59 protein-coding genes (2 of these 59 running past the window's edge) are annotated in these 54,889 nt (G+C 59.5%); 21 read left to right on the top strand and 38 right to left on the bottom strand.

The features are described from left to right. Positions 1-269, bottom strand: partial view of a spermidine synthase gene (locus ACQRBT_RS00895; RefSeq protein WP_060753267.1) — the 5' end (the start) only. 487 nt of this gene lie to the left of the window's left edge; the window shows 269 of its 756 coding nt (coding positions 1-269); the start codon lies at positions 267-269; its stop codon lies beyond the left edge, outside the window. A gap of 122 nt (positions 270-391) precedes the next feature. On the opposite strand from ACQRBT_RS00895, the gene ACQRBT_RS00900 reads away from it, so the two are divergent. Further along, positions 392-1,738 carry a class II 3-deoxy-7-phosphoheptulonate synthase gene (locus ACQRBT_RS00900; protein ID WP_060753326.1) on the top strand — a complete coding sequence of 449 codons (1,347 nt, stop codon included), beginning with the start codon at positions 392-394 and terminating at the stop codon, positions 1,736-1,738. Between the two features lie 113 nt (positions 1,739-1,851). Here ACQRBT_RS00900 and ACQRBT_RS00905 read toward each other — a convergent pair whose 3' ends face one another. Continuing rightward, on the bottom strand, positions 1,852-3,081 hold the full coding sequence (locus ACQRBT_RS00905) for a winged helix-turn-helix domain-containing protein (RefSeq protein ID WP_412047176.1): 1,230 nt from the start codon (positions 3,079-3,081) through the stop codon (positions 1,852-1,854). Positions 3,082-3,126: 45 nt separating this feature from the next. Then, entirely contained in the window at positions 3,127-3,333 is a 207-nt protein-coding gene (locus ACQRBT_RS00910) for a DUF1127 domain-containing protein (protein WP_060753265.1), read from the bottom strand. 70 nt (positions 3,334-3,403) lie between these two features. On the opposite strand from ACQRBT_RS00910, the gene ACQRBT_RS00915 reads away from it, so the two are divergent. Further along, positions 3,404-4,285 carry a LysR family transcriptional regulator gene (locus ACQRBT_RS00915; RefSeq protein WP_104995897.1) on the top strand — a complete coding sequence of 294 codons (882 nt, stop codon included), beginning with the start codon at positions 3,404-3,406 and terminating at the stop codon, positions 4,283-4,285. Here the strand turns inward: ACQRBT_RS00915 and ACQRBT_RS00920 are convergent. Continuing rightward, complete coding sequence (locus ACQRBT_RS00920; protein ID WP_161548880.1) at positions 4,275-5,024, bottom strand: sulfite exporter TauE/SafE family protein; 750 nt, start codon at positions 5,022-5,024, stop codon at positions 4,275-4,277. The two genes, ACQRBT_RS00915 and ACQRBT_RS00920, sit on opposite strands and share 11 nt — an antisense overlap. A gap of 107 nt (positions 5,025-5,131) precedes the next feature. On the opposite strand from ACQRBT_RS00920, the gene ACQRBT_RS00925 reads away from it, so the two are divergent. The 3 genes from ACQRBT_RS00925 to ACQRBT_RS00935 all read left to right on the top strand — a co-directional run bounded on the left by ACQRBT_RS00925 (position 5,132) and on the right by ACQRBT_RS00935 (position 7,266). After that, on the top strand, positions 5,132-6,082 hold the full coding sequence (locus ACQRBT_RS00925) for a LysR family transcriptional regulator (protein WP_104995896.1): 951 nt from the start codon (positions 5,132-5,134) through the stop codon (positions 6,080-6,082). A gap of 78 nt (positions 6,083-6,160) precedes the next feature. After that, positions 6,161-6,613 carry a MarR family winged helix-turn-helix transcriptional regulator gene (locus ACQRBT_RS00930; protein ID WP_060753262.1) on the top strand — a complete coding sequence of 151 codons (453 nt, stop codon included), beginning with the start codon at positions 6,161-6,163 and terminating at the stop codon, positions 6,611-6,613. Between the two features lie 233 nt (positions 6,614-6,846). After that, complete coding sequence (locus tag ACQRBT_RS00935) at positions 6,847-7,266, top strand: organic hydroperoxide resistance protein (RefSeq protein ID WP_060753261.1); 420 nt, start codon at positions 6,847-6,849, stop codon at positions 7,264-7,266. Positions 7,267-7,330: 64 nt separating this feature from the next. Here ACQRBT_RS00935 and ACQRBT_RS00940 read toward each other — a convergent pair whose 3' ends face one another. Further along, entirely contained in the window at positions 7,331-7,903 is a 573-nt protein-coding gene (locus ACQRBT_RS00940; protein WP_016975379.1) for an elongation factor P, read from the bottom strand. A gap of 49 nt (positions 7,904-7,952) precedes the next feature. Then, on the bottom strand, positions 7,953-9,086 hold the full coding sequence (gene earP, locus ACQRBT_RS00945; protein ID WP_412047177.1) for an elongation factor P maturation arginine rhamnosyltransferase EarP: 1,134 nt from the start codon (positions 9,084-9,086) through the stop codon (positions 7,953-7,955). A 132-nt stretch (positions 9,087-9,218) separates the two neighbouring features. On the opposite strand from earP, the gene ACQRBT_RS00950 reads away from it, so the two are divergent. Together ACQRBT_RS00950 and ACQRBT_RS00955 are read left to right on the top strand one after the other, a co-directional pair. After that, positions 9,219-9,587, top strand: coding sequence for a hypothetical protein (locus ACQRBT_RS00950; protein ID WP_412047178.1), 369 nt, complete (start codon positions 9,219-9,221; stop codon positions 9,585-9,587). 11 nt (positions 9,588-9,598) lie between these two features. Then, a complete protein-coding gene (locus ACQRBT_RS00955) occupies positions 9,599-10,081 on the top strand; it encodes a GreA/GreB family elongation factor (protein WP_412047179.1) in 483 nt (160 codons plus the stop codon). A 5-nt stretch (positions 10,082-10,086) separates the two neighbouring features. Here the strand turns inward: ACQRBT_RS00955 and cysB are convergent, their stop codons facing one another. The 5 genes from cysB to ACQRBT_RS00980 all read right to left on the bottom strand — a co-directional run bounded on the left by cysB (position 10,087) and on the right by ACQRBT_RS00980 (position 14,012). Continuing rightward, a complete protein-coding gene (gene cysB, locus ACQRBT_RS00960; protein ID WP_060753258.1) occupies positions 10,087-11,061 on the bottom strand; it encodes an HTH-type transcriptional regulator CysB in 975 nt (324 codons plus the stop codon). A gap of 104 nt (positions 11,062-11,165) precedes the next feature. After that, positions 11,166-11,666: a universal stress protein gene (locus ACQRBT_RS00965; protein ID WP_060753257.1), complete on the bottom strand. Its 501-nt coding sequence runs from the start codon at positions 11,664-11,666 to the stop codon at positions 11,166-11,168. A 66-nt stretch (positions 11,667-11,732) separates the two neighbouring features. Further along, positions 11,733-12,650: a 5'-nucleotidase gene (locus ACQRBT_RS00970; protein WP_060753256.1), complete on the bottom strand. Its 918-nt coding sequence runs from the start codon at positions 12,648-12,650 to the stop codon at positions 11,733-11,735. 16 nt (positions 12,651-12,666) lie between these two features. Continuing rightward, on the bottom strand, positions 12,667-13,629 hold the full coding sequence (locus ACQRBT_RS00975; RefSeq protein WP_412047180.1) for a putative 2-dehydropantoate 2-reductase: 963 nt from the start codon (positions 13,627-13,629) through the stop codon (positions 12,667-12,669). Further along, complete coding sequence (locus ACQRBT_RS00980) at positions 13,626-14,012, bottom strand: thioredoxin (RefSeq protein WP_090366031.1); 387 nt, start codon at positions 14,010-14,012, stop codon at positions 13,626-13,628. The genes ACQRBT_RS00975 and ACQRBT_RS00980 overlap by 4 nt, the downstream gene beginning before the upstream one ends. Between ACQRBT_RS00980 and ACQRBT_RS00985 the strand changes: the two genes are divergently transcribed. Next, positions 14,011-14,445, top strand: a complete 435-nt coding sequence (locus ACQRBT_RS00985; RefSeq protein ID WP_104995891.1) for a PilZ domain-containing protein — start codon at positions 14,011-14,013, stop codon at positions 14,443-14,445. The genes ACQRBT_RS00980 and ACQRBT_RS00985 overlap by 2 nt on opposite strands. A gap of 130 nt (positions 14,446-14,575) precedes the next feature. Then, entirely contained in the window at positions 14,576-15,652 is a 1,077-nt protein-coding gene (locus ACQRBT_RS00990) for a 3-deoxy-7-phosphoheptulonate synthase (RefSeq protein WP_060753323.1), read from the top strand. 65 nt (positions 15,653-15,717) lie between these two features. On the opposite strand, the gene ACQRBT_RS00995 is transcribed toward ACQRBT_RS00990, so the two are convergent. Next, positions 15,718-15,999, bottom strand: coding sequence for a GNAT family N-acetyltransferase (locus ACQRBT_RS00995; protein ID WP_003189869.1), 282 nt, complete (start codon positions 15,997-15,999; stop codon positions 15,718-15,720). 611 nt (positions 16,000-16,610) lie between these two features. Between ACQRBT_RS00995 and oprI the strand changes: the two genes are divergently transcribed. Next, on the top strand, positions 16,611-16,862 hold the full coding sequence (gene oprI, locus ACQRBT_RS01000) for an outer membrane lipoprotei OprI (protein ID WP_003172710.1): 252 nt from the start codon (positions 16,611-16,613) through the stop codon (positions 16,860-16,862). Between the two features lie 131 nt (positions 16,863-16,993). On the opposite strand, the gene ACQRBT_RS01005 is transcribed toward oprI, so the two are convergent. The 3 genes from ACQRBT_RS01005 to ACQRBT_RS01015 all read right to left on the bottom strand — a co-directional run bounded on the left by ACQRBT_RS01005 (position 16,994) and on the right by ACQRBT_RS01015 (position 19,000). Then, positions 16,994-17,962 (bottom strand): L,D-transpeptidase family protein, encoded by a 969-nt coding sequence (locus tag ACQRBT_RS01005; RefSeq protein WP_060753252.1) that lies wholly within the window; start codon positions 17,960-17,962, stop codon positions 16,994-16,996. An 80-nt stretch (positions 17,963-18,042) separates the two neighbouring features. Further along, positions 18,043-18,336, bottom strand: a complete 294-nt coding sequence (locus ACQRBT_RS01010; protein ID WP_060753251.1) for a hypothetical protein — start codon at positions 18,334-18,336, stop codon at positions 18,043-18,045. A 58-nt stretch (positions 18,337-18,394) separates the two neighbouring features. Beyond that, positions 18,395-19,000: an arylesterase gene (locus ACQRBT_RS01015; RefSeq protein ID WP_060753250.1), complete on the bottom strand. Its 606-nt coding sequence runs from the start codon at positions 18,998-19,000 to the stop codon at positions 18,395-18,397. A gap of 10 nt (positions 19,001-19,010) precedes the next feature. On the opposite strand from ACQRBT_RS01015, the gene ACQRBT_RS01020 reads away from it, so the two are divergent. Continuing rightward, positions 19,011-19,694 carry an ABC transporter ATP-binding protein gene (locus ACQRBT_RS01020; protein WP_060753249.1) on the top strand — a complete coding sequence of 228 codons (684 nt, stop codon included), beginning with the start codon at positions 19,011-19,013 and terminating at the stop codon, positions 19,692-19,694. Beyond that, complete coding sequence (locus ACQRBT_RS01025; protein ID WP_412047181.1) at positions 19,694-22,204, top strand: ABC transporter permease; 2,511 nt, start codon at positions 19,694-19,696, stop codon at positions 22,202-22,204. Before ACQRBT_RS01020 ends, ACQRBT_RS01025 begins: the two co-directional genes overlap by 1 nt. Before the next feature lie 44 nt (positions 22,205-22,248). On the opposite strand, the gene greB is transcribed toward ACQRBT_RS01025, so the two are convergent. Both greB and ACQRBT_RS01035 read right to left on the bottom strand, forming a co-directional pair. Then, positions 22,249-22,722, bottom strand: a complete 474-nt coding sequence (gene greB / locus ACQRBT_RS01030) for a transcription elongation factor GreB (RefSeq protein WP_060753247.1) — start codon at positions 22,720-22,722, stop codon at positions 22,249-22,251. A 120-nt stretch (positions 22,723-22,842) separates the two neighbouring features. After that, positions 22,843-23,847 (bottom strand): hypothetical protein, encoded by a 1,005-nt coding sequence (locus ACQRBT_RS01035; protein WP_244383994.1) that lies wholly within the window; start codon positions 23,845-23,847, stop codon positions 22,843-22,845. A 226-nt stretch (positions 23,848-24,073) separates the two neighbouring features. Between ACQRBT_RS01035 and ACQRBT_RS01040 the strand changes: the two genes are divergently transcribed. Genes ACQRBT_RS01040 through ACQRBT_RS01050 form a run of 3 tightly spaced genes read left to right on the top strand, consistent with a single transcriptional unit; the run spans position 24,074 to position 27,483 of the window. After that, positions 24,074-25,000 (top strand): ABC transporter ATP-binding protein, encoded by a 927-nt coding sequence (locus ACQRBT_RS01040; RefSeq protein ID WP_412047182.1) that lies wholly within the window; start codon positions 24,074-24,076, stop codon positions 24,998-25,000. Next, positions 24,997-25,722: an ABC transporter permease gene (locus tag ACQRBT_RS01045; RefSeq protein WP_161548827.1), complete on the top strand. Its 726-nt coding sequence runs from the start codon at positions 24,997-24,999 to the stop codon at positions 25,720-25,722. Before ACQRBT_RS01040 ends, ACQRBT_RS01045 begins: the two co-directional genes overlap by 4 nt. A 15-nt stretch (positions 25,723-25,737) precedes the next feature. After that, positions 25,738-27,483 (top strand): Gldg family protein, encoded by a 1,746-nt coding sequence (locus ACQRBT_RS01050; RefSeq protein WP_412047183.1) that lies wholly within the window; start codon positions 25,738-25,740, stop codon positions 27,481-27,483. 4 nt (positions 27,484-27,487) lie between these two features. Here the strand turns inward: ACQRBT_RS01050 and ACQRBT_RS01055 are convergent, their stop codons facing one another. From ACQRBT_RS01055 to ACQRBT_RS01065, 3 genes are all read right to left on the bottom strand, one after another. Continuing rightward, positions 27,488-27,796, bottom strand: coding sequence for a hypothetical protein (locus ACQRBT_RS01055; RefSeq protein WP_060753242.1), 309 nt, complete (start codon positions 27,794-27,796; stop codon positions 27,488-27,490). A 260-nt stretch (positions 27,797-28,056) separates the two neighbouring features. Further along, a complete protein-coding gene (locus tag ACQRBT_RS01060) occupies positions 28,057-28,491 on the bottom strand; it encodes a DoxX family protein (RefSeq protein WP_412047184.1) in 435 nt (144 codons plus the stop codon). A 103-nt stretch (positions 28,492-28,594) separates the two neighbouring features. Beyond that, positions 28,595-30,016, bottom strand: a complete 1,422-nt coding sequence (locus tag ACQRBT_RS01065) for a transglycosylase SLT domain-containing protein (RefSeq protein WP_244698016.1) — start codon at positions 30,014-30,016, stop codon at positions 28,595-28,597. Positions 30,017-30,251: 235 nt separating this feature from the next. On the opposite strand from ACQRBT_RS01065, the gene ACQRBT_RS01070 reads away from it, so the two are divergent. The 3 genes from ACQRBT_RS01070 to ACQRBT_RS01080 all read left to right on the top strand — a co-directional run bounded on the left by ACQRBT_RS01070 (position 30,252) and on the right by ACQRBT_RS01080 (position 33,129). Further along, positions 30,252-31,058, top strand: a complete 807-nt coding sequence (locus ACQRBT_RS01070; RefSeq protein WP_090366041.1) for a TatD family hydrolase — start codon at positions 30,252-30,254, stop codon at positions 31,056-31,058. A gap of 110 nt (positions 31,059-31,168) precedes the next feature. After that, positions 31,169-32,650 (top strand): methyl-accepting chemotaxis protein, encoded by a 1,482-nt coding sequence (locus tag ACQRBT_RS01075; protein ID WP_412047185.1) that lies wholly within the window; start codon positions 31,169-31,171, stop codon positions 32,648-32,650. Between the two features lie 116 nt (positions 32,651-32,766). Then, the gene (locus tag ACQRBT_RS01080) at positions 32,767-33,129 is read left to right on the top strand and encodes an Mpo1-like protein (RefSeq protein WP_090366044.1); all 363 of its coding nucleotides are present in this window, start codon (positions 32,767-32,769) and stop codon (positions 33,127-33,129) included. Between the two features lie 2 nt (positions 33,130-33,131). Here ACQRBT_RS01080 and ACQRBT_RS01085 read toward each other — a convergent pair whose 3' ends face one another. From ACQRBT_RS01085 to ACQRBT_RS01095, 3 genes are all read right to left on the bottom strand, one after another. Then, on the bottom strand, positions 33,132-33,929 hold the full coding sequence (locus ACQRBT_RS01085) for an acyl-CoA thioesterase (protein WP_060753236.1): 798 nt from the start codon (positions 33,927-33,929) through the stop codon (positions 33,132-33,134). A 90-nt stretch (positions 33,930-34,019) separates the two neighbouring features. Next, the gene (locus ACQRBT_RS01090; RefSeq protein ID WP_412047186.1) at positions 34,020-34,781 is read right to left on the bottom strand and encodes a CHAD domain-containing protein; all 762 of its coding nucleotides are present in this window, start codon (positions 34,779-34,781) and stop codon (positions 34,020-34,022) included. A gap of 40 nt (positions 34,782-34,821) precedes the next feature. After that, a complete protein-coding gene (locus ACQRBT_RS01095; RefSeq protein WP_017734442.1) occupies positions 34,822-35,100 on the bottom strand; it encodes a hypothetical protein in 279 nt (92 codons plus the stop codon). 216 nt (positions 35,101-35,316) lie between these two features. Here ACQRBT_RS01095 and ACQRBT_RS01100 point away from each other — a divergent pair, with 216 nt between their 5' ends. Beyond that, entirely contained in the window at positions 35,317-36,354 is a 1,038-nt protein-coding gene (locus ACQRBT_RS01100; RefSeq protein WP_060753234.1) for a patatin-like phospholipase family protein, read from the top strand. 126 nt (positions 36,355-36,480) lie between these two features. On the opposite strand, the gene ACQRBT_RS01105 is transcribed toward ACQRBT_RS01100, so the two are convergent. The 6 genes from ACQRBT_RS01105 to kdpF form a co-directional block, all read right to left on the bottom strand. Next, a complete protein-coding gene (locus ACQRBT_RS01105; RefSeq protein ID WP_090366049.1) occupies positions 36,481-37,170 on the bottom strand; it encodes a response regulator in 690 nt (229 codons plus the stop codon). 37 nt (positions 37,171-37,207) lie between these two features. After that, on the bottom strand, positions 37,208-39,859 hold the full coding sequence (locus tag ACQRBT_RS01110; protein WP_161548821.1) for a sensor histidine kinase: 2,652 nt from the start codon (positions 39,857-39,859) through the stop codon (positions 37,208-37,210). Positions 39,860-40,004: 145 nt separating this feature from the next. Continuing rightward, on the bottom strand, positions 40,005-40,550 hold the full coding sequence (gene kdpC / locus ACQRBT_RS01115) for a potassium-transporting ATPase subunit KdpC (protein ID WP_090366052.1): 546 nt from the start codon (positions 40,548-40,550) through the stop codon (positions 40,005-40,007). A gap of 39 nt (positions 40,551-40,589) precedes the next feature. Further along, positions 40,590-42,647: a potassium-transporting ATPase subunit KdpB gene (kdpB, locus tag ACQRBT_RS01120; protein ID WP_174554020.1), complete on the bottom strand. Its 2,058-nt coding sequence runs from the start codon at positions 42,645-42,647 to the stop codon at positions 40,590-40,592. Positions 42,648-42,661: 14 nt separating this feature from the next. Continuing rightward, positions 42,662-44,356, bottom strand: coding sequence for a potassium-transporting ATPase subunit KdpA (gene kdpA, locus ACQRBT_RS01125; protein WP_090366056.1), 1,695 nt, complete (start codon positions 44,354-44,356; stop codon positions 42,662-42,664). A gap of 9 nt (positions 44,357-44,365) precedes the next feature. Beyond that, entirely contained in the window at positions 44,366-44,455 is a 90-nt protein-coding gene (gene kdpF, locus ACQRBT_RS01130; RefSeq protein ID WP_057703805.1) for a K(+)-transporting ATPase subunit F, read from the bottom strand. A gap of 400 nt (positions 44,456-44,855) precedes the next feature. Between kdpF and eat the strand changes: the two genes are divergently transcribed. After that, complete coding sequence (eat, locus tag ACQRBT_RS01135; RefSeq protein ID WP_060753228.1) at positions 44,856-46,220, top strand: ethanolamine permease; 1,365 nt, start codon at positions 44,856-44,858, stop codon at positions 46,218-46,220. 109 nt (positions 46,221-46,329) lie between these two features. After that, entirely contained in the window at positions 46,330-46,497 is a 168-nt protein-coding gene (locus ACQRBT_RS01140) for a DUF2897 family protein (RefSeq protein ID WP_008437727.1), read from the top strand. A 6-nt stretch (positions 46,498-46,503) separates the two neighbouring features. On the opposite strand, the gene ACQRBT_RS01145 is transcribed toward ACQRBT_RS01140, so the two are convergent. The 9 genes from ACQRBT_RS01145 to ACQRBT_RS01185 form a co-directional block, all read right to left on the bottom strand. Next, positions 46,504-47,352 carry an urea carboxylase-associated family protein gene (locus ACQRBT_RS01145; RefSeq protein ID WP_412047187.1) on the bottom strand — a complete coding sequence of 283 codons (849 nt, stop codon included), beginning with the start codon at positions 47,350-47,352 and terminating at the stop codon, positions 46,504-46,506. A gap of 14 nt (positions 47,353-47,366) precedes the next feature. After that, on the bottom strand, positions 47,367-48,011 hold the full coding sequence (locus tag ACQRBT_RS01150; RefSeq protein WP_060753226.1) for a GntR family transcriptional regulator: 645 nt from the start codon (positions 48,009-48,011) through the stop codon (positions 47,367-47,369). Positions 48,012-48,153: 142 nt separating this feature from the next. Continuing rightward, on the bottom strand, positions 48,154-48,486 hold the full coding sequence (locus ACQRBT_RS01155) for a ComEA family DNA-binding protein (RefSeq protein WP_060753225.1): 333 nt from the start codon (positions 48,484-48,486) through the stop codon (positions 48,154-48,156). A 111-nt stretch (positions 48,487-48,597) separates the two neighbouring features. Beyond that, positions 48,598-50,592 (bottom strand): polysaccharide biosynthesis protein, encoded by a 1,995-nt coding sequence (locus ACQRBT_RS01160; RefSeq protein WP_104995876.1) that lies wholly within the window; start codon positions 50,590-50,592, stop codon positions 48,598-48,600. Positions 50,593-50,686: 94 nt separating this feature from the next. Continuing rightward, positions 50,687-51,715 (bottom strand): MraY family glycosyltransferase, encoded by a 1,029-nt coding sequence (locus tag ACQRBT_RS01165; protein WP_104995875.1) that lies wholly within the window; start codon positions 51,713-51,715, stop codon positions 50,687-50,689. Next, on the bottom strand, positions 51,712-52,671 hold the full coding sequence (locus ACQRBT_RS01170; RefSeq protein WP_104995874.1) for a UDP-glucose 4-epimerase family protein: 960 nt from the start codon (positions 52,669-52,671) through the stop codon (positions 51,712-51,714). The genes ACQRBT_RS01165 and ACQRBT_RS01170 overlap by 4 nt, the downstream gene beginning before the upstream one ends. A gap of 14 nt (positions 52,672-52,685) precedes the next feature. Then, complete coding sequence (gene wecB / locus ACQRBT_RS01175) at positions 52,686-53,813, bottom strand: non-hydrolyzing UDP-N-acetylglucosamine 2-epimerase (protein WP_161548814.1); 1,128 nt, start codon at positions 53,811-53,813, stop codon at positions 52,686-52,688. Continuing rightward, positions 53,806-54,816 (bottom strand): nucleoside-diphosphate sugar epimerase/dehydratase, encoded by a 1,011-nt coding sequence (locus ACQRBT_RS01180; RefSeq protein WP_104995872.1) that lies wholly within the window; start codon positions 54,814-54,816, stop codon positions 53,806-53,808. Before ACQRBT_RS01180 ends, wecB begins: the two co-directional genes overlap by 8 nt. Positions 54,817-54,831: 15 nt before the next feature. Then, on the bottom strand, positions 54,832-54,889 hold the 3' end of the coding sequence (locus tag ACQRBT_RS01185; RefSeq protein ID WP_104996222.1) for a dTDP-4-dehydrorhamnose reductase family protein. The gene runs 800 nt beyond the window's last position; the window shows 58 of its 858 coding nt (coding positions 801-858); its start codon lies beyond the right edge, outside the window; it ends in the stop codon at positions 54,832-54,834.

Genomic DNA, 54,889 nt, shown 5'->3' on the forward strand with positions numbered 1-54,889 from the left:
GGCAGGAACTTGAGGCACGCCTGGGTCAGCGTACCGGCGCCCAGGCCGAGAAACAGCGCACTCTCCGGCTGTTCATGGCACAACGCGCCAATGAGCATGGCACGGGTATAGTCGTACTCCAGCCAGCTCGGGTCGGCGGTGAATACGCAGCTTTGCTCGATGGCATCACCAAACTCGAGAAATCGGTAATCGGCCACTTCGAGCACGCGGATCATGCCGAAATCATCATGGACTTCGGCCAACAGGTGCTCGACACGCTCCTCGCTCATCACGACTCCTAATGGGTTTGCCGCTCGGCAAAGGCGCGATTGTCGGCCAAGCGGCAGCAGCAGGTCACGCACTAATTGCTGATAACATCCGCTCTACCGACAACCCAACCAACGAGTTCATGATGAGCCAACCCTGGAGTCCCGACAGCTGGCGCACAATGCCGATCCAGCAACAACCCCAGTACCCGGATGCAGCCCACTTGCTGCAAGTGGAACAAAACCTGGCGAGCTACCCGCCGCTGGTATTTGCCGGGGAAGCCCGTGAACTGCGCCGTCAGTTCGCCGAAGTGACCCAGGGCCGCGCCTTCCTGTTGCAAGGCGGCGACTGCGCCGAGAGCTTTGCCGAATTTTCCGCCGCCAAAATCCGCGACACCTTCAAGGTGCTGCTGCAGATGGCAATCGTGATGACCTTTGCCGCCGGCTGCCCGGTGGTGAAGGTTGGGCGCATGGCCGGCCAGTTCGCCAAGCCGCGTTCGGCCAACGATGAAACCATCGACGGCATCACCCTGCCCGCGTACCGCGGCGATATCGTCAACGGGATCGGCTTCGACGAAAAAAGCCGCGTGCCGGACCCCGACCGTCTGTTGCAGTCCTATCACCAGTCCACGGCCACCTTGAACCTGCTGCGCGCCTTCGCCCAGGGCGGGTTCGCCGACCTGCACCAGGTACACAAGTGGAACCTGGACTTCATCGCCAACTCCGCCCTGGCCGAGAAATACAGCCAGTTGGCCGACCGCATCGATGAAACCCTGGCCTTCATGCGCGCCTGCGGCATGGACAGCTCGCCGCAATTGCGCGAAACCAGCTTCTTCACCGCCCACGAAGCCCTGCTGCTCAACTACGAACAAGCCTTCGTACGCCGCGACAGCCTGACCAACGACTATTACGATTGTTCGGCCCACATGCTGTGGATCGGCGACCGCACCCGTCAGTTGGACGGCGCCCATGTCGAATTCCTGCGCGGGGTGAACAACCCGATCGGGGTCAAGGTCGGCCCGAGCATGAACCCGGACGACCTGATCCGCTTGATCGATATCCTCAACCCGGACAACGACCCCGGCCGCCTCAACCTGATTGCCCGCATGGGCGCCAACAAGGTCGGTGATCATCTGCCCGACCTGATTCGCGCCGTGCAGCGCGAAGGCAAGCAGGTGCTGTGGAGCTCCGACCCGATGCACGGCAACACCATCAAGGCCAGCAGCGGCTACAAGACCCGCGACTTTGCGCAGATCCTCAGTGAAGTGAAGGAGTTTTTCCAGGTTCACCAGGCCGAAGGCAGTTATGCCGGCGGGATTCATATCGAAATGACCGGGCAGAACGTCACCGAATGCATCGGCGGTGCACGACCGATCACCGAAGATGGTTTGTCGGATCGTTATCACACCCACTGCGACCCGCGGATGAATGCCGATCAGTCGCTGGAGCTGGCGTTTTTGATTGCTGAAACATTGAAGCAGGTCAAGCGCTGAGGTTTGAGCCGCCTGCACTGACGCCATCGCGAGCAAGCCCGCTGCCACATTTGCCCACGTACTTCCTTTGGAACGCGGTCGAGTGTGGGAGCGGGCTTGCTCGCGAAGAGGCCCTAAAGACCACCCTCCCCATAAAGCATCGCTCGCCGCAAGCGGTCGGCACTCGGTCTCTGGCAATTTAGCTGCACCTGCTCCAGCCCGAGCCAGTCGGCCATTTGGCGCAAATTAAGCGCCAGCGCCAACATCCCCTGCTCATCCAAGCCCGGCTCTTGCTCGTGCACCGCATGCACAGCCAACTGACCGTTAGCGCGCTCAGCGCGCAGATCCACGCGCGCCGCTATCCGCTCGTGATGCAGAAACGGCAGCACGTAGTAGCCATATACGCGCTTGTCTTGCGGGGTGTAGATCTCCAGTCGATAACGGAAATCAAACAATCGCTCGGTACGGCTGCGCTCCCAGATCAGCGAATCGAAGGGCGACAGCAATGCACTCGCCGCCACCTTGCGCGGCACTTTCGGCTCGGGCAGGCAATACGCCGCAGCCTTCCAGCCTTGTACGCGGCAGGTCAGTAACTGCCCTTCTTCAACCAACTCCGCCAGGCGCTTGCGACTGTCGGCAGGGTCCAGGCGAAAGTAGTCGCGCAAGTCCTTTTCAGTGGCCACTCCCAACGCCGTCGCGCTGTGCAACAACAAGCTGCGCTGGGCTTGCGCCTCATCCACCGAGGCGCGAAGCATTTCGCCGGGGATCACCCGCTCCGGCAAATCATAGAGCCGCTCAAAACCACGCCGCCCCGCAACCGTGACCAGGCCTGCGGCAAACAGCCATTCCAGCGCGTGTTTTTCCTCACTCCAGTCCCACCAGGGCCCAGCGCGCTCCTCGCGGGTCGACAAACTGCCCGCCCCCAACGCGCCTCGTTGCTCGACGGTGCGCAGGACGCGCTGGATAGTGGCCTGTTGCTCGCGCCCGAAACGCGCCATCTGCGCATAGATACCCTGCCCCTGCCTGGCCCGCTCCATGCGCCAGCGCAGCAGCGGGTACAGCGCCATAGGCAGCAACGATGCTTCATGCCCCCAGTATTCGAATAACGAACGACGGCGCCCCTGGCTCCAGGCGGCCTGCTCGAGTATCGATGGCGAGTAATTGCCCAGACGGGAAAACAGCGGCAGGTAATGGGAGCGCACCAGCGCGTTGACCGAATCGATCTGCAACACACCCAGACGCTCGATCAAGCGGTTGAGGTGTGTTGCCTTGATCAGGGCTGGCGCCTGGCGCCCGGAAAAACCCTGGGCAGCCAGCGCCATGCGTCGAGCTTGCTTGAGTGAGAAAGACAGGTCGACGGGCATGGGAATCTCCATGGGAACTCGCCCACCACCCTACTGCATCCTGGCTCACTTTCGCAGGGGGTCCTGCCAAAAGTGCAAGTGCCGCTCCTGCTCCACATCGGCACGATTGAGCCCGATGTCCTTGAGCGCGTCGTCACTCAGGCTCGCCAGCATCTGACGCTCGTGATACAGCGTCTGCCAGCGCGCCAGGGCATGCAACAGCCCGGAAAACGGACGCTTCGCCATCAACACAAAACCGGTTTGACCTTTCATCTTTTCGCCCTCCTGTGGGGATGACGAAAGTGTGTGCCAGGCACTATGATCAATCCAACGAATGTTTCTTATGCAATACATCTCGGAGATTGATCAATTGTCCAGTTTCCCAAGTATCGACACCGAGGTGCTGCGCACCTTCGTCGCCATCGCCGACCAAGGCGGTTTCACGCGGGCTGGAGAGCTGGTCAACCGAACGCAGTCGGCGGTGAGCATGCAGATGAAGCGCCTGGAGGACGACGTCCTACAGCGCAAGCTGTTCGAACGCGACGGTCGCCAGGTGCGACTGACTCCCGAAGGCCAGGTGCTGCTGGGCTATGCCCGGCGCATCCTGAAATTGCACAGCGAAGTGTTCAACACCCTGCGTGAACCGCATATGGTGGGGCTGGTGCGCATCGGCACACCGGACGATTACGTGATGCGCTTCCTGCCGGGCATTCTCAAGCAGTTCTCCAAGGCGTATCCGCTGATTCAAATCGAGATGCACTGCGAATCGTCAACGGTGCTGATGCAGCGACGTGACCTCGCATTGACTGTGGTCAGCCGCGAACCTGGCAACGAAATCGGCGAGTTATTGCGTACGGAGCGCATGGTATGGGCGGCTTCACCCTGCTTCTGCGTAGACGAGCACGAAGCCCTGCCGCTGGCGATGTCTGGCGCGGATTGCCTCTACACGCAATGGGCGCGCTCCGCGCTGGATGCGGCCGGACGGGATTATCGCCTGGCCTACCACAGCTCCAACGTGGCGGCGATCCAGGCGGTGGTCAATGCTGGCCTGGCGGTCATGGTCAGTATGGAAAGCCTGGTGACCGACGACCTGCGCATACTGGGCAAGGACGAGGGTCTCCCGCCATTGCCCTCGATGAATCTGCACCTGCTGCGCAACCCGCAGATGACCTCGCCCATCACCGAATGCCTGGCAGCGTACATCCTCGAAGGCTTCAAACCTTAAAGGTCAGCATCACAGCGCACACCACGAGGAACGCGCAGAACAGGCCACGCAGCACACGTTCCGGCAGTGCATGGGCGACCTTCACGCCCCAACTGATACTGAGCAGGCCGCCGATTGCCAAGGGGATGCCGATCATCCAATCCACTTGGTGGTGCCAGGCATAGGTCACCAGGGTCACGCCGGTGCTGGGCAGCGCCAAGGCCAGCGACAAACCTTGCGCGACCACCTGAGTGGTGCCGAACAGGCTGGTCAGCACCGGCGTGGCAACCACCGCGCCACCGACCCCAAACAACCCGCCCATGGAGCCTGAGACCGCACCGAGCACCCCCAGCCACGGCCAGGAATAACGCATCTGTGCAGTGGGCGGCGCATTGCGGGTGAACATGCGCAACAGGTTGTACGCCGAGAGCGTCAGCAAGAACGCGATAAACCCCACGCGCATGGCGCCGGCATCCAGGCCTACCGCCCAGATCGAACCGAGCCAGGCGAAGCTGAAGCCCATGACGCCCAAGGGCAATGCATGGCGTAATTCGATGCGATTGCGCTGATGGTAACGCCACAGAGCCAGCATCACATTGGGCACTACCATCACCAACGCCGTACCTTGGGCGATCTGCTGATCCAGGCCGAACAACACGCCCAGCACCGGAATCGCAATCAGCCCGCCACCAATGCCGAACAGGCCGCCCAACGTGCCGAGGGCCGCACCCAGTAGCCCATACATCACAAAATCCAACACCGCCATCACTCCACACTTCCGGTCTGTGCATGCTACGCAGTCGGCCCTGGCGCGGAAACGCACAGCAACGCACAATGGCTTTGCCAATTTCGCATAAGCGCTCAGTGATGAATCCCAATACGCTCACCGACCAACTGAGCCTGTTTCTGGATGTATTGGAGACGGGCAGTTTTTCCGCCGCAGCACGCCGGCATCCCCTGACGCCCTCGGCGGTCGCCCGACGTATCGACAGCCTGGAAAGCTCTGTGGGCAGCCGCCTGTTCCTGCGCAGCACCCACGCGGTGGTGCCCACGCCGGCAGGCTTGGCCTTTGCCGAGCGGGCGCGCCGGATCGTCGGTGAGTTGCAATTGGCCCGGGCTGAAGCGGCGTCCTTGAGCCATGCGCCGGAAGGCCTGATTCGTGTGGATGCGCCGGCGGCCTTCGGGCGGCGGCACCTGGCCCCGGTGATTGCGGATTTTTTGAATGTCTATCCCGGGCTGGATGTGCACCTGCACCTGATCGACAGTTTTGTCGATATGCAGGGTGCGCACTTGGGCAAGGTCGACCTGGTACTGCGCGCCGGGCATATCGTCGACACCCGCCTGATCGCCACTCCTCTGGCCAGCATCGTACGTATCGCCTGCGCCAGCCCGGCCTATCTGAAAGCGCGGGGTACGCCCACCCACCCCCGGGAGCTGAGCGAGCACGACGGCCTCGACTGGGACGGCCTGGCGCCGATGTTCGCCTGGCGCTTCGAGCTGGACGGGCGCCGCGCCACCTATCGCCCGCAGCGCATCCGCATGAGTGCCAATAATGCCGAAGCCCTGCTGTCCGGCGCGTTGGCCGGGCTGGGGATTGCCCACCTGCCCACTTGGCTGGCCAGTGAATACCTGGTCCGTGGCGAGTTGCTGCCCCTGTTCTGCGAAAACGGCCTGCCCAGCCCGGAAACCGCCGGGATCTATGCGCTGCGCCTGGAGCAACAGGCCAATGCGCGCAGCCGGTTGTTGCTCGAGTACCTCAAATCCCGCTTCAGCCCGGTGCCGCCTTGGGATCTGGCACTGCAAAACGGTCTGGTTTGACCGCCGGGATAGAATTACCTGGCGCATTAAACATTTGCCCGCTAGATTCCAGGCAATACCCGCTTTCGAGACACCGCCATGAGCAAAAACCCTGACCCTTGCCAATCCCTGATGCTGGACAATCAGCTTTGCTTCGCCCTGCACTCCACCTCGTTGCTGATGACCAAGGTCTATAAGCCACTGCTGCAAGCCCTCGGCCTGACCTATCCGCAATACCTGGCCATGATGGTGCTGTGGGAAGAGGACGGTTTGACCGTCGGCGAAATCAGCAACCGCCTGCTGACCGACCCGGGCTCGCTCACCCCGCTGCTCAAGCGCTTGGAAGCCGAGGGCCTGCTCAGTCGCACCCGCAACCGCGAGGATGAGCGGGTGGTGGTCGTGGAACTGACGGACAGCGGCCGCGCCCTGCAGGATAAAGCCATGGGGATTCCCCAGTGCATCCTCGGCGCCAGTGGTTTGGAGCTGGAGCAGTTGCGCAAGCTGCAGGCTGACCTGGTTGCCTTGCGCAGCAACCTGCAAAGCTCAATCTAATCGCGGTGAAGCTCTAAAATGTGGGAGGGGGTTTGCTCCCGATTGCGGCGTGTCAGCTATTGATAAGCTGGCTGATCCACCGCAATCGGGAGCAAGCCCCCTCCCACACTGGTTGGTGGTAGGGCATAAAAATTTATAAATTTATCTTGCGCACTAAACATTAGCGCTATACATTCGTCTCACCAACTACTTAGCGCGCAAACAGTTAGCGCTAACAACAAAGAGGAAACGCCATGCAAACGCTCTATACCGCAGTAGCTACCGCCACCGGCGGCCGTGATGGTCGTGCCGTCTCCAGCGACAACATCCTTGATGTCAAACTCTCCACTCCCAAAGAATTGGGCGGTGCTGGCGGCCAAGCCACCAACCCTGAGCAACTGTTCGCCGCCGGTTACTCGGCCTGCTTTATCGGCGCGCTGAAATTCGTCGCCAGCCAGACCAAGCGCAAGGTTCCGGATAACGCGTCGATCACCGCCCACGTCGGCATCGGTCAAATCCCCGGTGGTTTCGGCTTGGACATCGACCTGCACATCAGCCTGCCGGGCCTGGCCCAGGACGATGCGCAAAGCCTGGTCGACGCCGCGCACCAAGTGTGCCCGTATTCCAACGCCACTCGCGGCAACGTCGACGTACGCCTGCACGTAACCGTCTGATTTATAGACGCCCACAAAAAACCCGACTCAAAGTCGGGTTTTTTTCGTATCGAGGTAGCCAGAATTACTTCTTGGCGCGACCTTTGTACGAACCACCTTCACGGGTGTCGATCTCGATCATGTCGTCGATTTCGATGAAATCAGCTACTTGCAGTTCGGTGCCGTTAGCCAGCTTGGCAGGCTTCATTACCTTGCCCGAAGTGTCGCCGCGAGCGGAACCTTCGGTGTAGGCAACCTTACGCACGATAGTGGTCGGCAGCTCTACGGAAACCAGGCGCTCTTCGAAGAAGATCGCTTCGCAAACGTCGGTCATGCCTTCTTCGATGAACGGCAGAACGGCTTCGATATCTTCAGCGTTCAGCTCGTACATGGTGTAGTCGGTGGTGTCCATGAACGTGTAGGTGTCGCCGCTGATGAAGGACAGGGTCGCTTCTTTGCGGTCGAGGATCACGTCGTCCAGCTTGTCGTCGGCACTGTAGACAGTTTCAGTCTTGTAACCGGTCAGCAGGTTCTTCAGCTTGGTCTTCATGATCGCGCTGTTACGACCCGACTTGGTGAACTCAGCTTTCTGAACCAACCAAGGGTCGTTGTCGATACGGATCACGGTACCGGGTTTCAGTTCTTTACCAGTTTTCATTGCAGATATCCGAAATTTGGATGGGATTTACAAAATTCAAGGTGGCGTATCATATCCAACTTTCATAAAACTGTACCAGCGCCGTCGCAAGATCGGCCTGCAAGCCCTGTTCCAGACACCATGTTTGCGCGTGCTGGTTCACCTCCGGCCAGTGCTCCAGCAACATTTTCCACGACTGTGCCATATCGCCATCAGCGTTCCAGGCTTGCCAAAGTGTTACTACGGCAGCACTGGCTGCCGGTGACAAGGCGGCGGTGTACAACTGCAGGAAGGCGTCGAGTTTATCCAGGTGGATATCTTCATCCTGGCGATAAATGTGCCAAAGCATTGGCCGCCCCGCCCACTGCGCCCGCACGAACGAGTCTTCGCCGCGCACCGCGTTGAAGTCGCAGCACCACAGCAAGCGGTCATATTGTTCCTGGCGCACGAACGGCAACACCTGCACGGTCAGGGCCGCGCGCTGATGAATATCACCTGCTGCCAGGCCCTCCAGCCCCAGCCAACGTTGCACATCGCCGAGGATGCGGCCCTCCGGCACCAATAGATGAGTGGCACGCCCGTCCGTCGCCAACACGTCCAGCCAACTGGCCAACCCGGCATTTTCATAGGCAAACAGCGAGATCAATCGCGCATCAGTTGCCGGAAACACTCCCAGGGTCTGCAGGAATTGTCGTTGCGCCGGCACATCTTGTTGAAAAGCCTGGCACTGCTCCAGCAACCCTGCCTCGCGCAAAAGACCGCCTGTTCCCGAGCGAAAACCGGGGAAGAAGAAATACTTCTGCACGCCCTTGAACTTCACCGACGGCAGGCGATGGCAACCCACCACCCACTCTTCGGCACTGAGGTAATCCAGGTTCATCCACAGCGGAACGCGTTCGCGCTCGGCCATGGCTTCCATGTAGGCCGGCGGCAATTGGCAGGCAAAAGCGGCGATCACGACATCGGCAGATGGAGCGCCGGGCCAGTCGGCCGGCCAGTCGCGCACCTCGACGCCGTCCTGCCATTGCTGCGGCGACCGCACATCAATCTCAGGGCACATGCGCTCGAAGGCCCGCAGGTCATCAACCCACAAACATACTTCGCACCCATGCTCCACCACCAGTTGCCGGGCCAGGCGCCAGGTCACGCCGATGTCGCCGTAGTTGTCGACAACACTGCAAAAAATATCCCAGCGGGCTTTCATTCCGGGCTCCAACGATCAAAGGCTCGATTGTCCGCATAAATGCGCCAATGCAGAAGGCTTGATCGCGATTATTCTGCACAGTGGCTGTGCGACAATCGTCGCCACGCCATCAATGCCCGCCAGGAGGCCATCATGTCTGATCGTTCGCTGCCACTGTTCAAGCTCAGTGTCGCCATCGCGTTTGGTGTATGGCTGGGGTTTGTCGCCATCGTGCTGACGAGCTGGTTGACATCGAGCTATCTGTTCCCGCAGAGCCTGGCGCCGGTCGCCCAGGCCGTTCAACAATTAGGCAAACCTGCCGTCGTCACACCCGAGCCGCCGAACCGTATGTTCGAGCAATACACCGACAACCTGCGCAAACAGGAACAGCAGCAATCCCTGGACCAGGCCCGCAACAATGTGCGCAACCTGAACAACCCCAAATGCCAGTTCTGGTTGCAGCAAGATCAGAACGCTCCCAATGAAAAGAGCCGGGCCAATGTCCTGCAATTTTGCGAATGACCCCACTGCCCATGAATAAACACGCCGTCCACTCGTTGATCCTGGAAAAACTCAGCGTCGACCTCGACATTGCCCAGCGCGCCGCGCAGACCGCCTACGAAACTGCGACCCACGAAGAAAACATCGCAGAAAACAAATACGACACCCTCGGGCTGGAGGCCTCCTACCTGGCAACCGGCCAGGCCAGGCGCGTCGAGGAAATCAAGCAAGCGCTGTCGCTGTGCCAGAACCTGCCACTGCGGGCCTATGACGATCAGCGTGGCATTGAAATCGGCGCCTTATTAGGCCTGGAAGACGAGAATGGCCGCCAGCAATGGCTGTTCCTGGCACCGGATGGGGCAGGCTTGAAGGTGGATGTAGTCGGACAGCCGGTGACCGTCATCACCCCGCGATCGCCCTTGGGCAAAAGCCTGCTGGGCAAGTTCGAAGGGGACGAGGTGGAGATTCTGGTGGCGGGCGCTCGGCAACACTTTATGGTTACCGAGGCCAAATGACGGTATCAGTGAACCGGTAATTCCACGCCCTCGAACAGCTCTTCCAGTTCCTGCTTGTTGTGGCACTGGATCGCCTTGGCCATGACCTCGCGAGTCAGGTGCGGCGCGAACTTCTCGATGAAGTCGCACATGAAGCCACGCAGGAACGTGCCACGACGGAAGCCGATCTTGGTCACGCTGGACTCGAACAACTCGCTGGCGTCGAGAACCACCAGGTCCTTGTCGAGGCTGGTATCGACCGCCATCTTGGCGACGATGCCCACGCCCAGGCCCAGGCGTACATAGGTCTTGATCACATCGGCGTCGGCCGCGGTGAACACCACTTTGGGCGTAAGGCCACGGTGGCTGAAGGCTTCGTCGAGCTTGGAACGGCCGGTAAAACCAAACACGTAGGTCACGATCGGGTATTCGGCGAGGGCTTCCAGGGTCAGCTTCGGCAGCTTGGCCAGCGGGTGGCCCTGAGGCACGACCACGCAGCGGTTCCAGCGGTAGCAAGGCATCATCACCAGGTCACCGAACAGCTCCAGGGCTTCGGTGGCGATAGCGAAATCAACGGTGCCATCAGCCGCCATTTCGGCGATCTGCATCGGCGACCCCTGATGCATGTGCAGGGCGACATCGGGGTATTGCTTGATGAAATCGCGGATCACCGGCGGCAGTGCGTACCGCGCCTGGGTGTGGGTAGTCGCGATCGACAGGGTGCCTTTCTTCTCGTTGGAGAACTCCTGGGCGATCTGCTTGATGCTTTCGACCTTGCGCAGGATCTCGCCGGCGGTGGTGATGATGCGTTCACCAGCCGGAGTCACGCGGGTCAGATGTTTGCCGCTGCGCGCGAACACTTCGACGCCCAGCTCGTCTTCGAGCAGGCGGATCTGCTTGCTGATACCGGGTTGCGAGGTGTAGAGGCTTTGAGCAGTAGCGGAAACGTTGAGGTCGTGGTGCGCCACTTCCCAGATGTAGCGCAGTTGTTGAAGCTTCATATGTATCCCTCAAAGCAGATAGACGCCACGGGTATCAGCGACGGTATATAACTATATTAAAGGACGGATCGATAAATCTAGAACTTTTTATCATTCTTTACCGATCAAATATCATCGTTGCGGCGACGCTGCAACGATGGCACCAGGTAAACCGGCACTGTCGACAACTGCAGCACCCTTGCGGCGGTTCGCCCAAGGGGTGTGGCCGCTGCGGTTGCATCGCTGTGACTCCCTACGATCAACAGATCAACGGAAAGTTTACGCAACTGGTCGAGAATCACTTCGCAAGGATCCCCCTGAATCACTCGAACCGATTGAATCAATTTCAGGTCTTGCTCCCCTTCCCCCAACTCCTCACGAAAACTGTCCAGAACCCGTTGCTCGATCGTCGCCATGACCGTGTTCACTCCCTGACGCTGCCACTCACTCAACGCCCGCTCATCAAGGTAGCTCTGCAACACCGATTCGGCGAACAGCCCCATGGGTTCGACCACGTGAACCACATGCAGATCGGCATTGAACGTTCGGGCCAGTGCCAGCGCATGTTGCATCACATAAGGCGCATAGAGACCGAGGTCCGTGGCGTACAGCATCGAACGAATCATAGAACCTCCTGGGCAGCCAGGATGGCGGAGATTGAATGAGCTTAGCAGCGCCCGGGGCAGTTCGGCTCAGCTCTCGGTCTGGATTTTCAACTCATTGCTGATGCCATGGGGCACGTGCCCGGTGGCGACGACCTCCCTGGCCCTCTCACAGTGACCGGCCTGGTCATCGAAAAACACATCGGCGGCGAAAGCCTCCAGAAATGCGGACTTATCCAGGCCGCCTAGGAACAGTGACTCGTCGAGGCGAATGTCCCACTCGCGCAACGTGCGGATCACCCGCTCATGGGAAGGCGCCGAGCGTGCCGTGACCAGCGCGGTGCGGATCGGGCACGCCTCGTCGACAAACTCGCGCTGCAATAAATTGAGAGCCGCCAGGAAACCTTTGAACGGACCTCCGTGCAAAGGCTGGCGCGCCGACTCCCGCTCGTTGGCCTGAAACGCTGCCAAGCCGCCGGCCTGGTACACACGCTCGGACTCGTCGGAGAACAGCACGGCATCACCGTCGAATGCGATGCGCAATTCCTCGCTCGACGCCCGACGCGCGCCGCCCGACAGAATGGTCGCCGCCGCAAACCCGGCGTCGAGGGCACTGCGCACATCGTCGGCATGGGTGGAAAGAAACAGATGGCAACCAAAGGCAGCCAAGTAGGGATACGGACTACGTCCACCTACGAAAGCGGCGCGGGAAATATCCAAGCCGTAATGCTGGATAGAATTGAATACGCGCAGGCCGGTGTCAGCACTGTTGCGCGACACCAGCACCACCTCGACCCGCGCACGGCCCAGGCTGGCGTTGAGGCTCAGCAGCTTTTTGACCAGCGGGAAGGCATCGCCGGGCTCAAGGGTTTCTTCCTCGTGCTCGATTTGATACTTGCGGTAAGCCTCCACGCCTTCGGCGAGGTAGACCTTGTGGCTGTCACTCAGGTCGAACAGCGCCCGTGAAGAAATCGCCAGCACCAGTTTGTCGCCCAATCCTTTTGCCATAGTGTTTCCCCCCGAATCAGCGATTGTGCCGATCTATAAAACTCAAGGCTTGATACAACGCCTGGATTCGTGGCAACTCGCAACCGACGGCCTTTGCCGCCGCCAGCGGCCGGGCGTAGATCGCCGCCAGTTCCAGCGGGCGCTTGTGCACATGGTCGTGGTACATGCTGGGCAGATAGTCATCCATGGTTTCGGTCATCGCAAACATCTGGTCGGCGTAACTCGCCGCAATGTCATGCCCGCAAGCACGGGCACCCTGTACCACTTCGGCCATCAACGCCTGGATCAATTCGCGGCTGGATTGATCCGCCATCAACGCCGTGGTGCCGGTGCCCAACAACACGGAAAGGCCGTTATAGGGAACGTTCCATACCAGCTTATGCCAGCGCGCCTGGTGCACGTCGGCCATGGCCTGGGACTCGATGCCGGCCTTATGAAACAGCGCGGCGCCCTCTTCGACGATGGCCTTCCGGCCGGCTTCATCGTCGGCGGCACCGCCACTGTGATAACCCAGGTTGACCCGGCCCAATGCCTGATGCTCGACGACACCAGGGCCGGAGCGATGTACGCCGATGTAGCACAGGCCGCCAAGCAGGTGCAGCGACGGCGGCAGGTGCTCGCGCAGACTGTCTTCGACATCGAGACCATTTTGCAGCAGCACAATCCTGGCATCCGGCGCCGCAACCTGGGCGAGCGTGGGGGCCAAGTCCACATTGCCAGTGGACTTGGTCCCCACCAGCAACCAATCGCACGCAGGCATATCGGCAGCGCGGGCGTAGGCCTGTACCGCAGACAGATGCAATTTGCCATGCACCTTGCTGTTGAGGTGCAAGCCATGCTCGCTGACGGCGGCGTATTCACTGCGCAACAAGAAGTGCACATCGAAGCCGGCGCGCGCCAGCATCAGGCCGTAAAAGCCACCGATGGCGCCGGTACCAATGATGCCAATGCGGGGGGAAGGCTGTGCAACTGCGGTCATGGCAAATCCTCTGGAGTACGGGTAAGGGCTTGTTTTACTGCATCGCCAACGGCATCACGCGTAAGACGCGTCTGTATCTGCCCCAGGAACTGACCCTCGCACACCACGAATAACGCGGGCAAATGAAAGATCTGGTAGCGCTCGACGGCGCCGCCGTTGTGCCCGGCATCCACCCAGCACACGCGATCCACCGGCAAGTGCCAGCCGGGCAACTGCTGACGTGCGAAGCGGCAGCTGGAACAACCGACGCTGGTGAACACCACCAATGAAATACCTGGCAACCCCAGCAATTGCTGGTCAATATCCAGGTCGGTCAATTCCAGTTCCTTCACTATACTGCTGCCACTGCCGTCAACGGGACGGCGCTCGGAGTCCGTGTACATGGGTCGTTTTTTACCTCACCCTGATGATGTCGCTGTCGAGTTGATCCAACGTCCCTCTCCCACCATGCCCCGCCAACGCCTGCACACTATCGGCCTGGGCGGTGTCGCGTGCAATTATCCGCGTGCCTGGCGCCAGGGCACGGCGGTGGATCTGCGGATCCCGTCGCTGGGCGCGAGTGCCCGCTATCCGGGCTACGTGGCGTGGTGCCGCAAAGTCGAAAAGGGCTACCGTATCGGTATCTCGTTTACTGATGAGCACGCCTTGTTCGGTGCGCGGATGGGCGAACAAGTGTGCCAGATCGAGCGCTACTGCCGCTTGCACGAAGACGCCGAGCCGACACCTGCGCAGCACGAAGCCATGGCCCACGAGTGGGTTGCGCGCCATGCCGTCGAATTCTCCCATGAGGCTTTTGTGCAGCCTGTGCTGGATTAAAGCGGAGTTTGCCCATTGTCGCGGGCCGGTGATACGCGCTAAGGTTCCTTCCCCCTGCATTCAAATCATGCTGTGCTCCGCCGCACGGGGATGGCTGGCGGCCGGCACCGTGACCCTGACGAGTAACACGATGGCTGATTTACCGATCAACGACCTTAACGTCGAATCCAACGAGACCCTGATCACGCCCGATCAGCTCAAACGCGAAATCCCGCTGAGCGACGCTGCGTTGCAGACCGTCACCAAGGGCCGCGAAGTCATCCGTGACATTCTCGACGGTACCGACCACCGCCTGTTCGTGGTGATCGGCCCTTGCTCGATCCACGACCTCAAGGCTGCCCACGAGTACGCCGAGCGCCTCAAGGTGCTGGCGGCCGAAGTGTCCGACACCCTGTATCTGGTGATGCGGGTCTATTTCGAGAAGCCGCGCACTACAGTCGGCTGGAAAGGCTTGATCAACGACCCTTACCTGGATGACTCGTTCAAGATCCAGGACGGCTTGCACATCGGTCGCCAGTTGCTGCTGGACCTGGCTGAGATGGGCCTGCCCACCGCCACCGAAGCCCTCGACCCGATCTCGCCGCAATACTTGCAGGACCTGATCAGCTGGTCGGCCATCGGCGCGCGTACCACCGAGTCCCAGACCCACCGCGAAATGGCGTCCGGCCTGTCCTCGGCCGTGGGCTTCAAGAACGGCACCGACGGCGGCCTGACGGTCGCGATCAACGCGCTGCAGTCGGTCTCCAGCCCCCACCGTTTCCTGGGCATCAACCAGGAAGGTGGCGTGTCCATCGTGACCACCAAGGGCAACGCCTACGGTCACGTGGTATTGCGCGGCGGCAACGGCAAGCCCAACTATGATTCGGTCAGCGTCGCGCTGTGCGAACAGGCGCTGAACAAGGCCAAGATCAAGCCGAACATCATGGTCGACTGCAGCCACGCCAACTCCAACAAGGACCCGGCCCTGCAACCGCTGGTGATGGAAAACGTCGCCAACCAGATCCTTGAAGGCAATCAGTCGATCATCGGCCTGATGGTCGAAAGTCACCTGAACTGGGGTTGCCAGGCGATTCCAAAAGACCTCGCCGACCTGCAGTACGGCGTGTCGATCACCGATGCCTGCATCGACTGGTCCGCTACCGAGACCACCTTGCGCAGCATGCACGCCAAGCTCAAGGACGTATTGCCTAAACGCAAACGCACCTGACACTGCATGACGCACACAAAAACGCCGGGCTGAGCCCGGCGTTTTTCATGGTGCGGTTTTAGGGTTCACAGCTTCGCGGCATGGCGCTGGTGGCGCTCCATGTAGCGCTCTACGTAAGAGCACGAAGGGATCACCGTGTAGCCGGCCTCTTCGGCGAACTTCAGCGCCTCTTCGGTCAACGCGGCAGCGATGCCACGGCCGCGCAATGCGTTGGGCACGAAGGTGCGATAGATATCCAGGGTCTGCTTTCCGAGGTCCATGTAGGTCAGATAGGCACGATGACCGTCCACATTGGTCTCGAACTGATGACCAGCCTGGTCATGGTGGATGGACAACGCCTCGCTCATCACTACTCCTCGCGGGTCTGCAATTGCGACCCCTACCTTACCGATGTTTTTCCGGCGAAGGAACATCTACGCCACCCCGTGCCGGTTTCGACAACGAGAAACCCATAGCGCTCACAACCAGCACGTAGGGAGATAGTAGGCACCATTGCGGCAATTGCTCAAGCGCACACGTCATCCCTTGCTGCTGGTGGATATAGAAAGGGCCTCGATCAACCAATGATCGAAAGCCTGAACATTGCCGGCAGTTGAAGCTTGAGACGAACAGGCGCTCTTAAAGTCACCTCTACATGCGCAAAAGATGTGAGGCGGGTTAAAGGCAACCTGTACAAAAGTGTCACCCTGTATATATATATTCACACCTGTTCACTTGGCTTAACACATGCGGGCTGTAGCTTTCAGCCTGGATCCAATCTCCATCGCGATGGAGAGAATTGGATAGTTTTTATGCAGATGTCAAAAAGATTAGCCAAAATAGATGCAGCTCAAGATTTTTTTTTGCTTCTTGCGCTACGTCAGTTTACTTACTACAAGTAATGGGTAGTATGTACGCCGGCTATCAGCTCACTCTGAGAAAGTAGCCATTTAATAGAAAGTCCTTGAAGGGGAACACGATGAACAACGTTCTGAAATTCTCTGCTCTGGCTCTGGCCGCAGTTCTGGCTACCGGTTGCAGCAGCGTCTCCAAAGAAACCGAAGCTCGTCTGACTGCTACTGAAGACGCAGCAGCTCGCTCCCAGGCTCGTGCAGACGAAGCCTACCGTAAAGCTGATGAAGCTCTGGCTGCTGCTCAAAAAGCACAACAGACTGCTGACGAAGCTAACGAGCGCGCTCTGCGCATGCTTGAAAAAGCAAGCCGCAAGTAATAATCCTTCGGGGTTGTTATCAAGCCGATCCATTCTTGGGTCGGCTTTTTTATTGCCTGGGATTCAGCCCAAAACCTGCGGCAATAAAAAACCCGCCACGACCCAAGGCCATGGCGGGCTTGTCCAGAGGCTTACTGCTGCAAATCAACCGGCGCGCTGGAAGCGACCGGGGCGGCCCCAGGTACGCCGATTTCAGTCGGCAGGCCATCTTCGGCGGCGACCACATCGCGCACCTGATCCCAGTTGACCCGCAGGTTGTTGGCCAAGTCTTCGCGCTTGAGCAAGGCATTGATGACCGCAGTGTGCTTGTCGACCACTGATGGCGTGCCATCGTCGTTCAGCGGCGTGTGCGCTTCAAGGTAGACCTTGCCGCCGCTGCTGCCGAACTTGTAGGCATCGTTGATGATGCGTACCGAGGTGCCCACCGGCACCATGCTGGCCATTTCCAACACGTTGTTGTTGAACATGCGGAAGCAACCGTGGCTTGTACGCGTGCCGATACCAAATTTCATGTTGGAGCCGTGGATCAGATAACCCGGCGTGCCCAGGGTGAACTTGAACGGCCCCAGCGGGTTGTCCGGACCGGCGGGCACCACATTGGGCAGCGGGTCACCATTGGCGGCGTGTTCAGCCTTGATCGAGGCAGGCGGTGTCCACGTCGGGTTCGGCGTCTTGGCGATGATGCTGGTATGGGCGATCGGCGAGCCCCAGCCTTCACGGCCAATCCCAAGGGGGAAGGTGTAGACCACGTTCTGCCCTTTGGGGAAGTAGTAGAGCCGGTATTCCGCCAGGTTGATCACGATGCCTTCGCGAGGGCCAGGCGGCAGGATGAACCGCGTCGGCAGCACAATCTCGGTGCCCGCGCCAGGCAACCAGGCATCCACGCCCGGGTTGGCCGCGACCATTTCCGAATAGCCCAGGTCGTAGGTAGTGCCAAGGTCAGCAAAGGTATCTTCGTATTTGGCCTTGATCACCTGGACCTGACCAACAATGTCCTCACCTGGTGGTGGCAAGGGCAACTGCAAGGCTGCCGACGGGCCGGCCGCACAGAGAGCAGCGAGAGACAGGCAGCAGGTGACGACGGAAAGGCGCGACAACATCCGGGAAATCCTTCGCAGAACGACGGGTAGGAAAAAACTGATTGTATACGTGAAGCGAGCGTCAAGCATCCATCGCCCCGCTACAGCTCGAAGCGCAGCTCCGGCCAGATCGGCGGCGTGCCGCGCTTTTGCGATTCGAGAATGGCGCGACACAAGGGGCAAAGCCGCTGATCCTGAAAAAGCGAGCGGTCCACCGATGACCAACGGGGTTGCGCGGGCAACAAAGTGCCGCACAGCGTACGGTCGATCGAGCCGCCCAACTCCAGCTGGCGCGCCACCAAATGCACCCTGACTTCCTGGCAGGCGAACAGGTCCAGCTGCTCGTCCGGCTCGATCAGTTGGTAGTTAAACAGGGACCAGGCAGGACGCGACATCAAGGGCTCCAAATCAGGGGGGCGCCACATTAGCCGAAAGCCTGCCGCTAGAAAAGCGTCATAACAGCGGTTTTAGCGTCGGCCAGACATTTTCCAGCAATTTGCCCTGGGCACCGACTGCCGGGTGCACTTGATCCGCCTGCATCAACTCCGGATGCCCGCCCACGCCGTCAAGAAAAAACGGCACCAACGGCACGTTTTTCTCTTTGGCCAATACGCCGTACACCTCAGCGAATGCAGTGGTGTAACGCGGGCCGTAATTGGGCGGTAGTTGCATCCCCAACAGCAGCACCTTGGCACCACCGGCTTTGGATTGGTCGATCATCGATGCAAGATTTTGTTTCAATTGCGCTGGAGGCTGGCCACGCAAGCCGTCATTGCCGCCCAGCTCGATAACCACGACATCCGGCTTATGCTCTGCAAGCGCCGCCGGCAGCCGCGCCAGGCCTCCGGCGCTGGTGTCGCCGCTGATGGATGCATTGACTACTTTATCGTCGAAACCTTCCTGCTTGAGCCGTTGCTCCAGCAGCGCGACCCACCCTTTGCGGGTATCCAGGCCGAAACCGGCACTGATACTATCGCCAACGATCAGGACTGTACCCGCCGCTGCGTTCTGGGCCATGCACATCAAGGCCAGGCCAGCACTCAAAAACCACATTCGCATCGGATTCTCCATGGGCGCAAGCATTCTCACCGCGCGAAACCTTAGCAAAGTGGTTCCCAGCGCGGAAGGTGAACTGACTATCCTGCACCAACTGAGCCTGGAACTGAACAAAGGCGATAGCCTGGCTATCGTCGGCAGTTCCGGCTCCGGCAAATCCACTCTCCTGGGCCTGCTGGCCGGCCTCGACCTGCCCAGCAGTGGCGAAGTCACTCTTGCCGGGCAAGCCCTGAGCACCCTGGATGAAGACCAGCGCGCGCGCATCCGTGCCGAGCATGTGGGTTTTGTATTCCAGTCTTTCCAACTGCTCGACAGCCTCAATGCACTGGAAAACGTCATGCTGCCGCTGGAGCTGGACGGCCGCCAGGACGCCCGCGAGCGCGCCCGGCACCTGCTGGAGCGCGTTGGCCTGGGCCAGCGCCTGACCCACTCACCGCGCCAGCTTTCCGGCGGCGAACAGCAACGGGTGGCGATCGCCCGTGCCTTCGCGGCAGAACCTGACGTGCTGTTTGCCGACGAGCCCACCGGCAACCTCGACAGTCACACCGGCGAGCGCATCAGTGATTTGCTGTTCGAACTCAACAAGGAGAGCGGCACGACCCTGGTGCTGGTCACCCACGATGAACGCCTGGCTCATCGTTGCCGGCGGTTGATCCGCCTTGAAGCCGGCCTGATGGTCGCGCCCCTGGAGCCTTGATGGCACGTTTGCCGCTATTGCGTCTGTTCAGCCTTGCCATGCGTCAATTGCTGCGCGATGCCCGCGCCGGCGAATTGCGTGTGCTGTTCTTCGCCCTGCTGGTGGCTGTTGCTGCCAGCACTGCCATCGGCTACTTCGGCGCACGCCTCAACGGCGCCATGCTGTTGCGCGCCACTGAATTTCTCGGTGCCGACCTGGTGCTCGAAGGCAGTTCGCCGGCTCGCCCCGAGCAGATCCAAACCGGGACCGAACTGGGCCTGGATCACGCACGCATCGTAGAGTTCTCCAGTGTTATCGCCACGGATAACGGCATCCAACTCTCCAGCATCAAGGCGGTCAACGAGCAATACCCGCTGCGCGGCGAGCTTAAAAGTGCCGCGCAGCCGTTCGGGGTCGAAACAGCGGGAGGCGGCCCCAAGCCCGGAGAGGCCTGGGTAGAGACACGGCTGCTGACAGCGCTGGACCTGAAGGTTGGCGACAGCATCGATGTCGGCATGAAGACCCTGCACCTGACACGCATACTGACCTATGAGCCCGATCGGGCCGGCAATTTCTACAGCCTCACACCCCGGGTGATGATCAACCTGGCCGACCTGGAGGCGACCGGCGTAGTCCAGCCCGGCAGCCGCGTCAGCTACCGCGAGCTGTGGCGGGCGCCCCAAGGCAGCACGGCGCTGCAAACCTATCGTGACCTGGTCAAACCCGGCCTCGCCGCCAACCAGCGCCTGCAGGACTCACGCGACGGCAATCAGCAAATCGGCGGTGCGCTGGGCAAGGCCGAGCGCTACCTGAACATGGCCAGCCTGGTGGCAGTGCTGCTGGCCGGGGTAGCGGTGGCGTTGTCGGCCAATCGTTTTGCCAGCCGCCGCTTCGATGCCAGCGCGCTGCTGCGTTGCCTGGGGTTGTCACGGCGCGAAGCGATGTTACTGTTCAGCCTGCAACTGAGCGTATTGGGACTGCTGGCAAGCCTGACCGGCGCACTGCTCGGCTGGCTGGCGCAGTTTGGGCTGTTCTATTTCCTGCACGACCTGCTGCCGGCGGACGTGCCGCCCGGCGGGTTGTTACCTGCGGTCGCGGGGATTGGCACCGGGCTGGTTGCCCTTGCCGGCTTCGCCCTGCCGCCGCTGGCTGCCCTGGGCCGTGTTCCACCGCTGCGAGTATTGCGGCGTGACCTGTTGCCTATTCCCCCCAGCACCTGGATGGTCTACGGCGCCGCGTTGTTCGCCCTCGGGTTGATCATGTGGCGACTGAGCCTCGACCTGGTACTGACTTTCGCGCTGCTGGGCGGTGGCGTGGTGGCGGCGCTGATCCTCGGCGGCCTGCTTCTATTGCTGCTGCAAAGCCTGCGGCGATTGTTGGCCCGTGCATCCCTGCCCTGGCGCCTGGGCCTGGGACAATTGCTGCGTCATCCGTTGGCGGCGGCAGGCCAGTCCCTGGCCTTTGGCTTGATCCTGTTATCCATGGGGTTGATCGCCCTGCTGCGCGGCGAATTGCTCGATACCTGGCAGAACCAGTTGCCCAAGGATGCCCCCAACTATTTCGCACTGAACATCCTGCCGGCCGACAAAGACGCTTTTGGCGCGCGCCTGCTGCAGGTGCAAGCCCAATCCGCACCGCTGTATCCGGTCGTACCAGGCCGGTTGATCAGCATCAATGGCGTTGCGGTGCAGGAAGTGGTCAGCAAGGACTCCAGCGGCGACCGTGCCGTGCAGCGCGACCTGAGCCTGACCTGGGCCGCCGACTTGCCACCGGGCAACGTCCTGAGCGCCGGCTCCTGGTGGTCGCCGCAGCCGAGCGATAGCGTTCCTGGGGTGTCGGTAGAAGCCAAGGTTGCCGAAAGCCTGAAGCTCAAGCTCGACGATCATCTGGTGTTCACAGTCGGTGGCGAGAATCGCGAAGCCCGCGTGACCAGCCTGCGTACGATCAATTGGGATAATTTCCAACCCAACTTCTTCATGATTTTCCAGCCGGGCACATTGAAGGATCTGCCCGCGACCTACCTGACCAGCTTCTATCTCGCGCCGGGCCACGACCAACAGATCGTCGATCTGTCCAGGGCCTTCCCGGCCGTTACCATCCTGCAGGTCGAGGCACTTCTGGAACAGTTGCGCAGCATCCTCGCCCAAGTCACCCTGGCGGTGGAGTATGTGCTGCTGTTTGTGTTGGCGGCAGGAATGGCCGTGCTGTTCTCCGGTTTGCAGGCCACCCTGGATGAGCGAATTCGCCAAGGCGCGCTGTTGCGTGCCTTGGGCGCCGAACGCAAGTTGCTGGTCAAAGCGCGACGCATTGAGTTCGGCTTGCTGGGTGCAGTCAGTGGCCTGCTGGCCGCACTCGGCACAGAGCTGGTGACCTGGGTGCTGTATCGCTACGCGTTTGACCTGGCCTGGCACCCTCACCCGTGGCTGCTGCTATTGCCGGTGATAGGTGCCCTACTGATTGGTGGCGCCGGGGTCTTCGGCACGCGCCGTGCGTTGAATGCCAGCCCGCTGACAGTACTGCGCGAAGGCTGAAACGCCGACGGCCTGCACCCTGCCCGGGCGCAGGCCGTCATTGCCTACTTCTCATACTCGATGTGCGTGATCCACCAGCACACTTCCCCGTTTGGGGTCTGCACAATCGCCTCATCGTCCACTTCCTTGCGCAGCAGCGCACGTGCCATGGGCGAGTCAATGGAGATGTAATCCATGCGGTCGTAGATCTCGTCATAACCCACGATGCGAAAGCGCTTGGTGTCACCCTGTTCGTTTTCGATCTCCACCCAGGCACCGAAGAATACTTTCCCCTCTTGCTCGGGCCGGTACTCCACCACGCGCATGTCTTCCAGGCGTTTGCGCAGATAACGCACCCGCCGGTCGATTTCACGCAGCAGCTTCTTGTTGTACTGGTAGTCCGCGTTTTCGCTGCGGTCTCCCAGGGAAGCGGCCCATGTCACTTTGCGCGTGGTATCAGGGCGCTTCTCACGCCACAGGTAATCCAGCTCTTTTTTCAGCGCATCATGACCTTCTTTGGTAATCAGCTTGGTACTCAAACCCTTGCATCCCCAGGTAATGTCCAATGGTGCCGATACGCCACGGCCTCATGCCCTGGCGCCGGCCGGCTGGAGCTGATGATAAATGAACCCTGCAAAGTAGCCAGACCGGCAGGCAGATCAATTCATCTCAGGCGCCTCCAGGACCCGGTCCAGCTCAAGCAGCGTGCTGTGCAGGTGCTGCCGCATGGCTGACAGCTGCGACATCATCAGCGTCAATTTTTCGGTTTTTTGGCCGGCCCCGAGCAGCTCGTCCTGCAGTTGCCTGTGACGCTGCTCGACCTCGCGGCTTTTCTCATCCAGCTGGCTTTGCTGCTGGTGCAGGCGAACTTGCCACTGTTCAAGCATCTCCTCTCGCTCGATGGCCGCATGCTTTTTTTGCGCCAGCTCCTGGGCGACCCGGGCAAGATTAGCCAGTGTGCTGTCCACCTCAAGCAAGGTGGCGTGCTCCTGGTGAGCCGGCAGTTTCGCGGGCGCAACCTCGCTCGATTCAGGCTCAACCGGCAGTGTACTCAGCCCCGCGGGCACGGATGCGTTGGGTAACGCGCTCACCGAATGCGAAGGCTCCTCGACAGTGTATTGATCCGCCGACTGAGTAGCGGCCTTCGGATGGCTCACGTCCTTCGGCGGTGCCACCATTTGGGACGAAAAGCGAATGCTCGGCACGATGACCGTCGTGCTTTCTATCGCGGGCAATGCGGGCGCTGACATGCCCAGGGTGATCACCTTCATCACCAACGCCTTCTTGATAATCACCGAGTGATGATCTTCGGGCCTGGCAGGCGGCAACCTGCAACCTTTCAAATCCACAAAATGAAAAGGCGTCTGGGGCTCGCCAGGGCCACTTGTCTTTGCGCCAGAGGCGCTCATGAGGATCTGCTTGAAGACCTGCATCGCCACTTGCAGGTCTTCCTTGGAGTCCACGGCCCCGAGGAAATAGCGCTCGAGTTTTTTACGCAATGCCGCGATATAAACCCGTGAGTGACCGGGTTCAGCCTCTTCATCCAGGCTATATACAAGAAAGTTCGAGTCGATCTGCGCGACAGCAAACCCACAGAGCAGTGCACCGTTGACGGGCGCCTCTTCACCACTGCGTTCAAGAACAAGGGTACGTAGAAGCATCATGACAGTCAGACCTCATCACAAAAAAGAAAACTTTATATAAACATCAGATAAACATCCGACCATTAACAAGCCCTCAAAACAAAACAATTGTTTCAGTGAGTAATCAAACTGAGCGTAGGACTTGTCTTATTAATCAGATCACGCGTTCCCAAGCACAACTAATGAACGTACCCTTTTTAATGCCCTCAACGGCCATCCGCCCCTGCCAAACTTATTCGGTAAACCCATGATCGAGATAAGCAACCTGACGAAACAACTTGGCAGAAAAAACATCATTACCGACTTTTCATTCTGCACCCAGCGCCGAGAATGCATAGGTCTGTTTGGCGAGCGGGGTTCCGGCAAGACAACGTTATTGAACTTGATCTCGGGTGCGATCAAACCAACTTCCGGGAAAATCAATATTCAGGGAATGAGCACCCAGACCCATCCCATTCAAACAAGGAACGCAGTGGGCTATCAACTTCATGACGGCCTCAGTCACGATGTGATGTCCGTCAAAAGCCTGCTGAACTTTGTTGCCGCCGTCAGGGGGTTGCGTGGTGCCGAAAAACGCAAAAGAGTTGATCAAGTCGTTATGCGCCTGGAGCTGTCATCCGTATTCAACTGCCCGATGGATACGCTCTCCCTTGGCATACAGCGCAAAGTTGCAATTGCCCAAGCCATCGTGCATTCGCCCAAGTTGCTTTTACTGGACGAGCCCTTGGAAGGACTTGGCCCTGATCAGTGGCTCAAGCTCAGGACACTTATCCAGTCCTTGAGCGAAGAAATGACCCTCATCATCGCCTCCCGTCATTGCGACGCGCTGTCTGATCTTTGCACCCGGGCGCTGGTTATCGCGGGGGGGCGCCTGAAGGCCGATACCTCTCTGGTGGACCTGCAACGCAGCTCCAGACATTACCAAGCTGTAACCCTGGCCGCCAATACACCACTGGATTTACTGGCGCTCGCCGTCTTACCCGGCGTCGCAGGCATTGAAGAAGACCGGCATACACCGGGCACGGTGACGGTTCTGGCTATGCCTGGCCACGCCATTTTCCCTTCCATCAACGCGCTCATCACCCACCGCGGCTGGAACATCACGTCCATGCACCTGGAGCCAGGACGCTTGAACGACGTTGTTCACCATCTCAGCCAAGAGGTCTCCCCTTGAAACTGCTAACCGTCATTTTCAAACGCCAACTCGCCAGTTATGCCTCTTCACCCAGTACTTATCTGAGCGTAGCGGTGTTCCTGGCGCTCTGTGCCACGCTGGGGCTGCACACCCAGCAGTGGCTGGAGCGAAACAGCGGCGACTTGCAAGCCTTCTTCGAGTTTCACCCCTGGCTCTATCTTCTGCTGATTCCCACTTTATCGACGCAGTTATGGTCAGATGAACATAACGCAAGCTTTTCGAACATGATGAAAACCTTACCTGTCACCTCGACGGAGCGCGTTATCGGAAAGTTCATGGCGGCTTGGGTCGTGTGCAGCATTGCCCTGCTTTTAAACTTTCCAATAGTGATCGCCACTCACTATCTTGGCACCGCCGACAACGGCGTTATCGCCTCACAATTCATCGCCAGCTGGTTACTGGCGGGCAGTTACCTGGCGGTCGGTTGCTTTGTCTGTGTACTGACTCACCAACGCATTGTGATTTTCCTGTTGACACTGGGTCTGCTACTAACCATCAGCGGCCTGTCCTCCATACTCGATGCGCTGGAACATCAGGCCCCAATATGGGTGGTCGATAGCTTGATATCGCTCAATCCTATTTTACGTTTCAACACGATGGACAGCGGAAAACTGACCCTTCACGACGTGTGTTATTTCATCAGTATCATCCTTGTTTTTCTTTCAGCGACGACTGTCACACTCAACTATAAAAACCGCTGAGAAGGAAAGTTCCTGATGCGATCCGCTTTTCGTACAGGCATGACACTCATCGTCATGTCGCTACTTTTTCTCGCATTCAATCTGGTCTGGATAAAAAAACTACCTGACATTCGCTGGGATTTTTCACAAGAGAAAAATCATACTTTATCGCAGGCCACGCGAAACTTTCTTACAACTCTCGAAGGCCCGCTGGATTTGTATTACTTCAACTCAATCAATGATCCCAAGAAACCACACGCATTAAAACGCTACGGTCAACGGGTGGAAGATTTACTCAGGGAGTTTGAAAAAGCAGCCAGGGGCATGATCAACCTGCATGTTATCGACCCGGCTCCATTTTCCGAGGAAGCCTACAAGGCCAGTTTATTCGGACTGGATAATACGCAAGGTTTCATGGGCCTCATCGGCACACGCACCGGCCAAAGTGCACAGCGCATCGAAGCTTTCAGCCCAGACCAGGCGCCCTTGCTTGAGTATGAAATCAGCCGACTGATCCATGCCTTGATGCAGCCTGAACGTCCGACTGTCGGCGTGCTGTCGGGGCTCGCGTCCAATGTTGCTACGGGAGAACTGTTGGCGCAGATGCGCGGGCATTTCAACCTGGTTGAACTGAGCGCCAACATCGCCCAGGTACCGGCATCGATCGGGACGTTGATGGTCATCCACCCGCGCACCCTGCCCGAGCAAGCCTTGTATGCGATTGAACAGCACGTATTAAAGGGCGCCAGGCTTATGATCTTCATCGACCCGGTGAGCGAGATGGCCACGGGCTCCGTCTCGACAGACTCCAAGCTGGAGGAACTGCTTGCGGCCTGGAGTGTGCAGATGCCGACGGACAAGCTGTTGGTCGATAACCTCTACGCCTCATCGGCCACCCAGGGCCCCGGAAAGCCGATGGTTTTGCACCCGGCCAGGCTGAACCTGCCACGACAGGCCATGACCGCCAACGATATAAGCAGCTGGAAACTGAGCTCAATGATCGTGTCGAGCAGCGGCGCACTTTCCCGCACCCGCAAAAGCCGTATGACCTTCACGCCCCTGCTGCAAAGCTCCCGGCAATCGGTACTGCTCGACGCAAGGCAATTTGCTTTCGCGACGACGTTCGATTCACTCGCCGATAACGCCGCTGCGCCCAGGCAGGCCCACGTCATTGCGGCTCGCCTTGAGGGCCCCGCCTACTCGGTGTTTCCCGAGGGACTGAATGGAAAGCCGCCCGGCGTGCAGAAAGCCTCACAGATCCAGGTCGTGGTGGTCGCCGACACGGATATGCTCGCAGACGCGGTCATCCGCTCGGCCCCCAACAGCAACGTGCAATTTGTATTGAACACCTTGGATAACCTGGCGGCATCACCGGCGCTTGCGGCCATTCGACCACGCGCCACGCACAGCCGGCCCCTGCATACGCTCGAACACATGCGTGAGACCGCGGCGCAGGCTTATCGGGAAAGCGCGGGAGAGCTGGAACGACGACTTGAGCACACGGAACAAGAGTGGCAACGCTTGAACCCACAGGCTGCGAGTGTGGGTACCCAGGCAGTGGCAGCCAATACCCAGTTGCAAGCGCTCAACAAGGAGCGCCTGCGACTGCCCATGGAACTCAACGCGCTGAGGGTCAAGGCTTACGCGCCCGTGCATCGCTTCGAAGACAGCCTGAAGCTGCTGCTGATCGCGACGGTGCCGCTGCTGTTATGCCTGATCGCCTGGATGCTGGCTTTTTGGTTGCGTCGGCGTCGGGCGCGCTCTTCAGCGGCCGGTCACTGAGCTCTCAGCGGCGGGTGATCAGGCCCTGTCGGGCAATACGCGTGAGGTGGCGGATCACGTCATCGGCATTGCCGGCACTGGGCGCCTGTATCACCGCGAGGTCGAAACTGTTGCTGGCAAAACGCGCCAGGGAATCACCGTCTTCAACGAACTGGATCAGAAACGCCGAAGGCCGCCCAGTACGACGAGGCCAGCCATCCAGATAACGCAGCAGCGTCGGCTGGTGCTTGCCGCCAAGCAGGATCTTTGGATTGCGTTGAGTCAGGCCCGCAGTGATCGGGGCGAGTCGAATAAGGGGGCGTAGTGCATTCATCGTGTCGTGTCTCTGCCTCAAAAGTCTGCGGGCAGGTGAGAGGCAACACCGAACCAGCGCTTTAGCGGTATTTCGAAGTGTGCTCTGCAGGGCAGAACCGTCTTCTGTCGGGCTGCATCGAGTCCCGGTGGCGCCCCGCAATTAGCTGTTTAAATCGGCGCATGAGCAGCATCCTAGAGAAGCCGATAGGCCAGTGTCAAGAATCCCGGGCAACGAAAAAGCCCGCACGTGGCGGGCTTTTGGGGGACGTTAACCGAGGGTCAGCGGCTGATGGCGCCATCGGCCGACAGTTTGCCGGCGCCTTCCAGCAGCACGGCCAGCGTACCGCCCAGCAAGGCCAATGCGAACTCATAACCGTTGTTGGCCATGAACAGACCGTTGTGGATATGCACCGAGAAAATCGCCACCAGTGTAAGAATGGTCAAACCCAATGCCGCAGGGCGTGCCAACAAGCCGATGATCAGCGCCAGGCCGGCAAAGAACTCGGTACCGCCCGACAACACGGCCATCAGGGTGCCGGGTGCCAGGCCGATGCTTTCCATCCACTGTGCCGTGCCGGCCAGGCCATAACCGCCAAACCAGCCGAAGAGTTTCTGTGAGCCGTGGGCGGCGAAGATAATGCCGACAAAGATGCGCAGGATGGTCAGGCCATAACCGGCGCGGGTGGACAGAATGCCTTTGATCAGTGGGCTCATCGGGGTAATCCTTTTCTAAGTAGGAGGTGGTTGGCCGCTATATTAATCAAATTAGGCAATGTTAAAAGCCGAAAAAATGCCTAATAGACATCGAATAAATCGATTATTTGCGTGAGGCGATCTTTGGCCCTGCCGGCTCCAGGGACTCCCGCTCCCGATTGAACGCCAGGTAATACTTGTTCACGCTATTAACATAGCTGACGCCACCCATCCCCACCTGCTCCATGGCAATGCGTTCAACCTGGAAGAACCACTGGTTCGGATTCAGCCCACGCCGTCGCGCCTCCGCCCGCATGCCCTGTACGCGCTCCGGCCCCATGTTGTAAGCCGCCAATACAAAGGCCATGCGTTCTCTTTCGTTGAGCTTGGGGCTGGCGAAGAACTTCCGACGGATCATCGACAAGTAGCGCGCGCCCGCCTGCACATTGCTATCAAGGCTCTCGATACTATTCACCCCGACCCGCTGGGCCGCTGAAGGGGTGATCTGCATCAAGCCCGTCGGGCCACCGCTGTTGCGCGCACCGGGGTCCAGTGCGGACTCCTTGAACGCCAGCGCGGCCAGGTTCAACCAGTCAATGCCCTGCTCCCGGGCATGTTTTTGCAGGACCGGGCGCAGCTTCTCCAGACGCTGGCGGTCGGCGCGAGCCAGTGGGTTGCGCACCTGATAGAGGCGTCGGTAGATCCGTTGAAAGGCCACATCCTGATCGGACGGGGTGCGATAAACCTTGAGGAACCGATCGATGCTGGCCCGCAGCATCGAAGCATCCTGGCGCACGAACCAATATTCGTCACCCGGCTCGCTGATCACGACCTGCTTGTCAAAACGAAGCTTGGGCAGGATTTTCGACCAGCGTTCGGCGATGGGTTTCTCAACGATGGTCAAATGGAAGATCCCGGCCTGGACCATCTCCAGCACATCTTCTACCGCCAATGTCGGATCGACCCATTCCACCTTTATCGGTGGTTGCTTGTGCAGCGCAAGCTTCTGATTGACCTGGCTGATGGCATCCGCCGCGGCACTGCCGGTGGTCAGCGACAATGTTCGCCCCGATAATTGTTCAAGCCTGGTAAACCGGCGCTCACCTTTCACCCCCACCAGCCATAACGGCACATCGCTGACGATCGGATCGCTGGTGCTGAGCTTGTGCGCGGCCTTTACATCCAACAGCTCGCCGGGGGCGACCAGGTCACCTTCGCCACGGGCCAACGCGCCGAGCAACTGGTCCTTGGCCTTGGGAATGATCTTGAGGCTGATTTCTTCACCGTCACGGGCGTGGCCGTTCAAGTACTGCTCAAAGGCGCGCAGGCGGTGGTACTCGACACCGATCGCCTGGCCCTGAATTTCGCCCGAGCTGTTGCGGCTCTGATTGACCAGCACGCGCAGGGTGCGGCTGGAACGAATCTGCGCCAGGTCTCGCACCTTGCCGGGCTTGGTCACTTCCACCGGGCCGTCCAGACGCGCTGCCGCCGTCATCGGCAGCAGCAACGTCAAGCACAACATGAGCAACGCCGAGGGTCGGATCATCCGCTCTCCGGAAAGAATACTGGCCAGCGCCCTCGTGAAAGACGAGGCACTGGAGGTCAGAAACAGAGCGCTTAAAGCGCTGGCAAGGCGCGCAACAGTGGCATAGAGGCAGGCATTCGGCCCACCACAATGTCACTTGCGACGTTCAAAGACAGCTTTAACTCGTTGTAGTTCTTCGTTTTCTTATAAATCTACAGCTCTGATATGCTTTCCGGCCGCAGGCGGAGATAGCACCATGCAACTCATTGATATCGGCGTCAACCTGACCAACCCCAGTTTCGACGAGAGGCATCAAGCCGTTCTCGATCGCGCCTATGCCGCCGGCGTACAACAATTGGTGCTGACCGGTACCAGTGTCGACGGCAGCGAACAAGCCTTGGAACTGTGCGTAAAACTCGACGACAGCGGCCAGCACCTGTTCAGCACGGCGGGCATCCATCCGCACTCCGCCAGCGACTGGAACGGCGACAGCGCCCAGCGCTTGCGCGGCTTGCTCAGCGAAAGCCGGGTACGTGCCGTGGGCGAATGCGGGCTGGATTTCAACCGGGACTTCTCCCCGCGCCCTCAGCAGGAAAAAGTCCTCGAAGAGCACCTGGCCCTGGCGGTCGAGTTGAAACTGCCGGTATTTCTCCACGAACGCGACGCCAACCAGCGCCTGCTGGAGATCCTCAAGGATTACCGCGACCACCTGACCGCCGCCGTGGTGCATTGCTTCACCGGCGAGCAGCAGGCGCTCTTCAGCTACCTCGACCTTGACCTGCATATCGGCATCACCGGCTGGATCTGCGACGAACGCCGTGGGACACATCTGCATCCACTGGTCAGGGAAATCCCGCGCGGGCGCCTGATGCTGGAAAGTGACGCGCCCTACCTGCTGCCGCGCACCCTGCGACCAAAGCCGAAAAATGGTCGCAATGAACCGGCCTATTTGCCGCAGGTGCTGCATGAGGTTGCCCTGCACCGCAGCGAAACCCCGGAAGATCTGGCCGAACACAGCACAGCCTGTGCCCGTGCGTTTTTTGGGCTGCCCTGCCTGGGTTGAAACAACCGGGTCGATGCGGTGCATTGACCCATGTCAAGACCGGATTTCTGAATAGCGGCACAATAATGGCACCTTGCCAATGCTGTTTCCGCTATCAGAGAAAACCTTCCATGGGTGCCTGGCTTAGCAATATCTCGCTGAAATACAAATTCTGGGCCGTCAACGCGGTGGCCTTCATCACCACCCTGTTGCTGGTGTTGTACGCCGTGCAGCTCGAACAACAGGCACGCAACGATGCGGCCCGAACCTCGGCGCAAGCGCAAGCACGATTGCTCGCGGCCTGGCCTGCCGACAAGGCGCTGCCCACGGACGAGCATTGGTTGACGTTTGCCCGGGGCCAAGTCCCACAATTGGCAGACCGGGATCTGTCAGCCCTCAGCAGCGCCAGCGGCTGGGTCGAGCTGAATCACAGGGCCTTGTTCGGTGAAAACCCGCTGATCGGTGCTGAAGTCATTGCACGTGCCGACGGGCCACAGATCGCCGTGTTGGCCTACGGACGCAGCCTGAGCCAGGTCTTCGCCGAACGCTTCGCCAACTACGCCGTGGCCGTGCTGATCCTGATGCTGGCGATGCTCGGTGCCTCGCAACTGCTGATTCGTTTCCTGCTCAGTCAACTCAATACCCTCAAGGACGTGATGCTGCACGTTGAGAAAACCGGCGATCTGTCGGCCCGCGTGCCCCTGGCCTGCAAAGACGAAGTCGGCCAGATGGCCAGCGCGTTCAACGCCATGCAGGCCGGCTACCAGCGCGTGGTCAACACCGTGGCAAGCACCGCTCGGCAACTGGACGAGGGCGCCGCACGCCTGGCCAGCAGCATGAACGAAGTGCAACACGGCATGCTCGGCCAGCAGAGCGAAACCGACCAGGCCGCCACGGCGATCAATGAGATGACCGCCACCGTCCACCACATCGCCCAACACGCCGGCGCCACCCGCGACCTGTCCCAGACCGCCGACACCCTTGCAGGCAGCGGCCAGGAGGTGGTCATCCGCGTGCAACACTCCATTGCCGGGCTGTCCACCGGCGTACAACAAACAGCGGAAATGATCCAGAAACTTGCCGAGGACAGCCAGAAAATCAACGGCGTAGTCAGCGTGATCCACAGCATCGCCGAACAGACCAACCTGCTCGCCCTCAACGCCGCCATCGAAGCCGCTCGCGCCGGGGAAATGGGCCGGGGTTTCGCCGTCGTCGCCGACGAAGTGCGCAACCTCGCCAAACGCGTGCAAAGCTCCACCGACGAAATCACCCGCATGGTCTCGGCGCTGCAAGCCGGTACTCGCGATGCGGTGGATTTCATGCAGGAAAGCTCATTCAAGGCCGACGACTGCGTGCAGCAGGCTCAGGAAGCCGGCGCCGCACTGGCCGAAATCACGGGGGCCGTGGCACAGATGCGCGAGAGCAACACGCAGATCGCCGTGGCCGCCGAGCAGCAAAGCCATGTCGCCGAAGAAATGAACCGGGCGGTGGTGAGTATTCGCGATGTGACGGAAAACACCGTGCAACAGACCGTGGGCTCGGCCAGCACCAGCAATGAACTGGCGACGCTGGCGGGAGCACTGAGCAAGGCGATCGGGCAGCTGAAGCTCTGACGCAATAGCCAAGCAAGGCTGGCTATGGCCCCCATAGTCAGCCCCAATTCGCCCACCCGCCCCACCCCGCCTAAACTCCTCTGCATGTTGTTTCAACGGACAGAGGATTCACCATCATGGGCAAACGTCACCCCAATCTCCCCGCCTGGCAATGGCGTAACTACCCACAGAACCATCAACACCCGACCAACCTGGCGCTGCACCTGATTGCCGTGCCGCTGTTTATCATCGGGTTTCTGTTGATCGTATCCGGGGTGTTCAGCCTGAGCCTGGCCAGTGTTGCCGTGGGCATCATCGGCATCCTGGCCGGCCTGGCGTTGCAGCGCCATGGCCATAGCCTGGAAACCCAGGCCAGCGAGCCCTTCAGTGATCGTAAAGATGCGGTGCAACGGCTGGTGGTCGAACAGTTCGTGACGTTTCCGCGTTTTGTATTGAGCGGTGGCTGGTGGCGTGCATGGCGACAGCGCCACCGGCATTGAGGTCAGGCGAAGACCACGACGCTCTGGCGGCTGATGGCGATCAACTCGCCGCTCGGGCTCCAGAGTGCGGCAGCAGCATGCCCGTAGCCGTCGCGGGCGTGTTCGATATTGACGTAGTACTGGCACCAGTCGAGGGTGGTCAGGTGCTGCAACGGCTGGATAAATTCGATGGTCCAGGTCAGGGTGCTGCCCGGCGCGGGTTTGCTCAGGTGCGGCAGCAAGGCCGGTGGCCAAGCGTCCACCAGAGCGAGGATATGCGCCTCGGTCAACGCCTCTTCCTTCACATCGCCCCGCAGGCGCACCCAACCGCCCATATCGCGTGATTTATTGCCGGTGAACGGCAGTCCGCCGACGCTCCATCGCATGGCCAGGTGCCGCATGAACTCAGGGGTGACGCCTTTGATATACGGCAACTCCTGGCATTCATCCCAGTGTTTGAACGCCGGTGCGGGTTCGCTTGCGACGTCAATCTGCGACTCACGCGCAGCGCCAAAGCTGGCCTGGACCACGGTCGCGACTTCGCCGTTCTGCACCACACGGCCGAGCAACTGGCTGACGGCTTTGCCTTCGCGCAAGACTTCCACGTGGTAACTGGCGGCTACCTCCGGCTCAACCGGGCCGACGAAGGTGATCGCCAGTGAGCGTAATGGACGGTCCGCCGGTACCTGCGCGCGCAGGGCTTCATATTGCAAGGCGGCGACCAACCCACCAAACGTAGCCCGGCCCTGGCCCCATTCGGCCGGAATGGTCACATCCAGCGGGTTGCTACGGGCGGCATCGAGCAAATCACTAAAGCGCATCGGGACCTCACATCAAGAACACGGATGGGGTGATCTTAACCAGCGTGGGGTGACTGCACAGCGCCCATACCGGCCAAAAACCGGACCGGTTCAGAAACAATCGGCGCTGAGTTTATCCAGCACCCGATCCGCGTGCCCTTCTGCCTGGGCCATGGTGCGATGCCACACCGCAACGCAGGGTTGCAAATCCGCTTGGTGTTCGGCCTGTGCCAGCCACTGCCAGCAGTCGTGCCAATCGCCCAACGCGCTTTGGGCACGCTTGAGACGGGACATCGCTTTGGCGGGGAGTTTGTCCAGGTTGGGATACGCCTCGGCCGCGTAGCGCACGCGCTTGATCAGCAACCGTAGACGGTGACGGTCATGATCAGGGTCCTTCAAGGCGTCACCGAGCTTTTGCCATTGCTTGGCCAGACGCTTTTCGATGCGCGGGCGCAAGCCCTTGAGCAACTTCTGGTGCTCGGACGCACGAATAAACCTGGGGAAAGCATCGAGGATCAACAGCAGGTGGGCCACTTCGGGGCATTGCGCAACCTGCCGATAAGCCTCGGGTTGCAAGCGCAAACGCCGCGCAGCCGCCTCATGATAACCCTGCTGGTGCAGGTAGGCGGCCAGTACTTCTCGGTCGCGCAGGGGCGTGGTCAATTGACCCACCGCACTGGCGGCAAATTCAAGTTGCTCCACCCCCGGCAAGCCGCGCAGGGGCCGCAACAGGCTGCGCAGACGCCGCACGGTGGTGCGCAGATCATGCAGGGCTTCATCGTCGGTGACGGCAGCGAGGCGAGCCTGGCAGCTCAGTAACCCTACTTCCAGGCCCATGACCTGAGCGACTAACTGATCGACCAAAGCTGACATCCCTTCCTCCGCTGACGATGAAATGCTCTGTCGCTACGGCTTATCGGCCGGCACGCGACTCACGAATATAGAAGCGTGCTTTCTCGGCCTTGTTGGCGCACCCCTCAAAGGCTTCAAATTGCTGCTGGGTCTTGGCGCCAGTCAACAAAGACAGGGCCTTGGAGTAACTGACGGTCCCGGCAAAGCCTTCAGCCTTGGCCAGGTCCAGCTCATGCCAGGCGGCATCCAATTGCGTGCCACAGCTATCACGGTAAGCCGTTTTCCCGGCGCAACCGGCCAGGGCCAATACGATCACAGGCACACACATCCAGGCTTTCATCGATGACACCTCAAAATAAACAGAAACAGTCGTAGGCTGTAGACGTTGCCTACAAGGAAAAGTGCCTTGTCTGGCCGCCCAAAAGCATAACTGACGATCGCCAGAGCATACCCGAGCGCCCTGGCCAAGCAGCAAAAATATTCCGCACATCGACGAAGATTGAGCCGCCCCTCGGATGAGCGCATTGTGGTCAACTGTTTTGCGAAGGATCAGCTCATGAAGAAACGTGTGGCCTTGGTACTGGGTTCCGGCGGAGCCCGAGGGTACGCCCATATCGGCGTGATCGAAGAAATCGAACGGCGTGGCTATGACATCGCCTGTATCGCCGGCTGTTCCATGGGCGCGGTGGTGGGTGGGATCTACGCCGCCGGCAAGCTGGACGAGTATCGAAACTGGATCGAAAGCCTCGACTACCTCGACGTACTGCGCCTGGTGGATGTGAGCTTTCGTCTGGGCGCGATTCGTGGCGAGAAAGTGTTCGGGCAGATCCGCAAGATCGTTGGCGAACTCAATATCGAAGAGCTGCGCATTCCCTACACCGCCGTCGCCACCGACCTGACCAACCAACAGGAAATCTGGTTCCAGGAAGGCTGCCTGCACCAAGCCATGCGCGCCTCCGCGGCGATCCCCAGCCTGTTTACCCCCGTGATGCAGGGCAACCGCATGCTGGTCGACGGCGGCCTGCTCAACCCATTGCCGATCGTGCCGGTGGTGTCGAGCCATTGCGACTTGATCATCGCGGTCAACCTCAATGCCACCAATCAAAAACACTACCAGTTGCCGGTGATCCAGCGCCCGCCTGCGTTCAAGAGTCGCTTCAATAACCTGGCCAGATCCCTGGGCTCGCACCTGCCGTTTCGCCGTAAACAGGCTGAACAGTTACTGAAGCTGGAACAGGAGGCATTGCAGGCCGAAGCGGCAGAGATCAACCCATGGCTGGAGTCGGCAGAACCCGAGGCCCAACAGCCCGCCGCAGCGCCGGAAAAAGAAGGCGCACCGAAGTCCGCAACCGGGTCGTTCATCATCGACAACGTCGGCCCGGCGTCACTGCTGGACCTGATCAACCAGAGTTTCGAGGTGATGCAGACGTCATTGGCGCAGTACAAGATTGCCGGTTACCCGCCCGACGTGCTGATCAACGTGCCGAAACGGGTGTGCCGGTTTTTCGAGTTCTACAAAGCGCCGGAGTTGATCGCGCTGGGGCGGGAGATTGCCAGTGATACGCTGGATCGGTATGAGAGTGAGCAGCACTGAAGTTGAGCTGTAGCTGATGGCCTCATCGGGAGCAAGCCCCCTCCCACAGGGGACCGAGTTCTACTTTTGGAATGTGCTCAAATGTGGGGGCTTGCTCCCGATGGCGTCGGAACAGGCACCCGCAATCTAGGCATTCAACAACCGATACCCCACGCCCGCCTCGGTCACGATAAACCTTGGCTGAGTGGGGTCGTCCGCCAGCTTCTGCCGCAGATGGCCCACGACGATGCGCAGGTAGTGGCTATCCTCGGTATGGGTTGGCCCCCAGATGTCCTTGAGCAGTTGTTGCTGGGTGATCACCCGTCCCGGATGCCGGGCCAACTGCGCCAGTACCGCATATTCCTTGCGGGTAAGCGCCACTTCGGCACCGTCCAACAGCACGCGGCGATAGGCCAGGTCCACCGTCAGGGGGCCGAAATTCAAGGCGGCCTCCTGGGCCTCACCCACCGGCGCCTGGCGCAGCAATGCACGTACGCGGGCGAGAAACTCCTGGATCCCGAACGGCTTGGTCACATAGTCATTGGCGCCGCCGTCGAGGGCCTCGACCTTCTGACCTTCGCTGGCCCGCACCGACAGCACCAGCACCGGCACCGTCGACCACTCGCGAAACTCGCGCAGCACTTGCTGGCCGTCCATGTCGGGCAGGCCAAGGTCAAGGACCAGCAAGTCCGGTTTGCTCAACGCCGCTTGGGCCAGGCCTTCGTTGCCGGTGCCGGCTTCGATCACCTTATAGCCTTGGGAGGCCAGGCTGATGCGCAGGAATTTGCGGATCTGCGGTTCGTCATCAATGACTAGAATCGTCGCGGTCTGGCTCATGGTGTCCAATCAAAATCCGTGGAGAAAAGAGGGTAGCTCAGGCCCCGTGTTCCAAGCCAGGTTGTGTCGGTAAAGGCAGGAACAAAGTGATGCAAGTGCCCCGCCCGTCGATGCCATCGGCCACGCTGATATGCCCACCGTGCGCGCCAACCATGCCCTGGCAGATCGCCAGGCCCAGGCCCGTGCCCTGCCCGCCCCGGTCACCACGGGCAGCGGTGTAGAACATATCGAAAATCTTCGCCCGCTCATCCTCGGGGATCCCCGGGCCCTCATCGGCCACCGCGAAAAACAGCTGCTCGTCCGCCACGCCGGCAGTCAGCTGCAAGCGGCCCTGAGGCGGCGAAAAACGTGCGGCGTTTTCCAGCACATTGACCAAGGCTTGTTCGATCAATGCGGCATGGACATACAACAGCGGCAGTTCAGCCGGCACATCGGTGCTTACGCGCAACGGCGCCAGCACGGCGCGCAAACGAGCGAGAGCACTGCCGACGATATCGCCGGGTGACACCCAGTCGCGCGCCAGCTTCAACGCACCATGCCCCAGGCGCGTCATATCCAGCAGGTTCTGGATGTAACGGTCGAGGCGCTCGGCTTCATCGCGGGTGCCTTCAAGCAACTCGCGGCGATCTTCCAGAGGGATCGCCTCGCCGAGAGCCAACAGACTGTCGATGCTGCCGCGCATGGAGGTCAACGGCGTGCGCAAATCGTGGGACACCGACGCCAGCAACGCGCTGCGCAACTGTTCGGTTTCGCCATGCAGCCGAGCGGATTCAAGTTCCTGGCCCAACTGAGCCCGCGCCAACGCCTGTGCCAGCGGCTGGCTCAACGCCGTGAGCAAGCGACGGCGTTGGCCGCTCAACTCCAGACCGGGCTTGGGGCTGACACCGAGCAAACCCAAAGGCCCCTCCTCGCTCGATAACGGCCACCACCACCAGCGCCCGAATGGCAAGGTGCCCGTGCCCATGCCGGCCGGTTGATCGTGTTGCCAGGCCCAATCGGCGGCGGCGCGTTCGGCTTCGGTCAGGGTCAGCGGGCTGCCGGTCTCGACCTTCCAACCGCCCTGGCCGTCACGGTTGACCAGGCACAGGTCGAGGTCACTCCAGCCTTCCAGATGATGCGCCGCCGCACTGATCACCGCCTGGCGATCGGTGGCGGCGGTGAGTTTGCGCGACAGGTCGAGCAGTTCGCTGGTTTCTTCCTGGGTATCGCGCAGGGCCTGCAGTTGCCGGCGTTGGCGCGCAGCAAGGTTGCCGGTCAAGGCCGCCATCAACAAGAAGAACAGCAGGGTCAGCACGTCTTCTTCACGCTGGATGGCAAACGAGAAATTCGGTGGGATAAACAGGAAGTCGTAGGTCAGGAACGACAACGCGGCGCACACCAGGGCCGGTCCCAGGCTGCTGCGTACCGCCACCAGCAAGACGGCCGCGAGAAACACCAGGGAGATATTCGGCAGCGGCAACACACTGGCCACCGCCCAGGCCAACGCCGCCGCGACGATGGTCGCCAGCACCGCCAGGCCGTAGTCGAACCAGACCAGCCCGCGCACGTCCGGCAGGCGCGGCGGCGCAGGCATGTCGTCGCTGTCGAGCACGTTGATTTCCAGGCCCCGCGCATTGCGCAGCAAGCGCGCCGCCAGGCCACCTCCAAACAAGCGGCGGCGCCAACGCATCCGTGACTGCCCCACCAGCAACAGGCTGGCACGACGTTCGGCGGCATGCTGGATCAGGGTTTTCGCCACTTCCCCCGCCCGCAGCAGGACGACCTCACCTCCAAGACGCTCAGCCAGTTGCTGGGCATTCTGCAGGTGCAGGCGTGATTGCTCATCGCGCGCGCGACCGTTGTCGACATGCACCAGGCTCCAGGGTAAATGCCGGCGCTGGGCCACGCGGCTGGCGTGCCGCACCAGACGTTCGGCCTGGGCATCGCCATCCACTCCCACCAACAAGCGTCCGCGTACCGTCGGTGCCGCCTGGCCGAGCTGACGATAGCCTTGAGCCAAGTCATCATCGACGTGCGCGGCGGCGGTTTGCATCGCCAGCTCGCGCAAAGCCATCAGGTTGGTCTGGGTAAAAAACGCGTCGATCGCCGCGCGCGCCTGTTCCGGCACGTAGACTTTGCCGTCGCGCAAACGCTCCAGCAGCTCGCGCGATGGCAGGTCGATCAAGAGTAATTCGTCTGCCTCTTGCAGCACCCAGTCCGGCAGGGTTTCACGCACTTGCACGCCCGTGATGCCACGGACCTGGTCATTGAGGCTTTCCAGGTGCTGGACGTTGACCGTGGTGAACACGTTGATGCCGGCGGCGAGCAGCTCCTGGATGTCCTGCCAGCGTTTTTCGTGACGGCTGCCGGGGGCGTTGCTGTGGGCCAGTTCGTCCACCAGCACCAGCTTGGGTTTGGCGGTCAGCAGGCCGTCGAGGTCCATTTCTTCGAGCATCACGCCGCGGTATTCGCTGCGTACCAAGGGTTGCTGCGGCAGGCCACTGAGCAGGGCTTCGGTTTCGGCGCGACCGTGGGTTTCGACCACCCCGGCGATCAGCCGCACGCCCTGGCGCAGCTGGGTGTGCGCGGCCTGGAGCATGGCGTAGGTCTTGCCCACACCCGGCGCGGCACCGAGGAAAACTTTGAGCCGGCCACGGCCGTCCCGGGGCAGTTCGGCTAACAGGGCATCGGCGCGGCCGGAGTCGCTCATGCGGGCAGTGTCCTTCAGGTATTTATCTAATCTGGCTCGATGAAGATCAACGGTGGGAAGGGGCTTGCTCCCGATAGCGGTGGGTCAGTTGCACTATCTGTAGCTGAGACACCGCTATCGGGAGCAAGCCCCCTCCCACACGGGATCAGAGTTTTTCCAGGGCCATGTTCAGTGCCAGTACATTAACCACCGGCGGCCCCACCAACGGGCTTTCGATATGTTCATCCAACAACCGCTGCAAGGTCGAGACCGGCACATTCCGCGCGGCCGCCACCCGCGCCAGTTGATAGGCAATTGCCTGCGGTGGCAAGTGTGGATCAAGACCGCTGCCGGAGGTAGTCAGCGATGCCAGAGGGACCGGGCCCTGGCTGGGCACCCACTGTTTATTCGCGTCATCAAAAATGCGCGTCGCCAGCGCCGGGTTGCTTGGGCCCAGGTTGCTGGCGCTGCTGGACACCGTCGCAAAGGCACCGGCCGACGGGCGCGGATGGAACCAGCTGTCACCGGTAAAGTCCTGTGCGATCAGGCTGGAGCCGCGCACCTTGCCGCTATCATCGCGCACCAGGCTGCCATTGGCCTGGTCGGGAAACGCCACCTGGGCGACACCGGTGACGACCAAGGGGTAAGCCACGCCGGTGATCAGGGTCATGAGGACCAGCAGGCTCAGGGCCGGGCGGATCATGTTAGTCATCTTCACATCCTCAATAAATCGACAAACCAGTGGGGTGGGTTACACCAGGTGCAGTGCGGTCAACAGCATGTCGATCGCCTTGATACCCACGAACGGCACCAGAATCCCGCCCAGCCCATAGATCAGCAGGTTGCGCCGCAACAGCGCCGCCGCACTTGCCGCCTGCACGCGCACACCGCGCAGCGCCAGCGGAATCAGCACCACGATGATCAGCGCGTTGAACACGATGGCCGAGAGAATCGCGCTTTGCGGGCTCTGCAAGTGCATGACGTTGAGCACGCCCAACTGCGGGTAGATCGCGGCAAACAGCGCCGGCAGGATCGCGAAATACTTGGCCACGTCGTTGGCGATGGAAAAGGTGGTCAACGCACCTCGGGTGACCAGTAATTCCTTGCCGATCTGTACCACGTCCAGCAGCTTGGTCGGGTCGCTGTCGAGGTCGACCATGTTGGCGGCTTCGCGAGCGGCCTGGGTGCCATCATTCATCGCCATGCCGACGTCGGCCTGGGCCAGTGCCGGGGCATCGTTGGCGCCGTCACCGCACATCGCTACCAACCGGCCGTCGTTCTGTTCGTGGCGAATGCGGGCGAGTTTCTTCTCCGGCGTGGCTTCGGCCAGCACGTCGTCCACACCCGCCTCGGCGGCAATCGCGGCGGCGGTCAGCGGGTTGTCGCCGGTGACCATCACCGTGCGGATGCCCAGTTTGCGCAACTCGGCGAAACGCTCGCGGATGCCAGGCTTGACCACGTCCTTGAGATGGATCGCACCCAGCAATTTGCCATCGGCGCACACCAGCAGCGGTGTGCCGCCGCTCTGGGCAATCTTGTCGATTTCGCGGGACAGTGCCGGTTGCAGATCACGACGTTGTTGGCCAATGAATGCCAGCAGCGAATCCACGGCACCTTTGCGGTACACACGGCCCTGGTAGTCGACACCCGATAAACGGGTTTCGGCACTGAACGGCACGGCGGTCAGTTGATCCAGGGTCGGCTCGGCCTGGGGGTGCAGGGCGCGCAGGTATTCGACGATGGACTTGCCTTCGGCCGTATCGTCCGCCAGCGACGCCAGCAAGGCACCTTCGGCCAGGTCCCGACCGCTGACGCCAGGCGCTGCGAGCACTGCCGCGCAGCGACGGTTGCCGAACGTGATGGTGCCGGTTTTATCCAGCAGCAATACGTGTACATCCCCCGCCGCTTCCACGGCACGCCCGGACTTGGCAATCACGTTGAGGCGCACCAGGCGGTCCATGCCGGCGATACCGATGGCCGACAACAGCCCACCAATGGTGGTAGGAATCAACGTCACCAGCAGTGCGACCAGGAACACCAGCGGCAAGCTGCCATTGGCGAAGTGAGCGAATGGCTGCAGGGTCACCACCACCAACAGGAAGATCAGGGTCAGGCCGATCAGCAAAATGTCCAACGCGACTTCGTTGGGGGTTTTCTGACGTTTGGCGCCTTCCACGAGGGCGATCATACGATCCAGGGTCGACTCACCGGGGTTGGCGCTGATGCGGATCAGCAACCAGTCCGACACCAGCCGGGTGTTGCCGGTGACGGCCGAACGGTCGCCGCCGGACTCGCGGATCACCGGCGCGGATTCGCCCGTGATCGCCGCTTCGTTGACCGCCGCAATCCCTTCGATGACCTCGCCGTCACCGGGGATCATTTCCCCGGCGGCAACGCGGACCACGTCGCCTTTGCGCAGGCTGGTGGCCGGCACCACCTTGAAACTGCCATCGGCCTCTTTACGCCGTGCGCTCAGACCTTCACTGCCGGCCTTGAGGCTGTCGGCGCGGGCCTTGCCGCGACCTTCGGCCAAGGCTTCGGCGAAGTTGGCGAACAACACGGTAAACCACAGCCACACCGCGATTTGCACGGCGACAAAGGTCGGCACGGCGGTGTCGGGCACGAAGCACAACACGGTCGTCAGGATGGCGGTCAGTTCAACCACCAGCATGACCGGCGAGCGTTGCAGCTGCCGTGGGTCCAGCTTGACGAAAGCCTGGCCCAGCGCCGGGCGCCACAGGGCGGAGATGGCGGTTTTGGCGGGTTCCTGGGTGGCTACGGAAGCCGCATTTTTTGCAGGCATATTCATTGTCATATCCCTTATCAGAAGCCCATGCTCAAGTGTTCGGCGATGGGGCCCAACGCCAGTGTCGGCAGGAAAGTCAGGCCGCCCACCAGCAAGATGGTCACGGTCAACAACGTCACGAACAGCGGGCCGTGGGTGGGGAAGCTGTTCTGGCCGATCGGCGCGGTCTTCTTCATCGCCAGGCTACCGGCCAGGGCCAGTACCGGAAGGATGTAGCCGAAGCGGCCGATCAACATGCCCAGGCCCAACATCAGGTTATGGAACGCGGTGTTGCCACTGAAACCGCCGAAGGCCGAGCCGTTGTTGGCGCTGGCCGAGGTATAGGCATACAGCAACTGGCTGAACCCGTGCGGCCCTGGGTTACTGATGGCACCGGCCGGGCCGGGCAGGCTCGCGGCGATAGCGCCGAGTACCAGCACACCCACCGGCATGACCAGCAGGGTCACGACGAGCAATTGCACTTCCTTGGCCTGCAGCTTCTTGCCTAGGTATTCGGGAGTACGGCCGATCATCAGGCCGGCGAGGAAGACCGCGATCAACACGTTGAGCAACATGCCGTACATGCCCGCGCCGACGCCGCCGAAGATCACTTCGCCGACCATCATGTTGACCAGCGCCACCATCCCGCTCAGGGGATTGAGGCTGTCTTGCATGCCGTTGACCGAACCGTTGGACGCCGCCGTGGTAGTCACCGACCACAGCACGGTGCCGGTGGTGCCGAAGCGCGCTTCTTTACCCTCAAGCGGTGCGGTTTGCTCAACCGCCGGGTTGGTCAGGGTCGGGTTGGGCTGGTATTCGGCCCACAGCGAAGTCGCGCCACCAATCAGGAACAGGGCCAGCATGCAGCCCAGGATCGCGCGGCTCTGGCGCAGGTCCTTGACGTAGTGACCGAAGGTGAACACCAGTGCCACGGGGATCAGAATGATCGCGGCCAATTCAAACAGGTTGGCCCAGGCAGTCGGGTCTTCGAAGGGGTGGGCGGAGTTGACGCCGAAGAAACCGCCGCCGTTGGTGCCCAGTTGTTTAATCGCAATCTGGCTGGCCGCAGGGCCCAGCGGAATCACTTGATCCACGCCCTGCAGGGTCACAGCGTCCACGTAATGCGCGAAGGTCTGCGGTACGCCCTGCCATACCAGGAACAGCGCAAGCACCAGGCACAAGGGCAACAGGCCATAGAGGGTGGCGCGGGTCATATCGACCCAGAAGTTACCCAAGGTCTTGGTGGACTTGCGACCGATACCGCGGCAGAGCGCGACCAGGACGGCCAGGCCGGTGGCGGCGCTGACGAAGTTCTGCACGGTCAGGCCGACCATCTGGCTGAGGTAGCTCAGGGACGCTTCGCCGCTGTAGTTCTGCCAGTTGGTATTGGTCATGAAACTGACCGCGGTGTTGAAGGCCAGCGTCCACTCCTGCCCCGGCAATTTCTGCGGGTTCAGTGGGAGGTAGTCCTGGAACAGCAGGATCGCAAACAGCAACACAAAACCGGCCAGGTTAAACGCGATCAGCGCCAGCGTGTACTTCTGCCAGCTTTGCTCCTGGTGCTCGTCGACGCCCGACAGGCGATAGCAGGCTTTTTCCACCGGCGCCAGAACCGGGCTCAACCACGTGCGCTGGCCTTCCATCACCTTGTAGTAGAACCGCCCCAGGAACGGCGCCGGCACCAGCACCACGGCAAAAAAGGCGATGATCAGCCAATAGTCATAACTGTGCATAGCCCGCTCCTAGTTCCGATCCGCGCGTAACAGCGCAACCAGCAGATAAATGAACAGCGCCACGGCCAATAGCAGTGACACCGCGTCCAGAACGCTCATGGAAGTCTCTCCGTTTTGCGGCGATTGCCGCGTGTGAGGCAATTGTCCGCAGGAGCGGCGTAAAGGAACGAGACCGAGGGCGTGGGCGGGGCGTAAAGACGGCGTAAAGAGTGGCTTTACAGGAGGTTTACAGGGGCTGGGAGGGCCTCTTCGCGAGCAAGCCCGCTCCCACACTTGACCGCGTATTTTCTGATGAACCTCGGTGAAGTGTGGGAGCGGGCTTGCTCGCGAAAGCGCCAGTCGAGTCTCTGCCGCACTTTGCTGGTGCAACTCCAGCGACTTTCAAACGCCAAACCGTTCCCCCGACGACAGTCGCGTGTCTTTACGACACGGTTGCGTGGGCTGGCATGGCCGCTGCAACACCTTGAATCATTCCAACCGGTTCAGGGAGCACCCCATAATGAATACACAACTCAAACCCACTTTGGGCACCTTGCACCTGTGGGGCATCGCGGTCGGCCTGGTGATTTCCGGCGAGTATTTTGGCTGGAGCTACGGCTGGGGCGTGGCAGGCACGCTGGGGTTTCTGGTGACGTCGCTGATGGTCGCGGCGATGTACACCTGCTTTATCTTCAGCTTCACCGAGCTGACGACTGCCATCCCCCATGCCGGCGGGCCGTTTGCCTACAGCCGCCGCGCCTTTGGTGAAAAAGGCGGCTTGATCGCCGGTCTCGCGACCTTGATCGAGTTTGTGTTTGCGCCCCCCGCCATCGCCTTGGCCATCGGTGCTTACCTGAATGTGCAGTTCCCCGCACTGGACCCGAAACACGCAGCCGTCGGTGCCTACATCGTGTTCATGGGCCTCAACATTCTCGGGGTGAAGCTCGCTGCCACGTTCGAACTGGTGGTGTGTGTACTCGCGGTCGCCGAATTGCTGGTCTTCATGGGCGTGGTCGCGCCGGCATTCAGCTTCAGCAACTTTGCCCTCAATGGCTGGGCCGGTGCGGATACCTTCGGCGCGCCGGCGATTGCCGGGATGTTCGCGGCGATCCCCTTCGCCATCTGGTTCTTCCTGGCTATTGAAGGTGCCGCCATGGCGGCCGAAGAGGCGAAAGATCCGAAACGCACCATCCCGAAAGCCTATATCAGCGGCATCCTGACGCTGGTAATCCTGGCCATGGGCGTGATGTTCTTTGCCGGCGGCGTGGGCGACTGGCGTGCACTGTCGAACATCAACGACCCGCTGCCCCAAGCCATGAAGGCCGTGGTCGGTAACGGTTCGGGCTGGCTGCACATGCTGGTCTGGATTGGCCTGTTCGGGCTGGTGGCCAGTTTCCACGGCATCATCCTCGGCTACTCGCGTCAGTTCTTTGCCCTGGCGCGTGCGGGCTACCTGCCGTCCTTCCTGGCCAAACTGTCGCGTTTTCAGACACCGCACCGGGCGATCATCGCCGGTGGCGTGGTCGGCATCGCCGCCATCTACAGCGATGGCCTGATCAACCTGGGCGGCATGACACTGACAGCGGCCATGATCACCATGGCGGTGTTCGGTGCCATCGTGATGTACATCATGAGCATGCTCAGCCTGTTCAAGCTGCGTAAGACCGAGCCACTGCTGGAACGTACGTTCCGCGCGCCGGGCTATCCCATCGTGCCGGGCATTGCACTGGTGCTGGCCGTGGTGTGCCTGGTGGCCATGGCCTGGTTCAATGCGCTGATCGGCTTGATCTTCCTGGGTTTCATGCTGGTGGGGTTCGTGTACTTCCAGATGACCGCACAGGACCGCGCCGACGCACCGGCGGATGCGATGTTGACCGGGCTCTGAGATATTGAGGCGGAACGGGCCTACACTGAACTACTCAGAATGCCCGTGACTCAAAGCGGTACTACTGTGGGAAAATTCTCCCACGATAGTCCGCCTCAAGGAGAGCCTTATGCCGTGGTATGCGTGGTTGATTTTAGTGGTAGCGATCGGGTCGATCGTCGGTGGGCTGCTGATGCTGCGTGACAGCGCCAACAAGGTGGAACTTACCGACGAACAACGTAAACGCGTGGCCGAACGCAACGCCCAGGCCGACGCCAAGGATGCGCAGGATCGCTAAGCCGGTTTACTCCCAGGCCGCCTTGGCAATGTGCAAACCGTGCTGCCCTTTGTAGGCAGCACGCTCAGGCTGGCTCCAGCCGTCCAATAACTCATCCTCCAATCGGTAGATTTCGACCCCCAGCGGACGGCACACCGTCAACGGGTCCTGCGCGTCCGGCCCCCACATCGGCAGCGAGAGATCTCCGCCAGGGCAAGTCGACAATGCGCACAGCAGATCAATCTCGGCGAAGAACTCCAGGTAGTCGCCCTTCTGCGCCGGGCAGGCTTTCATGAAGTACATATCGTCATGATTGAGCCCGGTGCACTGGAAGATATTCAGCACGTCATGCACATCGAATTCCGTCAGGCCGTGGGGTAATACCGCACGCGTGAGGTTGGAGTGGCAATGATGATGGAAGTCCTCGCCTGTCAGCATGCGGTTCACATACGGATCGCAGCGCGTGCCCAGCAGATCATGCAAACGACCGCCATGTTCGTCGATGCCATAGCCGGCCAGACTGTCATCGGTGATCGTTACCAGAGGTCTTAAAAATGGCAGGTTGGACCATAACCGGTCGTGGGTGCTGACATGGGCGCCCTGCAATTGCCTCGTACGCGCCGCCCACAGACGTTCGCGCGGGTCATTGGCGTTCCACACGTTGAAGTCCCCCACCTGCGGCCCCACCGGCGTAGTGACACGGAACACATGCCCGGCCGGTACTTTCCACGCCCTTCCCGTCCGGATTGGCACCTCGAACTGTTCGATCAGCGTACGCTGGCCGGCCCGGTCCCGAATACGCTCATAGAACGCCGTATCGACTTGCAGCGCAGAGCCTTTGCTGACTTGGTAAGCAGCTGGGTAGTCTTTGTACATGGGGCAACCCTCCTTCAAGGGTGATCAAACAAGGCAAGGGAAAGGCGTTCGGAATCGTCCAGGTACAGGCTCATCGCCTCCCCTGCCGCCGGTTTATCTTCCTGGATCAGTAACTGGTAAATCTCACGGTCGCGCTCCAGCCAGGGCGACTGGAAACGCTGCTCATCAGGGGCGGCACAGAACACCAACCGCAGTTGGGCAATCACTTGGGCGAAAAACTCATCGAACAACGGGCTGCGCATCAGCCTGACAATCTGCTGATGGAACAGCAGGCTGTGAGTGGCCACTGCTCGCCAATCCTCACGCTCACGGGCAAGACTGGTTGCCTCAATCGCGTTTTGCATGTGTGCGGCCTGATCAGTCGTCAGCGCGCCGCTCTGGGCAATAGCCTGCAGCTCCAGAGTGCGGCGTACGACGAACAGGTCGCGCACCTCCTCCCTTTCCAAGCGCCGGACCATCACACCTTTGTTGCGTATATAGCGCGTAAGCCCTTCCTGCCCTAGACGATGCAGCGCTTCGCGGATGGTATTGCGCGAAGCGTTGTATCCCTTGACCAGGTCACCTTCGACCAGCGCCATACCTGGCAGCAAACGCCCGCCGATGATATCGGCACGTAATTCGAGGGCGATCTGGTCAGCCAGGGACAAATTGAGAGTCATCGTTACCTCAGGATTGTTGAACAATGCCGGGAACAGAGGTAATCACTTTTCATGCCAAGGTTGTTGGGACATCCTGCCGATAAGGTTTCAGATGCAGAAAAGGCCGGTCAATGACCGGCCTCCTGGGCGATTTTTCACATATTCAATTGATGATCAGCCTGTCGCGATTTTTCTCCAGCAACGCCTTGCCGATGCCCTTCACTTCCAACAACTCATCTACCGCCGTGAAGGGGCCGTTGCTTTCACGATAGGCGATGATCGCCTTGGCTTTGGCCGCTCCGATACCAAACAGATCGCGACGCAGGGTTTCGGCGTCAGCGGCGTTAAGGTTGACCTTGGCGGATTGCTCGACCTGGACCTTCTGCGCCGCAACGGCGGCCGGAGCTTCCGGCTTGGCGGATGGAGCCGCGATGGTAGCGACTGAGAAGCTGGTGAGGAAGGCGAAGATAAGGGAAGAGATGTACGCGTTTTGCATTGGTGACGCTCCATGACATCGGTAAGAGAAAAGCAGCTTTTCCGAAGCTGCTTTTCTAACTTAGGTGATGTTAGGAGAGAGTCAAAAGTGAGTGAGTAACAGGGTGTTAGCTCAGGGCTCGAGGCGACGCTGCTGGTAGATCCAGTCGACAATTTCGCCGTCGGGAGAGTAGCCGCTGACGGTGTCGCGCAGTAATTGGCGGACTCGGGTGTAATCGTCCTCATCCACGGCGGCAAGCAGCTCGCTCAGCTTCCCTTTGAGTACGTCCCAAGCGAGATGGTCTTCGTTGGCGCTCATGATCATCGGGTGCTGGGTGGCGACCACGTTGTCACCGATCAGCAACTCTTCGTAAAGTTTTTCACCAGGCCGCAAGCCGGAAAACTCGATGGCTATATCGCCGTGCGGGTTCTTGTCTGAGCGAACACTCAGGCCAGACAGGTGAATCATCTTCTCCGCGAGCTCGACGATTTTTACCGGTTCCCCCATGTCCAGCACAAATACATCACCACCAAGGCCCATAGAGCCTGCCTGAATCACCAACTGCGCGGCCTCAGGGATAGTCATGAAGTAACGGGTGATCTTGGGGTGGGTCACCGTGAGCGGGCCACCCGACTTGATCTGCTTGTGGAAGAGCGGAATCACCGAGCCCGAAGAACCCAGCACATTGCCAAAACGCACCATGGTGAAACGAGTTTTATTGACCCGCGAGACATTTGATTTGTCACCGAACAGTACGGGTGCCAATTCGCGACTCAGGGCTTGCAAAGTCAACTCAGCCAAGCGTTTGGTACTGCCCATGACATTGGTAGGACGAACTGCCTTGTCCGTCGAGATCAGAACAAAGTTCTCCACTCCCGCCTGCAATGCAGCCTGGGCGGTATTCAATGTGCCGATCACATTGTTCAACACCCCCTCGGCGATGTTGTGTTCAACCATGGGCACATGCTTGTAGGCGGCGGCATGATAGACCGTATCGACGTGCCAGGTTTTCATCACATCAAGCAGTTTAGACTGATTGCGCACAGAGCCCAGGATCGGCAACAGCTTCACCGGGAGCGACTCACGGGTGATTCGCTGCTCCAGTTCCGAAAGGATGCTGTAGAGGTTGAATTCGCTGTGTTCGAACAGCAGCAATGTAGTCGGTCGCAAAGCCAGGATTTGTCGGCATAGCTCGGATCCGATCGACCCACCCGCGCCGGTCACAAGGACACTTTTTCCTTTAATGCAGCGCTCCAGCAATTCACCTTGTGCAGGCACCGCGTCACGCCCTAACAGGTCGGCAATGTCGACTTCCTGGATGTCATCCACCTTTACACGGCCGCTGGCGAGGTCCATGAAACCTGGAACGCTTCGTACGTGGAGAGGAAAGCCTTCGAGGAACCCCAGGATTTCGCGACGGCGCCCACGGTTCGATGAAGGGATTGCGAGCAGGATTTCTTGAGCGCCAGTGGCGTCGATCATTCGCTGGATGTGCTTTGGCTTATAGACTTGCAGCCCGGAGATAACGCGATCAGTAATACTGACGTCATCGTCGATAAAGGCGACTGGACGCATCACTCTGCCCATACGCAAAGCAGCAACCAATTGGTTCCCCGCAGCACCAGCACCATAGATGGCAACACGCGACAGGCCATCGTCACGACTTGTGAACGGGACATGCTGTGACGCGGCAAACCAGTCACCCAGAAAATACTGACGCATTGCCAGGCGCAGGCCACCAACCATAATGAGGCTCAACCACCAATAGTTGAAAATTATGGAACGTGGAACCACGTTCTGGTGGTTGCTGTACCAGTAGACGACCACACCGAGAATCAGTGACGACAGGCTGACCGCTTTAATAATCGCGATAAGTGCATCGTTACCGAAGTAACGCATCACCGCTCGATACATACCGAAGCGTACGAACAGAGGGATTCCGACAATAGGAGCGGCAATGAACAACCAGAGGTGCACACGAACCGGATTAACCAGTTCGTCAACGCCCAGGCGTACGACGAACGCGAGCCACAAGGCTAACCAAACCAAAAATACATCAGTACCAATCTGAATCAGTCGTTTTTTTCGTCTAGGTAGCGCGACCAAATACGCCCGTAACTTATCCATAGCCTCTTCAAACACCTCTATACACTCCAATGCCTTGTGCTCGCAGCGCCAAATATGGAGTCGTCATAACGTCCAGTCTGGCTGCAGATACTACTTATTTGCCAACACTCGGCTTCTCAAGCTCGCCAGCATGAAATTTTATCGCCAGAGCAACCAGCGGTAGATAGCCGAGAACCAGCCCCCAGGCGCCATCCAAACCGTATAAAACAACACCCATGGATATGGGCAAAAGCCAGAATACATTGATGGCCGCCACTGCCAAAGTCACAGGCAGATGTTTGCCGAATTTACGCGAAGCAAATTGGTAAGCATGGCTGCGATGAGCTTCGTAAACCTTATCACCGCGCAATAAGCGCCGTACCAAAGTGAAGGTTGCATCGACCACAAATACCCCCAGCAATATCAACCAGGCCCAGAAGAATGACGATTGGGTCCACGCAGCCTGGATGGAGAAGCAGGCTAAGATGACACCCAAAAATCCACTTCCGGCATCACCCATGAATATTTTTGCGGGTGGGAAATTCCAGAGCAGAAACGCTCCCACCGCAGCAGCCAATAGCAAGGGCAACCAGATCATATCCTGATGTCCGCTCATCGTATAAAGCAAGCAGGCTCCCAGACATGCGCACATTGCCTCAACACTGGCGATACCATCGATTCCGTCCATGAAATTATAGAGGTTGAGCATCCACACCATATACACAGCAGCCAGTACGCTACCGACTATACCGAGCTCCAGAGTCCATCCAAAAACGCTCAGCGGAGCGAGCCCGTTGAGCCAGAACAACGCCCAAATGGCTGCGGAAAAATGGCCAACCAAACGCCAACGAGCAGCGATATGGCCGTGATCGTCCATGAAGCCCAGCACTGCAACCAGGGCTCCGGCCCCCCCTACTGCAACCAACGAGTCCGTAGATACCAGCCCAAGCCATGCCAGCAGCGGAATAACAGCAAGGAAGGCAAGCACAATCGCTACCCCACCGCCTCGAGGCGTGGGTACCGAGTGCGAGCTGCGCGCATTCGGGATATCAATGATGCTTCGCGAAAGCGCGTATCGACGGATGACAGCGGTCATCACAAATGAGACCAACGCAACAGCAGGAACAATCCACCAGTAACTCATTTCTTTTCATTTTCCATGAAATCCGACGCAGTGACCTTCAACGCCTCATTTACCGACAGTGGAGGCATCCATCCCAAGACGGAACGTGTCTTGGCGATATCGACCTGCAATGAACCACACAAGCGCTGTGACAAACTACGCTTACCCAGCATGTTCGCCCCTACGCTTAACAGTACAGCGGGCACAGGAAGAAGACGCGCCGGCTTACCCAACGCAGATGCCATTTTGCGCAGTAATGTGGTGGTTGATAAATCTTCACCATCACTGACCATGAACGTCTGATTAGCCGCAGCCGGGTGACTGACGCAAGTGATGATCAAATCGACCAGGTTGTCCAAGGCAACCAGACTGCGGGCGTTATGAATAGCGCCAAAAGGCAATGGCACACCTTTATGCAGCCAACGCATCATGCTGCGAAAGTTAGCTTTCACACCTGGCCCATAGACCAGTACGGGGCGAATAATCACGACCTCCATTCCAGTGGTCGAGGCCAACTGACGCAACCCCTGCTCAGCTTCCATCTTCGAAACACCGTAAGGGTCTGACGGATTACCCGCTTGGTCGGCTGTAAAAGGTGCACCCGGTGCAGTGCTTTCGCCATTGACCTTGATCGAACTGAGAAACACAAACCGCCTTACGCCCGCTGCAGCAGCCTGACGTGCAAGGTTTAGAGTACCTTCCACATTCGCACGACGAAAAGCCTCCAGCGGGTCAGCTTCCTGGTCGTTCATGACATGTACGCGAGCCGCGCAATGCACCACGGTATCAATACCATTGAGTTCGGATGAAAAGCTCGCGGTCGAAAGGTCGTCGAACCGGACGACCTGCTCTGCTTCAGGGCAAGTAAAATTCGCCCCTCTTACAGCTACAGTGACTCGAATATCAGTGCGAGCGGCTAAAACTCGAACCAACCGACCACCAACAAATCCCGATGCTCCAGTCACAAATATCTGCACACAAAGCTCCTTGCTTATGACTTCGACCAAACGGTGCGGTTAATGTAATCGGTATAACTGTGCACGATTCGTACGACTTTCTTGGACACGGCGCCGCCGAGGTAATCATCGACCACCGCAATATTGCGCTCGCCGCGTACATGTTGTGATGTCACCACACGAACAGCGTTGAGAACGCGCTCGGTTTTCAAACCACACATGATCAGCGTACCCTCGTCCATACCTTCCGGACGCTCATGGGCGTTACGGATCGTGACGGCCGGCAGATTCAGAAGAGAAGCTTCTTCAGTGATTGTGCCGCTGTCAGAAAGAATGCAGTAAGCGCCCATCTGCAACTTTATGTAGTCCAGCAAGCCGAACGGCTTGACGAAACGAATCAATGGATGATCAAGCGACTCACCCAACGCCTCGAGACGCTTGCGCGTACGTGGATGCGTAGACACGATCACCGGGTATTGATATTGGTCAGCCAAAGCCTTCAGGGAACCCAGCAAGTCGCGAAGGTTCTCTGGGGTATCAACGTTTTCCTCACGGTGCGTGCTGACAATGAAATAACGCCCCGTTTCCAGCCCTTCTCGCGCCAACACGTCCGAGGCTTCGATCTTAGGCATGTAATGGTTCAAGACTTCTTCCATGTGGGAACCCGTCTTGATAATGGTTTCCGGGCGTACGCCTTCATCAAGCAGGTACCGACGAGCGTGCTCGGTCAGCACCATGTTGATATCGCTCAAGTGATCCAATACCTTGCGGTTCAGTTCCTCGGGCACGCGCTGGTCAAAGCAACGATTACCGGCTTCCATGTGAAACACTGGAATCTTTCTACGCTTGGCGGCGATAACCGCCAAACAGGTGTTGGTATCACCGTAAAGTAACAGAGCGTCCGGCTTTTCCTTCTCAAAAAGCTCATCGGACTTCTCAATGACCTGTGCGATGGTCTGGGCAGCGGTCTCACCGACGGCGCCTAGAAAATAGTCCGGTTTGCGAATCTCCAGGTCATCAAAAAATACCTGATTGAGCTCAAAATCATAGTTTTGACCAGAGTGGACCAAAATATGATTAGTCTGCTTATCCAACTCTGCAATCACTCGGCTCATCTTGATGAGTTCCGGGCGAGTTCCTACCAGGGTCATAACCTTAAGCATTGAGTTGCTCCTGAATGAAGTCCAGCTTGAGCAACAGCTTTTTAACACCTTCCACGTCGAGACGTTCGGTGTTGTGGGAGGTATAGTCGTCCAATTCGGAGATCTCGGTTTCGCCTTCAACGAAATACTTCTCGTAGTTGAGGTCGCGATTATCCGCCGGGATACGATAGTAACGGCCCATATCTTCAGCTTTGGCCATTTCTTCACGAGAAATCAAAGACTCATACAGTTTCTCGCCGTGGCGAGTGCCGATGACTTTAATTGAGTTCAAGCGGTTGAAGAGTTCTTTCAATGCCTGAGCCAGAACTTCTACCGTGGAAGCCGGGGCTTTCTGAACGAAAATATCGCCTTGCTCAGCGTGCTCGAATGCATGCAGCACCAAATCGACCGAGTCTTCCAGGGACATCAGGAAACGCGTCATATTAGGGTCGGTAACGGTCAGTTCACCGCCCTGCTTGAGCTGATTGATGAACAATGGAATGACAGAACCACGGGACGCCATAACGTTACCGTAGCGTGTGGAGCAAATGACCGGGCCGGCCTTCGGAATCATGCGGGACTTGGCGACTACCAACTTCTCCGCCATCGCCTTGGAAATGCCCATTGCGTTGATTGGGTAAACCGCTTTGTCGGTGCTCAAGACCACAACACGTTCCACATTATTGGCAATCGCCGCGTTCAGAACGTTCTCGGTACCCAGCACGTTGGTTTTGACGGCCTCCATCGGGTAGAACTCGCACGAGGGAACCTGCTTGAGTGCGGCGGCATGGAAAATGTAATTCACCCCAACCATAGCTTGGGAAATACTGTTGTAATCACGTACGTCGCCGATATAAAACTTTACCTTGTCATTACCGAGCGCAATGCGCATGTCTTCTTGTTTTTTTTCGTCACGGCTAAATACGCGAATTTCTTTTACGTTCGTATCAAGAAAACGCTTCAAAACCGTATTACCGAAAGAGCCAGTACCACCGGTAATCATTAAAACTTTATTATCAAACATCAAAAAACTCCTAAATTATCGCTGAGCGCGCATAAACTTAATAAGATCCGGCCAGGCCGGTGGCACATAACCG

The sequence above is a fragment of the Pseudomonas sp. R19M genome (assembly GCF_050312585.1).
Taxonomy (GTDB): domain Bacteria; phylum Pseudomonadota; class Gammaproteobacteria; order Pseudomonadales; family Pseudomonadaceae; genus Aquipseudomonas; species Aquipseudomonas palleroniana.

Bases quoted from the DNA above. Each gene is read 5' to 3' on its own strand.
- ACQRBT_RS00910 (WP_060753265.1), bottom strand. From the start codon at position 3,333: ATGAAAGGTCAAACCGGTTTTGTGTTGATGGCGAAGCGTCCGTTTTCC.
- ACQRBT_RS00985 (WP_104995891.1), top strand. From the start codon at position 14,011: ATGGGTCGTTTTTTACCTCACCCTGATGATGTCGCTGTCGAGTTGATC.
- ACQRBT_RS00900 (WP_060753326.1), top strand. From the start codon at position 392: ATGAGCCAACCCTGGAGTCCCGACAGCTGGCGCACAATGCCGATCCAG.
- ACQRBT_RS01070 (WP_090366041.1), top strand. From the start codon at position 30,252: ATGCAACTCATTGATATCGGCGTCAACCTGACCAACCCCAGTTTCGAC.
- ACQRBT_RS00940 (WP_016975379.1), bottom strand. From the start codon at position 7,903: ATGAAAACTGGTAAAGAACTGAAACCCGGTACCGTGATCCGTATCGAC.
- kdpF (WP_057703805.1), bottom strand. From the start codon at position 44,455: ATGAGCGTTCTGGACGCGGTGTCACTGCTATTGGCCGTGGCGCTGTTC.
- ACQRBT_RS01105 (WP_090366049.1), bottom strand. From the start codon at position 37,170: ATGAGCCAGACCGCGACGATTCTAGTCATTGATGACGAACCGCAGATC.
- ACQRBT_RS00915 (WP_104995897.1), top strand. From the start codon at position 3,404: ATGCAATACATCTCGGAGATTGATCAATTGTCCAGTTTCCCAAGTATC.
- ACQRBT_RS01020 (WP_060753249.1), top strand. From the start codon at position 19,011: ATGGGCGCAAGCATTCTCACCGCGCGAAACCTTAGCAAAGTGGTTCCC.
- cysB (WP_060753258.1), bottom strand. From the start codon at position 11,061: ATGAAGCTTCAACAACTGCGCTACATCTGGGAAGTGGCGCACCACGAC.
- ACQRBT_RS01150 (WP_060753226.1), bottom strand. From the start codon at position 48,011: ATGACTCTCAATTTGTCCCTGGCTGACCAGATCGCCCTCGAATTACGT.
- ACQRBT_RS01140 (WP_008437727.1), top strand. From the start codon at position 46,330: ATGCCGTGGTATGCGTGGTTGATTTTAGTGGTAGCGATCGGGTCGATC.
- ACQRBT_RS00970 (WP_060753256.1), bottom strand. From the start codon at position 12,650: ATGGCAAAAGGATTGGGCGACAAACTGGTGCTGGCGATTTCTTCACGG.
- ACQRBT_RS01165 (WP_104995875.1), bottom strand. From the start codon at position 51,715: ATGAGTTACTGGTGGATTGTTCCTGCTGTTGCGTTGGTCTCATTTGTG.
- ACQRBT_RS01060 (WP_412047184.1), bottom strand. From the start codon at position 28,491: ATGAGCCCACTGATCAAAGGCATTCTGTCCACCCGCGCCGGTTATGGC.
- ACQRBT_RS01005 (WP_060753252.1), bottom strand. From the start codon at position 17,962: ATGTTGTCGCGCCTTTCCGTCGTCACCTGCTGCCTGTCTCTCGCTGCT.
- ACQRBT_RS00950 (WP_412047178.1), top strand. From the start codon at position 9,219: ATGTCTGATCGTTCGCTGCCACTGTTCAAGCTCAGTGTCGCCATCGCG.
- ACQRBT_RS01145 (WP_412047187.1), bottom strand. From the start codon at position 47,352: ATGTACAAAGACTACCCAGCTGCTTACCAAGTCAGCAAAGGCTCTGCG.
- kdpB (WP_174554020.1), bottom strand. From the start codon at position 42,647: ATGAATATGCCTGCAAAAAATGCGGCTTCCGTAGCCACCCAGGAACCC.
- ACQRBT_RS01080 (WP_090366044.1), top strand. From the start codon at position 32,767: ATGGGCAAACGTCACCCCAATCTCCCCGCCTGGCAATGGCGTAACTAC.
- kdpC (WP_090366052.1), bottom strand. From the start codon at position 40,550: ATGACTAACATGATCCGCCCGGCCCTGAGCCTGCTGGTCCTCATGACC.
- ACQRBT_RS00980 (WP_090366031.1), bottom strand. From the start codon at position 14,012: ATGTACACGGACTCCGAGCGCCGTCCCGTTGACGGCAGTGGCAGCAGT.
- ACQRBT_RS01050 (WP_412047183.1), top strand. From the start codon at position 25,738: ATGCGATCCGCTTTTCGTACAGGCATGACACTCATCGTCATGTCGCTA.
- ACQRBT_RS01025 (WP_412047181.1), top strand. From the start codon at position 19,694: ATGGCACGTTTGCCGCTATTGCGTCTGTTCAGCCTTGCCATGCGTCAA.
- ACQRBT_RS00965 (WP_060753257.1), bottom strand. From the start codon at position 11,666: ATGATTCGTTCGATGCTGTACGCCACGGACCTCGGTCTCTATGCGCCT.
- kdpA (WP_090366056.1), bottom strand. From the start codon at position 44,356: ATGCACAGTTATGACTATTGGCTGATCATCGCCTTTTTTGCCGTGGTG.
- wecB (WP_161548814.1), bottom strand. From the start codon at position 53,813: ATGCTTAAGGTTATGACCCTGGTAGGAACTCGCCCGGAACTCATCAAG.
- ACQRBT_RS00995 (WP_003189869.1), bottom strand. From the start codon at position 15,999: ATGAGCGAGGCGTTGTCCATCCACCATGACCAGGCTGGTCATCAGTTC.
- earP (WP_412047177.1), bottom strand. From the start codon at position 9,086: ATGAAAGCCCGCTGGGATATTTTTTGCAGTGTTGTCGACAACTACGGC.
- ACQRBT_RS01035 (WP_244383994.1), bottom strand. From the start codon at position 23,847: ATGATGCTTCTACGTACCCTTGTTCTTGAACGCAGTGGTGAAGAGGCG.
- ACQRBT_RS01180 (WP_104995872.1), bottom strand. From the start codon at position 54,816: ATGTTTGATAATAAAGTTTTAATGATTACCGGTGGTACTGGCTCTTTC.
- ACQRBT_RS01095 (WP_017734442.1), bottom strand. From the start codon at position 35,100: ATGAAAGCCTGGATGTGTGTGCCTGTGATCGTATTGGCCCTGGCCGGT.
- eat (WP_060753228.1), top strand. From the start codon at position 44,856: ATGAATACACAACTCAAACCCACTTTGGGCACCTTGCACCTGTGGGGC.
- oprI (WP_003172710.1), top strand. From the start codon at position 16,611: ATGAACAACGTTCTGAAATTCTCTGCTCTGGCTCTGGCCGCAGTTCTG.
- ACQRBT_RS00930 (WP_060753262.1), top strand. From the start codon at position 6,161: ATGAGCAAAAACCCTGACCCTTGCCAATCCCTGATGCTGGACAATCAG.
- ACQRBT_RS01075 (WP_412047185.1), top strand. From the start codon at position 31,169: ATGGGTGCCTGGCTTAGCAATATCTCGCTGAAATACAAATTCTGGGCC.
- ACQRBT_RS01090 (WP_412047186.1), bottom strand. From the start codon at position 34,781: ATGTCAGCTTTGGTCGATCAGTTAGTCGCTCAGGTCATGGGCCTGGAA.
- ACQRBT_RS00935 (WP_060753261.1), top strand. From the start codon at position 6,847: ATGCAAACGCTCTATACCGCAGTAGCTACCGCCACCGGCGGCCGTGAT.
- ACQRBT_RS01160 (WP_104995876.1), bottom strand. From the start codon at position 50,592: ATGGATAAGTTACGGGCGTATTTGGTCGCGCTACCTAGACGAAAAAAA.
- ACQRBT_RS01015 (WP_060753250.1), bottom strand. From the start codon at position 19,000: ATGCGAATGTGGTTTTTGAGTGCTGGCCTGGCCTTGATGTGCATGGCC.
- ACQRBT_RS01155 (WP_060753225.1), bottom strand. From the start codon at position 48,486: ATGCAAAACGCGTACATCTCTTCCCTTATCTTCGCCTTCCTCACCAGC.
- ACQRBT_RS00925 (WP_104995896.1), top strand. From the start codon at position 5,132: ATGAATCCCAATACGCTCACCGACCAACTGAGCCTGTTTCTGGATGTA.
- ACQRBT_RS01100 (WP_060753234.1), top strand. From the start codon at position 35,317: ATGAAGAAACGTGTGGCCTTGGTACTGGGTTCCGGCGGAGCCCGAGGG.
- ACQRBT_RS01055 (WP_060753242.1), bottom strand. From the start codon at position 27,796: ATGAATGCACTACGCCCCCTTATTCGACTCGCCCCGATCACTGCGGGC.
- ACQRBT_RS00905 (WP_412047176.1), bottom strand. From the start codon at position 3,081: ATGCCCGTCGACCTGTCTTTCTCACTCAAGCAAGCTCGACGCATGGCG.
- ACQRBT_RS01040 (WP_412047182.1), top strand. From the start codon at position 24,074: ATGATCGAGATAAGCAACCTGACGAAACAACTTGGCAGAAAAAACATC.
- ACQRBT_RS01065 (WP_244698016.1), bottom strand. From the start codon at position 30,016: ATGATCCGACCCTCGGCGTTGCTCATGTTGTGCTTGACGTTGCTGCTG.
- ACQRBT_RS01010 (WP_060753251.1), bottom strand. From the start codon at position 18,336: ATGTCGCGTCCTGCCTGGTCCCTGTTTAACTACCAACTGATCGAGCCG.
- ACQRBT_RS01110 (WP_161548821.1), bottom strand. From the start codon at position 39,859: ATGAGCGACTCCGGCCGCGCCGATGCCCTGTTAGCCGAACTGCCCCGG.
- ACQRBT_RS00990 (WP_060753323.1), top strand. From the start codon at position 14,576: ATGGCTGATTTACCGATCAACGACCTTAACGTCGAATCCAACGAGACC.
- ACQRBT_RS00955 (WP_412047179.1), top strand. From the start codon at position 9,599: ATGAATAAACACGCCGTCCACTCGTTGATCCTGGAAAAACTCAGCGTC.
- ACQRBT_RS01085 (WP_060753236.1), bottom strand. From the start codon at position 33,929: ATGCGCTTTAGTGATTTGCTCGATGCCGCCCGTAGCAACCCGCTGGAT.
- ACQRBT_RS00975 (WP_412047180.1), bottom strand. From the start codon at position 13,629: ATGACCGCAGTTGCACAGCCTTCCCCCCGCATTGGCATCATTGGTACC.